The sequence below is a fragment of the Amycolatopsis sp. NPDC051106 genome, from assembly GCF_040682775.1.
In the GTDB taxonomy this organism is placed as follows: Bacteria; Actinomycetota; Actinomycetes; order Mycobacteriales; family Pseudonocardiaceae; genus Amycolatopsis.
Window position 1 is genome coordinate 1 of sequence record NZ_JBFBBQ010000030.1, and the last position, 41,846, is coordinate 41,846.

The 41,846-nt window shown below is 71.2% G+C and carries 35 protein-coding genes; 12 read left to right on the top strand and 23 right to left on the bottom strand.

Features of this window, described 5'->3' with window-relative positions:
• Nucleotides 1–409 precede the first annotated feature (409 nt).
• The 3 genes from AB0M83_RS22630 to AB0M83_RS22640 form a co-directional block, all read right to left on the bottom strand.
• Nucleotides 410–1,978 (bottom strand): amidase, encoded by a 1,569-nt coding sequence (locus AB0M83_RS22630; RefSeq protein WP_364519996.1) that lies wholly within the window; start codon nt 1,976–1,978, stop codon nt 410–412.
• On the bottom strand, nt 1,978–3,321 hold the full coding sequence (gene glnA / locus AB0M83_RS22635; protein ID WP_364519998.1) for a type I glutamate--ammonia ligase: 1,344 nt from the start codon (nt 3,319–3,321) through the stop codon (nt 1,978–1,980). The genes AB0M83_RS22630 and glnA overlap by 1 nt, the downstream gene beginning before the upstream one ends.
• Nucleotides 3,322–3,382: 61 nt before the next feature.
• Nucleotides 3,383–4,663 carry an MFS transporter gene (locus tag AB0M83_RS22640; protein ID WP_364520000.1) on the bottom strand — a complete coding sequence of 427 codons (1,281 nt, stop codon included), beginning with the start codon at nt 4,661–4,663 and terminating at the stop codon, nt 3,383–3,385.
• A gap of 98 nt (nt 4,664–4,761) precedes the next feature.
• On the opposite strand from AB0M83_RS22640, the gene AB0M83_RS22645 reads away from it, so the two are divergent.
• On the top strand, nt 4,762–5,424 hold the full coding sequence (locus tag AB0M83_RS22645) for an LppX_LprAFG lipoprotein (protein WP_364520002.1): 663 nt from the start codon (nt 4,762–4,764) through the stop codon (nt 5,422–5,424).
• On the opposite strand, the gene AB0M83_RS22650 is transcribed toward AB0M83_RS22645, so the two are convergent.
• Complete coding sequence (locus AB0M83_RS22650; RefSeq protein WP_364520004.1) at nt 5,421–6,887, bottom strand: alpha/beta hydrolase; 1,467 nt, start codon at nt 6,885–6,887, stop codon at nt 5,421–5,423. The two genes, AB0M83_RS22645 and AB0M83_RS22650, sit on opposite strands and share 4 nt — an antisense overlap.
• The gene (locus AB0M83_RS22655) at nt 6,872–8,434 is read right to left on the bottom strand and encodes an alpha/beta hydrolase (protein ID WP_364520006.1); all 1,563 of its coding nucleotides are present in this window, start codon (nt 8,432–8,434) and stop codon (nt 6,872–6,874) included. The genes AB0M83_RS22650 and AB0M83_RS22655 overlap by 16 nt, the downstream gene beginning before the upstream one ends.
• A 156-nt stretch (nt 8,435–8,590) precedes the next feature.
• Between AB0M83_RS22655 and secA2 the strand changes: the two genes are divergently transcribed.
• Nucleotides 8,591–10,930 carry an accessory Sec system translocase SecA2 gene (secA2, locus tag AB0M83_RS22660; protein ID WP_364520008.1) on the top strand — a complete coding sequence of 780 codons (2,340 nt, stop codon included), beginning with the start codon at nt 8,591–8,593 and terminating at the stop codon, nt 10,928–10,930.
• A gap of 53 nt (nt 10,931–10,983) precedes the next feature.
• Here secA2 and AB0M83_RS22665 read toward each other — a convergent pair whose 3' ends face one another.
• Entirely contained in the window at nt 10,984–11,529 is a 546-nt protein-coding gene (locus tag AB0M83_RS22665) for a hypothetical protein (protein ID WP_364520010.1), read from the bottom strand.
• A gap of 117 nt (nt 11,530–11,646) precedes the next feature.
• Here AB0M83_RS22665 and AB0M83_RS22670 point away from each other — a divergent pair, with 117 nt between their 5' ends.
• Entirely contained in the window at nt 11,647–13,368 is a 1,722-nt protein-coding gene (locus tag AB0M83_RS22670) for an NAD+ synthase (RefSeq protein ID WP_364520012.1), read from the top strand.
• Here AB0M83_RS22670 and AB0M83_RS22675 read toward each other — a convergent pair.
• Nucleotides 13,365–13,979 (bottom strand): VOC family protein, encoded by a 615-nt coding sequence (locus tag AB0M83_RS22675; protein WP_364520014.1) that lies wholly within the window; start codon nt 13,977–13,979, stop codon nt 13,365–13,367. The genes AB0M83_RS22670 and AB0M83_RS22675 overlap by 4 nt on opposite strands.
• Before the next feature lie 7 nt (nt 13,980–13,986).
• Nucleotides 13,987–15,327 carry a S8 family serine peptidase gene (locus tag AB0M83_RS22680; RefSeq protein ID WP_364520016.1) on the bottom strand — a complete coding sequence of 447 codons (1,341 nt, stop codon included), beginning with the start codon at nt 15,325–15,327 and terminating at the stop codon, nt 13,987–13,989.
• 91 nt (nt 15,328–15,418) lie between these two features.
• Here AB0M83_RS22680 and AB0M83_RS22685 point away from each other — a divergent pair, with 91 nt between their 5' ends.
• Nucleotides 15,419–15,952 carry a methylated-DNA--[protein]-cysteine S-methyltransferase gene (locus AB0M83_RS22685; protein WP_364520018.1) on the top strand — a complete coding sequence of 178 codons (534 nt, stop codon included), beginning with the start codon at nt 15,419–15,421 and terminating at the stop codon, nt 15,950–15,952.
• Between the two features lie 169 nt (nt 15,953–16,121).
• On the opposite strand, the gene AB0M83_RS22690 is transcribed toward AB0M83_RS22685, so the two are convergent.
• From AB0M83_RS22690 to lysX, 3 genes are all read right to left on the bottom strand, one after another.
• A complete protein-coding gene (locus AB0M83_RS22690; protein ID WP_364520020.1) occupies nt 16,122–16,709 on the bottom strand; it encodes a DinB family protein in 588 nt (195 codons plus the stop codon).
• Between the two features lie 82 nt (nt 16,710–16,791).
• Nucleotides 16,792–17,364, bottom strand: coding sequence for a hypothetical protein (locus tag AB0M83_RS22695; RefSeq protein WP_364520022.1), 573 nt, complete (start codon nt 17,362–17,364; stop codon nt 16,792–16,794).
• A gap of 64 nt (nt 17,365–17,428) precedes the next feature.
• Nucleotides 17,429–20,752, bottom strand: coding sequence for a bifunctional lysylphosphatidylglycerol synthetase/lysine--tRNA ligase LysX (gene lysX / locus AB0M83_RS22700; RefSeq protein ID WP_364520146.1), 3,324 nt, complete (start codon nt 20,750–20,752; stop codon nt 17,429–17,431).
• A gap of 238 nt (nt 20,753–20,990) precedes the next feature.
• On the opposite strand from lysX, the gene panB reads away from it, so the two are divergent.
• The gene (gene panB, locus AB0M83_RS22705; RefSeq protein ID WP_364520024.1) at nt 20,991–21,854 is read left to right on the top strand and encodes a 3-methyl-2-oxobutanoate hydroxymethyltransferase; all 864 of its coding nucleotides are present in this window, start codon (nt 20,991–20,993) and stop codon (nt 21,852–21,854) included.
• A 104-nt stretch (nt 21,855–21,958) separates the two neighbouring features.
• Here the strand turns inward: panB and AB0M83_RS22710 are convergent, their stop codons facing one another.
• Nucleotides 21,959–22,825 (bottom strand): cytochrome c oxidase assembly protein, encoded by an 867-nt coding sequence (locus AB0M83_RS22710; protein ID WP_364520026.1) that lies wholly within the window; start codon nt 22,823–22,825, stop codon nt 21,959–21,961.
• Nucleotide 22,826: 1 nt separating this feature from the next.
• Nucleotides 22,827–23,753, bottom strand: a complete 927-nt coding sequence (locus AB0M83_RS22715) for an undecaprenyl-diphosphate phosphatase (protein WP_364520028.1) — start codon at nt 23,751–23,753, stop codon at nt 22,827–22,829.
• Between the two features lie 431 nt (nt 23,754–24,184).
• Between AB0M83_RS22715 and pip the strand changes: the two genes are divergently transcribed.
• Nucleotides 24,185–25,129: a prolyl aminopeptidase gene (gene pip / locus AB0M83_RS22720; RefSeq protein ID WP_364520030.1), complete on the top strand. Its 945-nt coding sequence runs from the start codon at nt 24,185–24,187 to the stop codon at nt 25,127–25,129.
• Here the strand turns inward: pip and AB0M83_RS22725 are convergent.
• Nucleotides 25,115–25,669, bottom strand: a complete 555-nt coding sequence (locus AB0M83_RS22725; protein WP_364520032.1) for a helix-turn-helix domain-containing protein — start codon at nt 25,667–25,669, stop codon at nt 25,115–25,117. The two genes, pip and AB0M83_RS22725, sit on opposite strands and share 15 nt — an antisense overlap.
• Before the next feature lie 59 nt (nt 25,670–25,728).
• Between AB0M83_RS22725 and AB0M83_RS22730 the strand changes: the two genes are divergently transcribed.
• Nucleotides 25,729–26,508 carry an SDR family NAD(P)-dependent oxidoreductase gene (locus tag AB0M83_RS22730; RefSeq protein WP_364520034.1) on the top strand — a complete coding sequence of 260 codons (780 nt, stop codon included), beginning with the start codon at nt 25,729–25,731 and terminating at the stop codon, nt 26,506–26,508.
• Here the strand turns inward: AB0M83_RS22730 and AB0M83_RS22735 are convergent.
• The 5 genes from AB0M83_RS22735 to AB0M83_RS22755 are packed head-to-tail and all read right to left on the bottom strand — an operon-like array spanning nt 26,505 to nt 31,867.
• Nucleotides 26,505–27,302, bottom strand: a complete 798-nt coding sequence (locus AB0M83_RS22735) for an ABC transporter permease (protein ID WP_364520036.1) — start codon at nt 27,300–27,302, stop codon at nt 26,505–26,507. The two genes, AB0M83_RS22730 and AB0M83_RS22735, sit on opposite strands and share 4 nt — an antisense overlap.
• Nucleotides 27,303–27,311: 9 nt before the next feature.
• Nucleotides 27,312–28,151 carry an ABC transporter permease gene (locus AB0M83_RS22740; RefSeq protein ID WP_364520038.1) on the bottom strand — a complete coding sequence of 280 codons (840 nt, stop codon included), beginning with the start codon at nt 28,149–28,151 and terminating at the stop codon, nt 27,312–27,314.
• Between the two features lies 1 nt (nt 28,152).
• The gene (locus tag AB0M83_RS22745; protein WP_364520040.1) at nt 28,153–29,355 is read right to left on the bottom strand and encodes an ABC transporter substrate-binding protein; all 1,203 of its coding nucleotides are present in this window, start codon (nt 29,353–29,355) and stop codon (nt 28,153–28,155) included.
• A gap of 17 nt (nt 29,356–29,372) precedes the next feature.
• Nucleotides 29,373–30,437, bottom strand: coding sequence for an ABC transporter ATP-binding protein (locus AB0M83_RS22750; protein WP_364520042.1), 1,065 nt, complete (start codon nt 30,435–30,437; stop codon nt 29,373–29,375).
• Nucleotides 30,438–30,445: 8 nt separating this feature from the next.
• Nucleotides 30,446–31,867: a gamma-aminobutyraldehyde dehydrogenase gene (locus AB0M83_RS22755; protein ID WP_364520044.1), complete on the bottom strand. Its 1,422-nt coding sequence runs from the start codon at nt 31,865–31,867 to the stop codon at nt 30,446–30,448.
• Nucleotides 31,868–31,976: 109 nt separating this feature from the next.
• Between AB0M83_RS22755 and AB0M83_RS22760 the strand changes: the two genes are divergently transcribed.
• Entirely contained in the window at nt 31,977–32,705 is a 729-nt protein-coding gene (locus tag AB0M83_RS22760; protein WP_364520046.1) for a GntR family transcriptional regulator, read from the top strand.
• 34 nt (nt 32,706–32,739) lie between these two features.
• Complete coding sequence (locus tag AB0M83_RS22765) at nt 32,740–33,447, top strand: cache domain-containing protein (RefSeq protein WP_364520048.1); 708 nt, start codon at nt 32,740–32,742, stop codon at nt 33,445–33,447.
• A 94-nt stretch (nt 33,448–33,541) separates the two neighbouring features.
• On the opposite strand, the gene AB0M83_RS22770 is transcribed toward AB0M83_RS22765, so the two are convergent.
• Nucleotides 33,542–34,981, bottom strand: coding sequence for a PucR family transcriptional regulator (locus AB0M83_RS22770; protein ID WP_364520050.1), 1,440 nt, complete (start codon nt 34,979–34,981; stop codon nt 33,542–33,544).
• Nucleotides 34,982–35,086: 105 nt separating this feature from the next.
• Between AB0M83_RS22770 and gabT the strand changes: the two genes are divergently transcribed.
• Both gabT and AB0M83_RS22780 read left to right on the top strand, forming a co-directional pair.
• On the top strand, nt 35,087–36,442 hold the full coding sequence (gabT, locus tag AB0M83_RS22775; protein ID WP_364520052.1) for a 4-aminobutyrate--2-oxoglutarate transaminase: 1,356 nt from the start codon (nt 35,087–35,089) through the stop codon (nt 36,440–36,442).
• On the top strand, nt 36,439–37,866 hold the full coding sequence (locus tag AB0M83_RS22780; protein ID WP_364520054.1) for an aldehyde dehydrogenase family protein: 1,428 nt from the start codon (nt 36,439–36,441) through the stop codon (nt 37,864–37,866). The genes gabT and AB0M83_RS22780 overlap by 4 nt, the downstream gene beginning before the upstream one ends.
• On the opposite strand, the gene AB0M83_RS22785 is transcribed toward AB0M83_RS22780, so the two are convergent.
• Both AB0M83_RS22785 and AB0M83_RS22790 read right to left on the bottom strand, forming a co-directional pair.
• On the bottom strand, nt 37,838–38,611 hold the full coding sequence (locus tag AB0M83_RS22785) for a helical backbone metal receptor (RefSeq protein WP_364520056.1): 774 nt from the start codon (nt 38,609–38,611) through the stop codon (nt 37,838–37,840). The two genes, AB0M83_RS22780 and AB0M83_RS22785, sit on opposite strands and share 29 nt — an antisense overlap.
• The gene (locus AB0M83_RS22790) at nt 38,608–40,014 is read right to left on the bottom strand and encodes an RNB domain-containing ribonuclease (RefSeq protein WP_364520058.1); all 1,407 of its coding nucleotides are present in this window, start codon (nt 40,012–40,014) and stop codon (nt 38,608–38,610) included. The genes AB0M83_RS22785 and AB0M83_RS22790 overlap by 4 nt, the downstream gene beginning before the upstream one ends.
• 130 nt (nt 40,015–40,144) lie before the next feature.
• Between AB0M83_RS22790 and AB0M83_RS22795 the strand changes: the two genes are divergently transcribed.
• The gene (locus AB0M83_RS22795) at nt 40,145–41,089 is read left to right on the top strand and encodes an ATP-binding protein (protein WP_364520060.1); all 945 of its coding nucleotides are present in this window, start codon (nt 40,145–40,147) and stop codon (nt 41,087–41,089) included.
• Here AB0M83_RS22795 and AB0M83_RS22800 read toward each other — a convergent pair.
• Nucleotides 41,086–41,283: a hypothetical protein gene (locus AB0M83_RS22800; RefSeq protein WP_364520062.1), complete on the bottom strand. Its 198-nt coding sequence runs from the start codon at nt 41,281–41,283 to the stop codon at nt 41,086–41,088. The two genes, AB0M83_RS22795 and AB0M83_RS22800, sit on opposite strands and share 4 nt — an antisense overlap.
• Nucleotides 41,284–41,846: the final 563 nt, after the last annotated feature.

Sequence of the window (41,846 nt, forward strand, 5' to 3'; positions counted from 1 at the left end):
ATTAATGCTCTCAAAGGAACCTCAATACGAGGTTCACTACATAAGCTCTACTGGCTTAGTTCACTAGCACACTGTTGAGTTCTCAAGCAACACACTCTGGACTCACCGCTTTATCGGCGGCTATATCCTCGGCAGTTGTTCCAAGCGATATTCAAAGCTTTTGGTCGAGCATGCCTCAGCCTACGGTGTTAGTCGTAGGGATTCGGCGGCCGCTCGTGGGCCGACGCTGAACATTACCCGGTCCGATCCGCGGTGTCAACCCGCTCGGCCCGGCCGGATCTTCGGGGCTTGCGGCCCCGGGGCGACCCGGTGTTCCTGGCGACGAAGAGAAGATTACATGCCCCGAAACCGGTCCCGAACAGGGGGGTCACTTAACGCCATTGCCGCAGGTCAGAGCGTGTTCAAACCCCTACGACGGCATCGTCGGCAAGTAGCGCGGCGGGACCCGGGCCGGAGCCACTCTCGAGAAGTCCGCCGCGAGGGCGAGCATCCGGGCGTCCGACCACCGGGCACCCATGAACGAGATACCCACCGGGAGCGCTCCGGCAAACCCGGCCGGCACGGTCACGTCCGGGTAGCCGGCGACCGCGGCCGGGGTCGACGACGGGATCACGTCGTTGTCCCCCACCGCGCAGTCGGTCTTCCACGCGGGCGGGTTGGTCGGCGACGCGATCGCGTCGAGGTCGTACTTGTCCAGCGTCTCGTCGAGGGAGCGGCGGGCCAGGTCCGAGAGCTCGGCGCGGCCGGCGAGGTAGCCGGGGTCGGTCGGCGGCGGCGCAGCGAGTGCCTGCTCGAACAGTTCCTGGCCGGCGAAGCACGTCTGTTCCAGCGGGTCCGCGCGGTTGTAGGCGATCAGCTCGGCCAGGTTCCGCGGGCCGCGCGGGCGGGTCGCCAGGTAGGCGTCGATGTCGCGGTGGAACTCCGTGAGCAGCGCCGGGAACTCCAGTTCACCGAGCCGCGCCTGGTACGGCGGAGTCACCTCGACGACCGTCGCACCGGCCTTGACCAGGGAGTTCCGCGCGGACGTCATGATCGCGTCGGTGGCCGGGCCGAGCACCGGCAGCCGCCACAGCCCGATCCGCGCGCCACGCAGCACGCCCGGCCGAAGCAGCTTCGCGTAATCCGTGGGCTGGGAGTCCGGGTACTGCGAAGTGGCCGGGTCCGCGGGGTCCCGCCCTTGGAGGACCGACAGGGTCAGGGCGACGTCGACGACGGTGCGGGCGATCGGCCCGGCGGTGTCCTGCTCGGCGGAGATCGGCACCACCCCGGTGCGGCTGACCAGGCCGAGACTCGGTTTGTGCCCGACCGTCGCCGTCATCCCCGCGGGGCAGACGATCGAGCCGTCGGTCTCACTGCCGATCGCCACCTGGGCGAGCGACGCGGCGACGCCGGCCGCGGACCCGGCGGACGACCCGCACGGGTTGCGGTCCAGCACGTACGGGTTGTTCGTCTGCCCACCCACGCCCGACCAGCCCGACGTCGGCTTCGCGGCGCGGAAGTTCGCCCATTCGGAGAGGTTCGCCTTGCCGAGGATCACCGCGCCGGCGGCGCGAAGCCGCGTGATCAGCGTCGCGTCCTTCGCGGGATAGCTGCGCAGGGCGCGCGACCCCGCCGTCGTCCACTGGTCCCGCGTGTCGACGTTGTCCTTGACCAGCACCGGGATGCCGTCGAGCGGGCCACGCAGGTGGTGGGCGCGGCGGCGGGCGTCACTCTCCCGAGCCTGACCCAGCGCCGCGGGGTTCAGCGCGAGGACGGCGTTGACCTTGCCGTCGAGCCGGTCGATCCGGTCGAGGTACAGCCGGGTCAGCCCCACCGCGCTGAGCCGGCCGGACGCCATCCGGGCCTGCAGCGCCGGGATGTCGGCAGCGTCGAGGTCGAACTTCGAAGACGACACCGAAGACGCCGAAGCCGCGGGTGCCGCGGGGACGAGCACGAGTGCGGCGGCCAGGATCGCGAGGAACACCGGCCGCCGCCCCATCAGAGCACCGGGAGGAGCGTCCGGAGTTCGTACGGGGTGACCGCGCTGCGGTAGTTGTCCCACTCCACGCGCTTGTTCCGGAGGAAGAAGTCGTAGACGTGCTCGCCGAGCGCCTCGGGCAGGAGCTCCGACTTCTCCATCTCGGACAGGGCCTCTCCCAGGTTCTGCGGCAGCTGCGCGTACCCGGCGGCGCGCCGTTCGGAGTCGCTCAGCTGCCAGATGTTGTCCTCGGCGGGTGGCGGCAGCTCGTAGCCCTTCTCGATCCCCTTCAGCCCGGCGGCCAGGATGACCGAGTACGCCAGGTACGGGTTGCACGCCGAGTCCAGGGTACGGACCTCCACCCGTCGGGATGACGCCTTTCCGGGTGAATACATCGGGACGCGGACGAGCGCGGAGCGGTTCGCGCGGCCCCACGAGACCGTCGTCGGCGCCTCACTGCCGCTGATCAGGCGTTTGTACGAGTTCACCCACTGGTTGGTGACCGCGGAGATCTCCTTGGCGTGGTGCAGCAGGCCGGCGACGAACGCCTTGCCGGTCCCCGACAGCTCGTGCGGGTCCTCGGCGTCGTAGAAGGCATTGCGGTCGCCTTCGAACAGGCTGACGTGGGTGTGCATGCCAGAGCCGGGCTGGTCGGTGAACGGCTTCGGCATGAACGTCGCGCGGACGCCCTGGGTCAGCGCGACCTCCTTGACGACGTAGCGGAATGTCATCACGTTGTCGGCCATCGTCAGCGCATCGGCGTAACGGAGGTCGATCTCCTGCTGGCCCGGTGCCCCTTCGTGGTGGCTGAACTCGACCGAGATGCCCATCGCCTCGAGGGTCTCGATGGCGTGCCGGCGGAAGTGCGTCGCCGTGGCGTGGCTGGCCTGGTCGAAGTAGCCGCCGTTGTCCGCGGGCTCCGGCTCGCTGCCGTCGTCCGGCAGGGTCGCGAGCAGGAAGAACTCGATCTCCGGGTGCACGTAGCAGGTGAAGCCCGCTTCGGCGGCCTTCGACAGCTGACGCCGCAGGACGTGCCGCGGGTCGGCCCACGACGGCGAGCCGTCCGGCATCGCGATGTCGCAGAACATGCGGGCGGAGTACGGGCCGCCGTCCGGGGTCTCCCACGGCAGAACCTGGAAGGTGGCCGGGTCGGGCTTGGCGACCATGTCCGATTCGTAGACGCGCGCGAAGCCCTCGATGGCCGAACCGTCGAAGCCGATCCCCTCGGTGAAGGCGCCCTCGAGTTCGGCCGGCGCGACCGCGACGGACTTGAGGAACCCCAGCACATCGGTGAACCAGAGACGGACGAAACGGATGTCGCGCTCCTCGAGCGTGCGGAGCACGAATTCCTGCTGGCGATCCATGGCCGCACCCTAACGACAGCGTGTTAACGGGATGTTTCACGACGCGCCGAGGGCGACTAAGTCACGCCGCCAACACCGGAACGGGCCGCTTCGCGCGCTTGATCGCGAGGGACGCGACGGACGCGAGCACCGCCAAGACCGCGGCCGCATACCAGGCCAGGTTGTAGTTCCCGAGCTGGTCGCGGACCAGGCCGGCGGCCGACGCGGCGAACGCGGCGCCGAGCTGGTGGCAGGCGAAGACCCAGCCGAACACGATCGGGCCGGCGTCGCCGAACGCGCGCACGCAGAGGGCGACCGTCGGGGGGACCGTGGCCACCCAGTCGAGGCCGTAGAACAGGATGAACGCCCACATGCTCGGCTGCACGGAGTCGGTGAACAGCTGCGGCAGCAGGGCCAGTGAAAGGCCGCGAAGCGCGTAATAGACGCCGAGCAGGATGCGGGGGTCGACGCGGTCGGTGAGCCAGCCGGAGAAGATCGTGCCGACGACGTCGAAGACGCCTACCAGGGCAAGCAGGCCCGCCGCGGTCGTCTGCGGCATGCCGTGGTCGTGCGCGGCCGGGACGAAGTGGGTGCCGACCAGGCCGTTCGTCGTCGCGCCGCAGATCGCGAAGCCGACCGCGAGCAGCCAGAACGTCCGGGTCCGGGCGGCCTGGCCCAGTACCGAGAGCGCCCGGCGGGCCGAGCCGGTCTTGGACGCCGGGCGCGCGACCTCCGCGTCGGCCGGCGCGCCGTAGGCCGTGGTGCCGACGTCGGCGGGGTGGTCGCGGATGACCAGCAGGACCACCGGGACGACGGCCAGCGCGGCGATCGCGATCACCAGCGACGCCGTCCGCCAGCCCGAGCCGACCGCCAGGTTCGCGATGAGCGGCAGGAAGATCAGCTGGCCGGTGGCGCCGGCCGCGGTCAGGACGCCGGTGACGACGCCGCGGCTGCGGACGAACCACCGGGCCGCGACGGTCGCGGCGAAGCTCATCGCCATCGAGCCGGTGCCCGCGCCGATCAGGACGCCCCAGCAGAGGATCAGCTGCCAGCTCGCGCTCATGAAGACCGTGCCGGCCGCGCCGAGGGCGATGACGAACAACGCCGTCGCCGAGACGCGGCGGATGCCGAACCGCTCCATCAACGCGGCCGCGAAGGGCGCGAAGAGGCCATAGAGCACGAGGTTGACCGAGACGGCCGAACTGATCGTGGCCGTGGACCAGCCGAACTCCGCGTGCAGCGGGTCGATGAGGACGCCCGGGGCGGAGCGGAAACCGGCGGAGGCGAGCAGTGCGACGAAGGCGGCACCGGCGATCAGCCAGGCGCGGTGCAGCTTCGGGGCGGGGTGGGTCTCGACAGTCACCAGTGCAGTTTCACCGCGGGCGCGCGAGGCCGAAAGTGGCTTGAAGGACATCATCCGCAAGGATCCGGCCACGACGTCGTGCTCAGTAGGCTCGGGACATGCGCCGCTTCGCCCTCCTGCTCGTGCTCCTGCTGACGGCCGGCTGCACCGGATCGCCGGACACGCGCGGGCCGTTCCCGGCGGGGTCCGAGCTGGTCCGCGACGCGGCGACGTCGTTCGCCTCGGTGCGGAGCGTGCACTTCGCGGCCGGCGTCAACGGCGTGCTGCCGGGCTTCCCGCTCCGGCTCATCGAAGGCGACGCGACCCTCGACGGCGGCGGCTCCGCGACCGGCACGGCGGACGTCCAGTCCGGGGACGGCCACACGAAATTCCGCTTCACCGTGCGAAACGGCGAAGCCACCACCGACCCCGACGTCGCGAGCGGCCGGATTCCCGGGATGTACGCCGTGAGCACCTTCCTCGGCCCGTCCGGTGGGCTCGTACGGATGCTGCGAGGCGTCACCGACGCGAAGACCGAGGGCAAGGAGAACGTCGACGGCGCCGCGGCCCTGCGGGTCGACGGCCGCGTGCCCGCGGCCGTCGCGCACAGCGTGCTGCCGCAGGTCACCGCGGACATCACCGTCAAGGTGTGGGTTTCCGCGGACGGGCCCCGGCGGTTCGCCCGGCTCTGGGCGCAGATCCCGCCGGCCGGCGACCACCTCAGCCCGGTGATGGTCGAACTGTCGCTGACCAGGCAGAACGAGCCGGTGGACCTCGGCTAGCAGCGAGCGTCGGCGGCGATGCCGCCGATCAGGTACGCGATGCCCGCGCGGTCGACGCACGCGTTGCCGCCGAGGAAGACCGTGTGCTGGACCCCTTCGTAGGTCAGCAACGCGCTCTTGAGGTACTTCGCGAGGTCGACGCCCTGCTGGTACGGCGTCGCGGGGTCGTGCGTCGTCGAGATGACCAGGGTCTTCGGCAGCCCTTCGACGCGCGGCACGTGCTCGGCCGACGTCGGCTGGACCGGCCAGGTCGAGCAGATGTCCAGTTCGCTCGTGTCGGGCGTGCCGCCGGTCAGGAACGGCGCGCCGGCCAGCATCTTCCCGTGCGCGCGGTCGATCGCGGCCCGGTCGGTGACGCGGGTGTGGTCGACGCAGCGGACGGCGAAGTACGCGTCGATCGCGCCCGCGTAGTGCCCGTCGTGATCGCGGCGGTAGTAGTCGTCGGCGAAGGCCAGCAGCGTCCGGCCGTTGCCCTCGGCCACCTGCGCGAGCGCGGCTTTCAGCGCGGGCCAGTCGCCGCGTGAGTAGAGCCCCGCGAACGTGCCCGTGATCGCGTCCTCGAACGAGAGCCTGCGGTTCCCCGCGAGGAGGGGCTTCGTGCTCAGGGGACGCACCAGCCGCTGGAACGCTTCGGTGCGGCCGGCGAACGGGCACGCGCACCACCTGCCGAACTCGTTCAGCGCGTCCTGGAAGCCCGCGGCCTGCGTGACCAGCGAGTCCACCAGGCCCTGGGCCGGGTCGACGGCACCGTCGAGCAGCAGCGCGCGGACGTTGCGGGGGTACGCCTCGGCGTAGGCCGCGCCGATCTGCGTCCCGTACGAATAGCCGAGGTAGGTCAGTTTCTCGTCGCCGAGCGCGGCGCGAAGGACGTCGAGATCGCGTACGACGTCTCGTGTGCCGACGTTCGCGAGGAGCGTCTTGCCGTACTTCGTCGCTTCGGCGCACTTCGCGCCGTACGCGGTCGTCTCGGCGAGCTGCTTCTTCACCCCATCGGGCGACATGTCGCTTTCGATGTCGGACGCACGGTCGGCGTCCTGCTCGGCGTCGGTGCGGCAGGTGATCCGGGGTTCGCTGGTGCCGACGCCGCGCGGGTCGAAGCCGACCAGGTCGAAGCGGTCGAGCAGGGGCGCGGCGGCCGGCGACCTGGCCAGCGCCGCGGCCGTCGACGTGCCCGAGCCGCCCGGCCCGCCCGGGTTGACGACCAGCGAGCCGATCCGCTGTTTCGTGGCCTTGTGGCGCAGCAGGCCGACCGAGATCGCCGGTCCGTCCGGCGCCGCGTAGTCCAGCGGCACGGTCAGGTGGGCGCAGTCCAGGGAATCGCCGCACGGACTCCACGCGAGCTTCTGCTGAGTGAACTTTCCCGGGTCAGGCGGCCGGGAAGCGGACGGCGGCACGGGCGCCGGAGCACTCGTGCACGCCGCCAGCAGCACCGCCAGGGCGGTGAGACCTACTGCCCGGTGCACCGGGTCCCCTCCGGCGGCACCGTGCCGTCGAGGAGGTAGTCCGTGCCCGCCTGGTCCACGCACTTCACGCCCTGCAGGAACACCGTGTGCTGCGTGCCCTCGAAGGTGAGCAGCGCGCCCTTCAGGCCCCTCGCGAGGTTGACGCCGGCCTGGTACGGCGTCGCCGGGTCGTTGGTCGTCGAGATGACCAGCGTCTTCGCGAGGCCTTCGACGCTCGGCACGTGCGGCTCCGACGTGTTCGGCACCGGCCAGAACGCGCAGGCGTCACGAGCGGCCGAAGCCGGGCGGCCGTCGTCGAGGAACGGCGCCACCTTCACGTACTCCTCCTGCGCCTTGAGGATGACGGCCGGGTCGGTGACGCGCGGGTCGTCGACGCACCGGATCGCGGTGAAGGCGTCCTGCGTGGTGCCGTACTTGCCGTCGGTGTCGCGCTCGTTGTAGATGTCCGCGAGCTTCTCCAGCGTCACGCCGCGCTGCTGCCTCAGCTCATTCAGGCCGGTGTTGAGCGTGTCCCAGAGGCTCTCCTGGTAGAGCGCCTGGATGACGCCGGTGGTCGCGTCCTCGTAGGAGAGCTTGCGGCCGTCGCCGACCTGCACCGGGAAGTCGATCAGCGGGCGGACGAGGTCCTGGAACGCCTTCACCGCGGTGTTCGCGTCCTGGCCGAGCGCGCAGTCCTGCTGGGCGGTGCACCACTTCGCGAACTGCGTGAACGCCGTCCCGAAGCCCTGGCCCTGGGCGACCAGCGACTCGACCGCGTCCTGCTCCGGGTCGACCGCGCCGTCGAGGATCATCGCGCGGACGTTCTTCGGGAACGCCTCGGCGTAGGCCGAGCCGATCCGGGTGCCGTAGGAGTAGCCCAGATAGGTGAGCTTTTCGTCGCCGAGGACCGAGCGGAGGACGTCCAGGTCCTTCACGACGTCCCGGGTGCCGACGTTGGCCAGCATCCCGGTGCCGTCGTCGGTGCGCTGGGCGCACTTGGCGGCGAAGTCCTTCTCTTGGGCTTCCTGCTTCAGCACGCCCGCCGGCGAACCGTCGGTCTCACTGTCGTCGGCGCGGTCGGCGTCGCGCTCCTGATCGGTGAGGCAGTGGATGGCCGGCTGGCTCGCGCCGATCCCCCGCGGGTCGAAGCCGACCAGGTCGAACCGCTTGCCGAGGCCGGTGCTCGTCGTCGGCTTGACCAGGCCGGCGGCCGCGACCATGCCCGAGGCGCCCGGCCCGCCGGGGTTGACCACGAGCGACCCGATCCGGGAGCCCTCGTCGGTCGCCTTGTGCCGGAGCAGGCCCAGCGTGATGGTGTCGCCGGCCGGTTTGGCGTAGTCCAGCGGCACGGTCAGCCGGGCGCACTGGACGTCTTTCGCCTGGAACGCCGACCGCGCGTCTTCCGACGTCGCGTAAGGTGCGCAGTCGCCCCAGCTCAGGCTCTGGCCGTAGAACCGCTCCAGACCGGCGGGGACGGGCCCGGACGGCGGGTGCGACTCGGTCGTCGGCGCGGGCGCCTCCGGCTTGCCGGTGGACGTGCAGGCGGCCAGCGAGGCCGCGATCAGCACGGATGTCGCAATTGCGGTGATCCGGAGACGACCGGACCTGGCGCTGGGATGAGGGAACACGGTTGGATCGTCCCATCCGGCCGCGGAACTCGAACGCACCACCATCGCGTTGGGTGGTGGAAGGCCGGTCGAGCGAGAGAGAACGGGAGACCAGGGGTGGCAGCACTGATCAGCCGGGTGGGCAAGAAGCTCCGCCGGATCATCCAGCGGCCGGGCAGCGTCGAGCTGACCCGCTACGAAGCACTGCTGCCCGCGGTCGAGAAGCTCGAACCCGAGCTCGAGAAGCTCTCCGACGAGGAGCTGACCGAGCGGGCGGGCAAGCTCCGCGAGAAGCTGAAGGACACCGCCTTCGGCGACGACCAGCTGGTCGAGGTGTGCGCGCTGGGCCGCGAGGCCGCCCGGCGGGCGCTCGGCGAGCGCGCGTTCGACGTCCAGGTCCTCGGCACGATGGGCCTGCTCAGCAAGCACGTCGTGCAGATGGAGACCGGCGAGGGCAAGACGCTCGCCGGGGCGCTGGCCGCGGCCGGCTACGCGATCCGCGGGAAGCGCGTGCACGTCGTCACGGTCAACGACTACCTGGCCCGGCGCGACGCGGAGTGGATGGGCCCGGTGTACGCCCTGCTCGGCGTGTCGGTCGGGTGGGTCGAGCCCTCGCACTCCCGCGAGGAACGCCGCGAGGCCTACGCCAAGGACGTCACGTACGGCGCCGTCGCCGAGATCGGCTTCGACGTGCTGCGCGACCGGCTGGTGACTTCGGTCGACGACCTGGTCCAGCCCGACCCCGAGGTCGCGATCGTCGACGAGGCGGACTCGGTGCTGGTCGACGAGGCCCGCGTCCCGCTGGTGATGGCCGGTTCGATCGACCACACCGACGCCGACGAAGAGGTCGCGAAGGTCGTCCGGCGGCTGCGGCTCAACCTGCACTACGAGACCGACAGCGAGGGCCGCAACGCCTGGCTGACCGACGCCGGCGCGTCCGTCGTCGCGAAGTCGCTCGGCCTGGAGGTCGACGACCTCTACGGCGAGACGGCGTCGGACCGGCTGCCCGCGGTGAACGTCGCCCTGCACGCGCACGCGCTGCTCACCCGCGACGTCGACTACCTCGTCCGCGACGGCAAGGTGCAGCTCATCAACGCCGCCCGCGGCCGCGTCGCCGAGCTGCAGCGCTGGCCGGACGGCCTGCAGGCGGCCGTCGAGGCGAAGGAGCAGGTCACCGCGACCGACCGCGGCGAGATCCTGGACTCGATCACCGTCCAGGCGCTGCTGGCACGCTACCCCGAGGTCGCCGGCATGACCGGCACCGCGGTCGCCGTCGCCGAGCAGCTGCGCGAGTTCTACGAGCTCGAGGTCGCGGTCATCCCGCCGAACACGCCGAACATCCGCGAGGACCTCGAAGACCGGATCTTCGCGTCGCCGTCGCAGAAGCTGCGGGCGATCGAAGAAGAGATCCGCACGGTGCACGAGACCGGGCGGCCGATCCTCGTCGGCACCCAGGACGTCGCCGAGTCCGAAGAGCTGGCCGAGAAGCTGGCGAAGGTCGACCTCGAGTGCGTCGTGCTCAACGCGCGCAACGACGCCGAAGAGGCCGCGATCATCGCCGAGGCCGGCAAGAAGGGCGCGGTCACCGTGTCCACGCAGATGGCGGGCCGCGGTACCGACATCCGGCTGGGCGGCACCGACGGCGCGAACCGCGACGAGGTCGTCGAACTGGGCGGGCTGCACGTCATCGGCACCGCGCGGTACCCGTCGAGCCGGCTCGACGGCCAGCTGCGCGGCCGCTCCGGCCGGCAGGGCGACCCGGGCAGCGCGATCTTCTTCGCGAGCCTGAACGACGAGCTCGTGCTGTCGAACGCGCCGGACGTGCCCGAGGGCATCGTCGATGACGAAGAGACCGGCGAGATCACCGACAGCGCGGCGCTGCGGCAGCTCAACCACGCCCAGCGCGTCGCCGAGGGCGTCGACCTGGAGATCCACCGCAACACGTGGCGCTACACCCGGCTGATCGAGCGGCAGCGCCGTGACCTGCTGGTGCACCGCGACAAGGTGCTTCGCACCGCGTACGCGGCGGAGCAGCTGGAGAAGGCGCACCCGGAGAAGTTCGGCGAGCTGAAGGAAAAGCTCGACGACCAGGACAAGCTCGAGCAGATGTGCCGCGAGGTGCTGCTGTTCCACGTCGACCAGTTGTGGTCCGACCACCTGGCGTTCCTGACCGACGTCCGCGAGAGCATCCACCTCCGGGCGCTGGCGCGGGAAACGCCGCTGGACGAGTTCCACCGCGCGGCGATCCCGGAGTTCCACAAGATCATCAACGAGGCCAACACGCGGGCGGCGAAGACGCTCGAAGAGGCCGAGCTGACCGACGAGGGCATCGACCTGGGCGAGGCCGGCGTCCGGCGGGCGAACACGACGTGGACCTACCTGGTGCACGACAACCCGTTCGATTCCGACTTCGAGCAGACCATCAAGAAGGTCCGGAGCATGATCAAGCGCAAGTAGTCTTCTTCGCCGAAGCCGGGGGTCTCCGTTCGCGGAGGCCCCCGGTTCGCGTTTCAGGACGGCACGGTGATCCCGGAGATGCAGTAGGCCTGCTGGATGCGCTGCACCCGCAGCTCCCCCTGCACCGGCTCGCGCCCGATCGTGCCCGTCAGCGGGACGCGGATCTCGTCCGCTCCGGCCCGGCTCGGCGCGCCCGCGCTGAGCTGCGCGTTGCGGCTGCCGAGCGTCCTCACCGCACTGGCGACGACGCCCTCCGCGGACGCGCACGCCGCTTGGCGGGCCCCCGTCGCGTCGTCGCCCAGGACGGCGAGGATGAACTTGCCCGCGACGACGCTGCCCGAGTCGAGGTCGAGCGGAGGTCCGTCGGTGCCGCGCGAAGCCGGCCGGTCGTCGGGGACGAGGAAGCCCGGCGCGAAGAAGCCCGTGATCACGAAGACCACCACGAGCAGGAAGCCGACGCCGCCCGCGATCAGGCCGATGAGCAGGCCGTTGCCCTTCTTCGGCGACATCCCGCCGTACTGCTGCGGAGAGCCCGGCGGCGGGTAGCCCGGGTACTGCTGGTGCGGGTACTGGCCCGGCTGCTGCGGCGGGTACGTCACGGGTCTCCTTGTCCGGTTGGTCCGGTCGGCGGCAACCTGCTCGCGGCCGGAAACCGGCCGTGGCGTTTCGCCCACATTCGCTCGGCTGAGCGGGTGGCCGTGCGTCAGAATGGCCGTATGCCGCAACTGCGCATCGCGCTCGCCCAGGTCAACCCCACCGTCGGTGACCTCGACGGCAACGCCGACCTGCACGTCGCCTGGACCCGCCGGGCCGCCGAAGCCGGCGCCCACGTCGTCGTCTTCCCCGAGATGTCCCTGACCGGTTATCCCGTCGAGGACCTTTCGCTGCGCAAGACCTTCGCCGCCGCTTCCCGGCAGGGCGTCGAGTCGCTGGCGCGCCGCCTCGACGAGGCCGGCTGCGGCGAAGTGCTGACCTACATCGGCTACCTCGACCTCGACGAAGTCGGCCCGCGCGACGCGGCGGCGGCGCTCTACCGCGGCGAGGTCGTCGCGCGGCAGTTCAAGCACCACCTCCCGAACTACGGCGTGTTCGACGAGCACCGCTGGTTCAAGCCGGGCACCGAACTCGACGTCGTCCGGTTCCACGGGCTCGACATCGGCATGGTCATCTGCGAGGACATCTGGCAGGACGGTGGCCCGATCTCGGCGCTGGGCCGCGCCGGCGTCGACCTCGTGGTGGCGCCGAACGCGTCGCCGTACGAGCGGTCGAAGGACGAGCAGCGGCTGCCGCTCATCGCGCGCCGCGCCGCCGAAGCAGGCGCCCCGCTGGTCTACACCAACCAGGTCGGCGGCCAGGACGACCTCGTCTTCGACGGAGACTCGCTCGTCGTCCGCGCCGACGGCACGGTGCTGGCGCGCGCGCCCCAGTTCGTCGAGCACCTGCTCGTGCTGGACATGGACCTCACCGCGGGCGGCCACGCCGGCGACGGCGAACTCGACGGCCTGCACGTCCGGCGCCGGGTGCTGAGCTCGGACCCGCTGCCCGCCTACGAGCCGACCGCCGAGCCGGTGATCAGCGAGCCGCTGTCGGACGAGGCCGAGGTGTGGTCGGCGCTGGTCGTCGGGCTGCGGGACTACGTGCACAAGAACGGGTTCACGTCGGTGACGTTCGGGTTCTCCGGCGGCATCGACTCGGCGGTCTGCGCGTCGCTGGCCGCCGATGCTTTGGGCGGCGACAACGTCTACGGCGTCTCGATGCCGTCGCAGTACTCGTCGGGCCACTCGAAGGACGACGCGGCCGACCTCGCGCGGCGCATCGGGGCGCACTACCGCGTCGAGCCGGTCGAGGACATGGTCCGGGTGTACGTCGAGCAGCTTTCCCTGACGGGCCTGGCCGAGGAGAACATCCAGGCGCGGACGCGGGGCATGCTCCTGATGGCACTGTCCAACCTGGACGGTCATCTGGTGCTGGCCACCGGCAACAAGACCGAGCTGGCGGTCGGGTACTCCACGATCTACGGCGACGCGGTCGGCGCGTTCGCCCCGATCAAGGACGTCTTCAAGACGCACGTGTGGCAGCTGGCGCGGTGGCGCAACGCCGAAGCCGTCAAGCGCGGTGAAACGCCGCCGATTCCGGAGAACTCGATCTCGAAGCCGCCGTCGGCCGAGCTGCGGCCGGGCCAGATGGACTCCGACTCGCTGCCGGACTACGCGCTGCTCGACGACATCCTCGACGACTACGTCGAGGGCGACCGCGGCTACGCGGACCTCGTTTCGGCGGGGTTCGAGCCGGAGACGATCGACCGCGTGGTGCGGATGGTCGACAAGGCCGAGTACAAGCGGCGCCAGTACCCGCCGGGCACGAAGATCACGTTCAAGGCGTTCGGCCGGGACCGGCGGCTGCCGATGACCAACCTGTGGCGCGAGGGCAAGGCCTAGCTGAGCGCGACCTGACGGCCTTCCGGGGTCCGGAGGGCGGCGGTCAGGCCCGCCTTGTCCGCGCGGCGGACCAGCAGTTCGAGGCCGAGCGCGTCCGTCACCGCGAGGACCGAGTCCGGGTCCGGGTGCGTGCCCGTCACCATCAGCAGCGGCAGGGACGGCAGGCCGCGCGTCGTCGGGTGCGGGGTGCTGCCCCAGTCGATGAGGAACGGGTGGAGCGTGCCCGGGGTGCTCGGCGGGGTCAGGCGCCAGCGCAGCAGTTCGCCGTCGCCGGTTTCGCGGGACATCTCCCGCGCGTCGCCCGGGTCGAAGCCGTGGGCGCGGGCGTTCTCGATCGTCGTGTCGAGGTCCGTGGTGCGGACCGCCCACGCGACGAGCGCGGGCTCGGTGAGGTCGTCGATGCCGAACGGCCGGGGCGTTTCGGGCTCCGGTTGCGCCGGGTCCGGGCCGATCACCTCCAGGTACATCCCGGCGCCGAGGTCGGCGAGGTGGTTGGCGGTGCCGACGCCGACGTGGCTGCCGCCGGGCGCGGGCGTGACCCCGGTGAGTTCGGTGACGCGGGCGACGGCCTCGGCGAGGTCCGGCCCGGCGTAGACGAGGTGATCGAGCACCGCGCCATCATCCCGCGCCGACGGCGCTCGCCGCATCGACCATTCCGTGGCCGTAGTAGGTCGTGCCTTGCTTTGTCGACTTGCAGACGGTGTCGGGACACGGAAGCGGCTTCGACGTCTCGTAGAGGGCGCGCTTGATCCGTTCGGCGCCCCAGCGCGGGTGCTCGCTCGCGATCAAGGCGGCGACGCCGCTCGCGTGGGGTGCGGCCATCGACGTCCCGCTCGCCGAGCGGTATTCGCCGTTCGGCCAGGTCGACCAGACGCGCGCGCCGGGGGCCGCGACGCTGATCCGCGTCGCCGAGTAGTTGGAGAAGCTCGCTTTCAGCGCGTTTTCGTCGAGCGCACCGGTGCCGACGACGCCGGGCAGCTCGTGCGGCAGGCGGGTGCACGTCGGGTCGATCGGGCGTTCCACCGGGATGCCGTCGGCCGGGCTCTCGCGGTCGACCGAGCGCGTGTCGAGGTTGATCCCGGCGTTGCCGGCGGAGGCGACCACGAGGACGTCGCGACGCTGGGCGTAGGCGACCGCGCGGCCGACGGCGAGCTTGGCCGCGGCCTGGTCGGGCTGGTCGTCGCAGTTGTAGCGCCACGGGATCGAGCGGTAGCTGTTGTTGGTGATCGCGAAGCCGTGTTCGGCGGCCCAGACGAACCCGCAGACCATGCTTTCGGCCGTCTCGGTGTCGTCGAGCTCGGCGAGCTTCACGGCGGCGATCCGGACTCCGGGTGCGACGCCGACGACGCCGGATCCGTTGCGGGCCGCGGCGATCGTGCCCGCGACGTGCGTGCCGTGGCCGTCGAGCGTCGGCCGCCAGGCGCCGGGGCTGCGGTCGGCCCAGCCGGAAAGGCAGGACACGGAGTCCTTCGCGTCGAAGGCCGGTTTCAGGTCCGGGTGGGTGTCGTCGACGCCGACGTCGAGCACGCCGACGACGGTGCGCCTGCTGCCTTCGGTGACCTTGTGCGCTTCGGGCAGGTGCAGCGCCGGGACGTCCCACGCGGTGCCCTCGGACGGGACCTGGCCGGAGTTCGGCGAGTTCGGCCCGGTGTAGCGGACGTCCTTGCGGGGCGCGAAGAACTCCTTCGGGATCTTCGCGGTGCGCGTCGCGCCGACGGCGTCGATGCCAGGTGTCCTTCGGACCTTCGCGGCGAAGTCGTCCTTCGCCGTGTACGCGACCACGACGCCGATCTGCGGGTAGCTCGCGACGACCGTGCCGCCCGCTTGGTGGACGGTCCATTCGGCCCACCCCGTGTTGTGGGCGACGACGACGTGCGGCATGACGAGCGGGTCCGCTGTCGCTGTCGCGGGGGTCATGACGCCGAGCAAGACCGCTGCCACCAGGATCGCGCGTCGCACCGACAGCCTCCTCGAACTCGGCAAACCACCCAAAGCGAACCTAGCGATCAATCGTCTCCGCGGTACCCCTCTTCGGTCGTAGGCTGATCGCATGACAACGGGGTTCACGGTGTTCGACACGGCGCTGGGGCCGTGCGGGCTGGCGTGGCGGGACGACGTCGTGACCGGGACGTCGCTGCCCGACGGCGCCGCGGCTGGCCTGCGCGCCCGGCTGGCTCAGCGGTTCCCGGACGCCGTCGAGGGCCCGCCGCCGGCACCGGTGCGAGTGGCGGTCGACGGGATCGTCGCACTGCTGACCGGCGCACGTGAGGACCTGGCTTCGGTCCGGCTGGACTTCACGGGCGTCCCGGAGTTCAACCGCCGCGCGTACGAGATCGCGCGGACGATCCCGCCGGGCAAGACCCTGACGTACGGCGACATCGCGCACCGGCTGGGCATGCCGGGGTCGGCGCAGGCGGTCGGGCAGGCGATGGGGAACAACCCGTTCCCGATCGTGGTGCCGTGTCACCGGGTCATGGCGGCGGGTGGGAAGGACGGCGGGTTTTCGGCGCGGGGCGGGGTCGCGACGAAGCGCCGGATGCTCGTGATCGAAGGCGCGCTGGCGGACGAGCCGACCCTGTTCTGACCCGAACCGTGCGCGGAAGGGTCGACACACGTGATCCGGGAGTCGACACGGCCCGGCGGACGTCGCCGCCGGGCCGGGGCCGGGTCGCGAACGGACGACACGCGTACCTGGAGGGTCGGTTCGCGTACCTGGAGGGTCGGCTCGCGTACCCAGGCGGTCGGCTTGGGGGTCAGGCGGGGTGGGGTGGGGTCCAGGGCTTGATCCACGGGGTCTCCGGCCAGCCCTCCGCCGCCGCCATCAGGGGGATCGCCGTGCCGCCGTCGACGTGCTCGCGGATGATGTCCGCGTGGCCCGCGTGGCGGGCCGTCTCCTCGATCAGGTGCAGCAGGACCCAGCGGACCGACCACGCCTCGACGTCCTGCGGGTACCAGGGCACGCCCTTCGGCACCGGGACCGCCTGGCCGAGGTCCTCGATCCCCGCGATCACCTCCGCCGTGCGGGCCGCGACCTCGTCGTAGCGGGCCAAGACGCCGGCCAGCGTCTCCGACGGCCCCAGGCTGTACGCGTCCTGGTACTCGGCCATCGCCTGGTCGAACGGCTTCTGCGGCAACCGCAGCAGGATGTCGATCCAGCCGTCCTCCGTCGACGCCACGTGCTTGACCAGGCCGCCCACCGACAGCGAGCTCTTCGTCGGCGTGAGCCGGGCCTGCTCGTCCGTCAGCCCGTGGGCCGCCACCTTCAGCACGTGCCGCTGCTGCTCCAGGTACCGCAGCAGCCCGTCACGCTCGTCGGCCACCGGGGGCACGTTTCCCGCCATCGAGATCAGCTCCTTCGCGTTCGTTGCCGGGATCGTCCCACCTCCCCCCGACAATTCGGGCGCAAGACGCTGCTGGAGCTGCTCAGCCGCCTCGAGGCGCATGCCGGGGCGCGGGCTTGATGAAGGCGTACGCCCCGCCGAGACCGTAGAGGACCGCGCGCACCCCCTGCTCGACCCGGCTGACCACGCCTTCGGCGGTGTCCAGCTGCCGCGCGAGCACGAGGGCGGCCCAGGTGACCAGCACGACCACGAGCCCGGCGACGGCGAGCGCGCGCCAGCCCGGCGGCCACCACAGGATCAGGCTGACCACGCCGACCGTGAGCACGACGGTCGCCAGCGACGAGAGCACGACGCTCTGCTCCGGGTAGGCGGCCTGCAGCAGCGCGACCAGGCCGAACACGCTGACCGAGATCGAGCTGAGCCGCGCCGTCCACTGGACCGGGCCGAGCCGGTGCAGCGGCGGCCCGGCGAGCAGGAAGGCGACCCCCGAGACGGCCAGCAGCACGCGGAACACCGGCGGACCGCTCAGCAGCGCCTCGACCGGGTCGTGCACCGGCGAGACGCCCGTCGGCAGGAAGAATTCCAGCAGCCATGCCGAATACGCCAGCACGGCCAGTCCCATGAGGAGGGCCGAGGCGATCCGAGCCGTGCGCACGTGGCACACATTAAGCGACCCGGGCCCCCTGGGCCGCATCACCGTGATCAGATCGATCGAAGCGTTATGCCTGCGGTCGGACGAAGGGAAAGAGGACCGTCTGGCGGATGGAGGCTCCGGTGAGCATCATCAGCAGCCGGTCGACGCCCAGGCCGAGCCCGCCGGTGGGCGGCATGCCGTGCTCGAGGGCCAGCAGAAAATCGTCGTCCAGCTCCATCGCTTCGACGTCGCCGCTCGCCGCCCGCAGCGACTGCGCCTCCAGCCGCCGCCGCTGCTCGATCGGGTCGGTCAGCTCGGTGTAGGCGGTGCCGACCTCGGAGCCGAACGCGATGAGGTCCCAGCGCTCGGCCAGCCGCGGGTCCTCGCGGTGCTGGCGGGTGAGCGGCGAGACGTCGGTCGGGTAGTCCGTGTAGAAGGTCGGCAGCACGGTCGCGCCCTCGACGAGGTGCTCGAACGCCTTGAGCACGAGGTCGCCGTGGCTCGGGTCCTCCCCCACCGGCACGCCCGCGGCGAGGCACAGCCGGCGCAGGTCCGCCACCGAAGTCCCCGAATCGACCCGCTCCCCGAGGGCCGCCGAAACGGCGTCGTGCACGGTGATCACCGGCCAGTCGCCGGAGATGTCGTGCTCGACGACCTTGCCGTCCGCATCGGGCCTGCGCACGACCTGGGCGCCGTACGCCGCTTCGGCCGCGTGCTGGACGAGCTCACGCGTCAGCGTCCGCATCGTGTCGTAGTCCGCGTACGCCTGGTACGCCTCGAGCATCGTGAACTCGGGGTTGTGCGTCGCGTCGACGCCTTCGTTGCGGAAGTTCCGGTTCAGCTCGAAGACGCGCTCGACGCCGGCGACGCACAGCCGCTTCAGGTACAGCTCGGGGGCGATCCGCAGGTACATCCGCATGTCGTAGGCGTTGATGTGCGTGACGAACGGCCGGGCGTTGGCGCCGCCGTGGACCGTCTGCAGCATCGGGGTCTCGACCTCGAGGTAGTCGGCGTGGTGCAGCCGCTCGCGCACCGCGCGGACCACTGTGGACCGCAGGCGCAGCATCGCCGTCGAGTCGGGGTTGACCGCGAGGTCGAGGTAGCGCTGCCGCACCCGCGTCTCGGGGTCGGTGAGCCCCTTCCGCTTGTCCGGCAACGGGTGCAGGCACTTCGCGGTGACCGTCCACTCGTCGACGAGGACCGAGAGCTCGCCCCGCTTCGACGTCACGACCTGGCCGCTCACGCCGACGTGGTCGCCGAGGTCGACGCCGGTCCGCCAGCCCGTGAGGTCGAGCTCGCCGGCCTCCAGCATCAGCTGGATCTCGCCGCTGAAGTCCTTGACGCGCGCGAAGCACAGCCCGCCGAGCGTGCGCATCGCCAGCACGCGCCCGGCGATCCGGACGCGGTGGCCGGTCGCGCTGTCCGGCCGCAGGTCGCCGAACTTCGCCACGACGTCGCCGATGTGGTCGTCCCGGCGGAACCCGACCGGGTACGGGTCGATGCCGGCCTCGCGCAGCTTGGCGAGCTTGGCCATGCGGACGCGTACCTGCTCCGGCCGCCGCGCCTGCTTCGCCGCCGGGACCGCCGCGGACTCCTCGATCTCCCGGACGCGCGCGACGAAGTCGTCGCCGACCGTCTCGAGCCGCAGCGCCCGCGACCGTCCGGTCGGGACGAACCCTTCGAGCGCGCCCGCGACGATGCCGACGCGCGGGAGGCGGCGCGCGGAGGAGTAGCAGAGGAACCGCGGCTCCCAGTCCGGCCCGTACTTGGCGTTGGACCGGTACAGCGACTCCAGCTGGAAGAACCGCGACGCGAGGCTGAGGACACCGCGCCACGCCCGCAGCACCGGGCCGGCGCCGATCCGCTCGCCCTCGGAGAAGACCGCGCGGAACATCGCGAAGTTGAGCGAGATGCGCTGCGCGCCCAGGTGCTGCCCGGCCGCGACGACCTCGGCGATCATGAACTCGTTGAGGCCGTTCTCCGCGTCGCGATCGCGGCGCATGAGGTCCAGGGAGAGGCCCCGCCGGCCCCACGGGACGAACGACAGCAGGCCGCGCAGCTCGCCGTGGGCGTCGTAGGCCTCGACCATGACGCTGCGGCCGTCGCTCGGGTCGCCGAGCCGGCCCAGCGCCATCGAGAAGCCGCGTTCGGTCTCGGCGCCGCGCCAGGCCTGGGCGCGGGCGAGCAGCTCGGCCATCTCGTCGTCGGGGATTTCGCTGTGGCGGCGGACCTGCGAGGTGTACCCGACGCGCTGGATGCGCTTGACGGCCTGGCGCACCGAGCGCCGTTCCGGCCCGGCGAGGCTGAACTCGCGGATGTCGAGCACCGCTTCGTCGCCGATCTCCAGGGCGCGCAGGCCGGCGTCGGTGTACGCCTTCGCGCCGCGCTCGCTCGCCCCGAGCACGCCGGGTGTCCAGCCGTACGTGCGTGTCTCGTCGAGCCACGCGCGGACGGCGTCCGGCCACGCCTCGGGATCGCCGATCGGGTCGGCGCTGGCGACGCTGGTGCCGCCGAGCACGCGGTAGGTCACCGCCGCACGGCCGTTCGGCGAGAAGACGACGCTCTTGTCGCGCCGGGTGGCGAAGTAGCCGAGGGAGTCGTCTTCGCCGTGCTGGGCGAGCAGCCGGCGCACGCGAAGCTCTTCTTCGTCCGTCCGCAGGCGACGGCTGCGGACGCCGCGGAAGAGCATGTACAACGCGGCGGTGGCGACGGCCGTCGCGCTCAGATCGATGAGCACGTCCAGCCAGGCCGGCCCTTCGCCGACGCCGATGCGGCGCAGCTGCAGGTTCTCACCGGTGGCGTGGTTGACGACCCAGGCGAAGCGCTCCCACGAGTCGCCGAGGTGGCCGGGAAACGCTTCCGCCAGTCCCCAGCCGACCAGGATGACGGCCACCAGCCCGCCGAAGAGCATGGCCAGGCCGTCGCGCCAGGCGCTCGGCGCGAGCCGGGCCGGGAACGCCCTGCGCAGCGCGAGCAGGAAGAAGATCAGCGCGACCGACAGCACGTCGGCCACGGTGAGGGCCCACAGCTGGACCGGGATGTGCCGGACCTGCTTCGACCCCAGCGAGAGCAGTTCGGGCGACCACAGCAGCGTCGCCTGCAGGGCGAGGGTGAGCACCAGCCCGACGACCTGGAACAGCACCAGCGTGTACAGCGCGGCCTTCTTGCGGCGGCGCAGCGCGGCCCCCAGCACCACCAGCAGCAGCACCATCACCAGGCTCGCGCTGGTCGGCACGCTCAGGCTCGAGAAGGCCATGTCGATGCCGTTGAGCAGGTGCCCGTGCGGGCCGTTGGTGAACAGGAGCAGCACCGAGAAGACCGCGGCCAGCTGGACCACGGTCGCGACGATGCCGCCCGCTTTCGCCTTCCAGGCGGGGAGGCGCGGGCGTGTGCTCGCGAGGGTTCCCATCGTTGCTTTCGTCGCCTTTCGCGGCCGGTCGGTCGTCATGCCGTCTTCTTGACGTGAGTGAACACAGGTTGGTTGTCCCCCGGCATCAACCTGAAGGCTGACGCCCCCTGCTACCCGGGGGTGTGAAGCTGGTCGCACGGGGTTGGGGCCGGTCCGGGGGCGTGTCACGCTTTGAGACGCCTCTGCTCCACGACCCGGGGACCTCACCGAGGCCTCGAGGGAAGGACGGTCGACGACGATGTCTGCCAGCGCCGAAGAACCCGCCCCCTACGGCACCGGACCCGCCGCCAAACCGGCGCCGGGCCGGAAGGTCCGCGTCCACCACCTGCGCGAGCTCAAGGAACGCGGCGAGCCGTGGCCCATGCTCACCGCGTACGACATGTACACCGCCGCGCTGTTCGACGAGGCCGGGATCCCCGTGCTGCTCGTCGGCGACTCCGCGGCCAACAACGTCTTCGGCTACGATACCTCGCTGCCGGTGACGGTCGACGAGCTGCTGCCGCTGGTCCGGGCGGTCACGCGGTCGGTCAAGCGGGCCCTCGTGGTCGCCGACCTGCCGTTCGGCTCCTACCAGCTCTCGCCGCAGCAGGCGCTGGAGACGTCGGTGCGATTCATGAAGGAGGGCCGCGCGCACGCCGTGAAGCTCGAAGGCGGCCGGCGGTTCGCCGCGCACGTCGAGGCGCTGACGTCGGCCGGCGTGCCGGTGATGGGCCACATCGGCTTCACCCCGCAGAGTGAACACAACCTCGGCGGCTACCGGGTGCAGGGGCGCGGCGAAGCGGCGGACGTGCTGCTCGCCGACGCGCTGGCGCTGCAGGAGGCCGGGGCGTTCGCGGTGGTCATGGAGATGGTGCCCGCCGAAGCCGCGAAGCGCGTCACGGCGGAGCTGAAGATCCCGACGGTCGGCATCGGCGCCGGTCCGGACTGCGACGCCCAGGTGCTCGTCTGGCAGGACATGGCCGGGCTGCGGCGCGGGAAGGCACCGCGGTTCGTCAAGCGGTACGCCGACGTCGCGACGGTGCTGCAGGACGCGGCGACGGCGTTCGCGGAGGACGTCCGCCGCGGCGAGTTCCCGGCGCCGGAACACACTTTCCACGACTGACCTCGAGCGCCCCAATGTGGCCTTCGGTGCGTTGAACGCACCGAAGGGCCCCTTGGGTGCGTTCAACGCAACCAAGGCCACATTGGGGCGCTGGGGAACCCTCCTCACCGGCGCTTGAACCGTTCTTCCAGCGCCGGGTCCTTTTCCCACCACAACCCCGATGTCGAGGCGGCGCCCGAAGCGGCTTCTTCGTCCAGCTGGACGTCGATCTGCTTCGCGCGCCGCTCGTCGTCGCGGGCCCAGCGGACGAACAGCGCCACCACGAACGGCAGCCCCGCGACGTCGCCGCCGATCCACAGGACGCCCGCGCCGATGATCTGGTCCGTGCGCGGATCCGGCCCCCGCCCCGGGTGCGCGGCCGCGTAGTGCGCCGGCGCCAGCAGCGGGCCGAGCCACAGCACCAGGCCGAGCGCGCCGTCGAAGATCACCTCCGTGAACGCGATCCACACCGAGACCAGGTGCGGGTCGCGCCGCGGGGTCGGGTCGAGCCCCAGCCGGGTCCAGAAGTAGACGAACCCCGCGAGCACGAGCGCGAGCCGGACCAGGCCGTTGGCGAGCGGGGACCGCAGGGTGAGGTCGTAGAGCGGGGTCAGGTAGAGCACCAGCACCGGCACGACCAGCGTGAGCGTGACGACCGGCGGGAACGTCAGCGCCCGCGCCGCCTTGCCGCGGCCGTGCCTGCGCAGCCACCGGGCGGCGATGGTGTCGAGCAGCAGCCGGATGGGTGAGCCCAGCGCCAGCAGCAGGGGCGTGATCATGAGCAACGTCGTGGTCTGGACCGCCCGGACCCAGAAGAACGTCGTGTCGTAGACGGCCAGCGGCGAGCAGGTGACGAGCACGATCGTGACCAGGCCGGCGAGGAACGCCGCCGTGCGGCCCGGCGGCCAGTCGCGGCCGTGGGCGGCGCGCACGTAGAGCGCGCCGAGGACGAGCACGGCGAGGACCGCCGGGGCGTCGAACGTCAGCGGCACGTCAGACCGCGAAGAAGATCAGGCTGCCGATTCCGGCAACGACGCAGTAAATGGCGAACGGGGTCAACGTGCGCGTTTCGAAGTAACCGGTGAGGAACCGGACAGAAATGTACGAAGCGACCCCGGCGACGACGCTGCCGACGAGGGCCGGCCCGAGCGACGCGTGGTTCTCCGGGGCGAACAGCGTCGGCAGCTTCAGCACGCCCGCAGCGAGGATCACCGGCGTGGCGAGGAGGAACGCGAAGCGCGCGGCGTCCTCGTGGCCGAGCCCGCGGCGCAGTCCGGCGACCATCGTGATCCCCGAGCGGCTGATGCCCGGCAGCAGCGCGAGGATCTGCGCGGCGCCGATCAAGACCGCCTCGCCGACCCGCAGCTTCGCCAGCCGGACGTCGGTCCGCTCGTCGACCGAAACCGCCCGCATGACCAGGGTTTCCTCGGTCGAGAAGTCCACAGTGTCCTCGTCCGCCGAAGGCTTCTTCCGGGAGAACTTCTCGGCGGCGTAAAGGACTCCGCCGTTGAGCGCCAGGAAGATCGCCGACGGCACCGGCTTGCCGAGGTAGTCGCGCAACAGGCTTTCGAAGAGCAGACCGGCAAGGCCGACCGGGATCGTGGCGAGCACGAGCAGCCACGCCAGCCGCTGGTCGGGGGTGCGGACCTCGCGGTGGCGCAGCGACGTCCACAGCCCGCCGATGATCCGCACCCAGTCCTTCCGGAAGAACAGCACGAGCGCCAGCGCGGTGGCGACGTGCATCGCGACGAGCACCGCGAGGTACGGCGAATCCTTCCCGATGCTCAGGTCCCGCTGCCACGACCCGCCGAGCCAGGCGGGCAGCAGGATGCTGTGGCCGAGACTGGACACCGGAAACAATTCCGACACCCCCTGCAAGGCGCCGACGACAATCGCCTCGAAATAGGTCACCGCGGACATTCCGAGCCTTTCCGTGCCACTTTTCGAAACCCTGACACCGGAACGTACCGGCCCATTCGTTAAGCACCGGCAAGGGGCAGCGCCGCGCTCAGCGTCCTCTCAGCGGACGTTCACGTATATGAACTTCAATCATGTTCTTGACTGACGTTCGGACCTTGGCTTAGCGTTTAGCCCGTCGCCGCCACGACGAAGCTTCGCAACCTCGACGAGGAGGACGGAAATGCGTGTGCGGACCACCGGCCGTCGTGACCACCCCGACGGCGCCGTTCCTCCTCGCCCGGACCTCAGCCGCAGGACGTCCGAGCCCCACTGACTGGGAGCCCGCTCAGCCCGGCGGCGGGGGCGGGCTCCCACCTTTCTTGGTCGTCGTCCCGGCCTCTGGCGGCGGGGTGTCGGGACGGCGACCAGGACCCTCCGGCACAGTGAACGGCATGGACGAGCTCTACCCGCCGATTCCCGCGCGGGCCGAAGGATTCCTCGACGTCGGGGACGGACACCGGATCCGGTGCCAGGAGGCGGGCAACCCGGCCGGGAAGCCGGTCGTGGTGCTGCACGGCGGGCCCGGCAGCGGGATCGCACCCATGGCCCGGCGGCACTTCGACCCCGCGGCCTACCGGATCGTCCTGTTCGACCAGCGCGGGTCGGGACAGTCGACGCCGGGCGCCGAGGACCTCACCGCCAACACCCTGTGGCACCTGGTCTCCGACATGGAGGCCCTGCGCGAGCGGCTCGGCATCGAGCGCTGGCAGCTCTTCGGCGGCTCGTGGGGCGCGACCCTCGCCCTCGCCTACGCGCAGACGCATCCTGCACGCGTCAGCGAAATCATCCTGCGCGGCGTGTTCACCGTGCGGCAGAGCGAACTGGACTGGATCTACCGGGGCGGCGCCGCGAACCTGTTCCCGCGCGAATGGGAGGCCTTCCTCGCCCCGCTCCCCGCTTCGCAGCGGGACGATCCCCTCTCCGCGTACAGCGACCTCCTGAACGACCCGGACGAGGAGGTCCGGCACCGCGCGGCGATCGCGTGGAGCACCTGGGAAGGCGCGACGGTTTCCGTGCAGCCCCAGGAGTCCCTGGTCCGCCAGTACGCGGAACCGGCGTTCGCGCTGACCTTCGCGCGGCTCGCGGTCCACTACTTCCGCCACGGCGCGTGGCTCGAGGACGGCCGGCTGATCCGCGACGCGGGCAAGCTCGCCGGCATCCCGGGTGTGATCGTGCAGGGCCGCTACGACGCGGTGTGCCCGCCGGTCACGGCGTACGAGCTGCACCGGGCGTGGCCGGGTTCGGAACTGAAGCTGCTGGAAGGCGCCGGGCACGCCGTGACGGACCCGGGCGTGCTGGCCGCCCTGCGCGCGGCGACGGACTCATTCCGCCAGTAGCACCGCGAAGACCTTCTCGAGCTTGGTCCTGAGCACCGCTTCGCCGGCGCGGGCGAGCTCTGTGCTGCCGATGAGCGTGCGCATCACCCAGAAGCCGGCGATCACCGCGAGCACCAGCGCGGGGCCCTCGGCGTTCTTCCCGGCCGGGAGGACGTCGGTGAGGTGCTTCTCGACGTGCCGCTCGATGCCCGCGCGCAGGATCTCCGCGGCGCGCGGGTTGGGCGCCGACCGCAGCATCAGCAGGAACGGGTCGAGCCGCCCGGCGTCCGGCGCGGTCCGGCGCACCAGCACGGCCGCGATGTCCGCGGCGAGCGTCGCCGGGTCGTCGGTGAGCACGGTCCGCTCCTTCATCGCGGCTTCGACGACCTCGGCGAAGAGTCCTTCCTTCGAGCCGAAGTAGCGGTTGACGAGCATCGCGGTGACCCCGGCGGACTCGGCGATCTCGCGCACGCCGACGGCGTCGTACCCCGCCCGGGTGAAGGCTTCGAGCGCCGAGTTCAGGATCGCTTCCCGGGTCGCGGCGGCGTTGCGAGGTCTCATGTATACGAGTGTAGACTTAAGCTAAGTCTACAGGTGTATACCTCTTGGGAAGGTGCTTCATGGAACTCGAACTCGCTGGTAAACGCGCTCTCGTCACCGGCTCCAGCGCGGGTCTCGGCGAAGCGATCGCGCGGTTGCTGGCCGCCGAGGGCGCTTCGGTGGTCGTCCACGGCCGGGACGCCGGCCGCGCTTCGCGGGTCGCTTCGTCGATCGGCGCGGCGGGCGTCGCGATCGGCGACTTGTCGACCGACGCCGGTGCGGACGCCGTCGCCGCCACGGCCGGCGACGTCGACATCCTGGTCAACAACGCCGGCTCGTACGACCACCTGGGGTGGACCGACGCGACGACGGAGATCTGGGCGTCGACCTACGAAGCAAACGTCGTGTCGGCGGTCCGGATGATCCACCGGTTCGTCCCGGGCATGCGCTCGCGCGGCTGGGGCCGGGTGGTCCAGATCGGCGGCGGGCTGGCGATCCAGCCGATGGCGATGCAGCCGCACTACACGGCGACGCTGGCGGCGCGGCACAACCTGGCGGTGTCCCTGGCGCGGGAGCTGGCGGGGACGGGCGTGACGTCGAACGTGGTGTCCCCGGGCGCGATCCTCGTCGACTCGGTGCGCGAGCTGCTGACCTCGATCGCCCCGGAACACGGCTGGGGCACGTCGTGGGCGGACATCGAACGCCGGGCGGCCCAGGACCTGGTCCCGAACGACGTCGGCAGGCTGGGCCGCCCGGAGGAGATCGCGGCCGCGGTGGGCTACCTGGTGAGCCCGGCGGCGGCCTACGTCAGCGGCGCGACGATCCGCGTGGACGGCGGCACGATCCGGTCGGTGCACTAGAGCCGCCCGCCGGACGCCGTGTCGCCGGACAGGCGCTGGGCCAGGTACACCGGGACCGTCGACACCACGATCAGCACCGCCGCCACCACGTTGACGATCGGGGCCTGGTTGGGCCGGAACAGGTTGTTGTAGATCCAGATCGGCAGCGTCTCCATGCCCGTGCCCAGGGTGAACGTCGTCACGATGATCTCGTCGAACGACAGCGCGAACGCCAGCAGGCTGCCGGCCAGCAACGCCGACCGCAGCATCGGGAACGTCACCAGCCGGAACGTCGTGAACCCGGTCGCGCCGAGGTCCATCGACGCTTCCTCGAGGTTGCCGCCCATCCGGCGCAGCCGCGCGACGACGTTGTTGAACACCACCACGATGCAGAACGTCGCGTGCGCGATGATCGCCGTCAGCAGGCCGAGGTCGATGCCCAGGATGGTGCGGAACGCGTTGTTCAGCGCGATGCCCGTGACGATCCCGGGCAACGCGATCGGCAGGATGATCAGCAGCGACACCGGGTTGCGCCCGAAGAACCGGTAGCGCTGCAACGCGAACGCCGCCATCGTGCCGAGCACCAGCGCGATCGCCGTGGCAGCCAGTCCCGCTTCCACGCTCGTCCACAACGCGTTCAACGCGCCTTCGTTCGACGAAGCGCGGCTCCACCACTCCAGCGTGAACCGGGTCGGCGGGAAGCCGAACGTCGTGTCCGCGTTGAACGAGTTGAGCAGCACCACCAGCAACGGGAAGTAGATCACCGCCAGGCCGAGCCCCAGCGCCGTCCACAGCACCACCCGGGAGGTACGCATGAAAGGCTCCTAGAGGTTGTCCAACGCGCCGGTGCGGCGCACCGCGGCCAGGTAGACGAGCATGATCACGACCGGCACCGTCGCCACCGTCGCCGCGAACGGGAGATTGTTGGCCGCGCCGATGTTGTCGTACACGACGTTGCCGAGCATCTGGGACGTCCCGCCGACGATCTTCACCGCGATGTAGTCACCCAGGGACAGGGAAAACGTGAAGATCGAGCCCGCCACGATCGCCGGGAACGTCAGCGGCAGGATCACCGACCGGAACGTCCGGAACGACTTCGCGCCGAGGTCGCCCGAAGCGTCCACAAGGGAATCCGGCAGCCGGTCCAGGCCCGCGTAGATCGGCAGGATCATGTACGGCAGCCACAGGTACGAGAGGGTGACGATCGTGGCCGTGACGCCGTAGCCCGGCGAAAGCCAGCTCAGGGCGCCGTTGCCGGACAGCATCGACCGCCACGCGTACGCCTTCACCAGGTAGCTCGCCCACAACGGCGTCATCACCGCGATCACCAGGATCCGTTGCGCCCGCGGCGAAGCGAGCTTGGCCATCGCGAACGCCATCGGGAACGCGATGACCGCGTCGATCACCGTCACCAGCGCCGCGATCCCGACCGTGCGGAGGGTGATCGTGCGATAGACCGCGTCGCTGAACAGCGTCTTGAAGTTGTCCAGCGACCACTCGATGGCGATCTGGCCGGTGAACGTGTCCGTGTGCCAGAACGCCGTGACGAACAGAGCGGCCAGCGCGCCCAGGTAGGCCAGGCCGAGCCAGAGCAGCGGGGCCGAGAGCAGGAAGCCCAAGCGCAGCCTGGGCTTCCTGTAGAAGAAGGCCGAGAACGCGGTCATGTCAGCCCTTGATCTCGGTCCAGGCCTTCGTCCACTCGCCGTAGTCCTTGCACTTGACGTCCGTGCGGCCGTCGAGGCACTGCGGGATCGGCGTGGTCCAGTAGGCGATCTTCGACGCGTAGCCCGCGTCGTTGGCGTGGTAGGTGTCGCAGAGCGTCTTGTCCGTCATCTCCGCGCACGCCTTCGTGTTCGCCGGCGCCTCGCCGAAGTACTCGGCGACCTGGGCGTTGACCTTCGGGCTGATGATGTAGTCGAGCCACTTGTACGCGCACGTCTTGTGCGCCGACTTCGCCGCGACCATCCAGGTGTCCGACCACCCGGTCGCGCCTTCGCTCGGCACGGCCGACTCCAGCGGCGCGCCCTCGCCCTTGGTCAGGTTGACCGTGACCTGCCAGGCGGTGCCGACGACGGCGTCGGCGTTCTTCAGCGCCTGCGACTCCTTGAGGTAGTCCGACCAGTACTCGGACACGAGCGGACGCTGCTGCTTGAGCAGGTTCACCGCGGCGGTGAACTGCTTGTCGTCGAGCGAGTACGGGTTCTTGATGCCCAGGTCCGGCTGGTGCGCCATCAGGTACAGCGCGGCGTCGGCGAGGTAGATCGGCGAGTCGTAGGCGATCACCTTGCCCTTGTACGGCGAGTTCGCGTCGAACATCACCGACCACGACGTCGGCGCCGGCGCCACCTTGTCGGTGCGCCAGGTCAGCAGGTTCGCGCCCCAGCCGTGCGGGATGCCGTAGGAGACGCCGCCGACGCTGTTCCACGACTTGTCCTTGAGGAACGGCTGGACGTCGGCGTAGTTCGGCACCAGCGCGGTGTTCACCGGTTCGGCGTCCCCGGAGGCGACCAGCCGCAGCGACGCGTCACCCGAAGCCGAGACGACGTCGTACTGACCGGTCTTCATCAGCGTCACGGCTTCGTCGGAGGTTCCGAACGGCTTGACGTTCACCTTGCAGCCGGTCTGCTGCTCGAACGGCGTGACCCAGTTGACCTTCGGGTCGTTCGAGCCGTTCTCCGCGTAGCCCGGCCAGGCCAGCACGTTCAGCTGTCCTTCCGGCTGGCCGAGCGCCTTGAGCGCCTCCAACTTCGGCGGGGTGAACCCCTGCGCGCCGGGCGGCGCGGCGGAGTTCGTGCCCGATGTGCCACATGCAGCCAACAGCAGGCTGGCGCCGAGGATCCCGGCAAGCCGCGTCTTCCTGTTCTTCATGGCAACCTTTCTGGGAACTACTGGACCTGGAAGCTGTGTTCGTTCCGCCAGCTGAGCCGGACGCGGCCGTCCGCCAAAGCGCCGTCGGTGTTCTGCCGGACGACCGAAAGCTGACCGCCGGCGTCGAGCGCGACGGCGTACCGCACGGTCGCCCCGGCGTAGACGACGTCGGTGACCGTGCCGGTCGCGCTGGTCTCCCCCACCGCCGCGGGCTCGGACAGCTCGCCGTCGATGCGGATCTTCTCCGGCCGGATGCTGAACAGCCCCGGCCGGCCGATCACGGACTCGGCGCCACGCCCGCCCAGCAGGTTGGACGTCCCGACGAACCCGGCGACGAACGCGCTGGCGGGGCGCTCGTAGACCTCTTCCGGCGGCCCGACCTGCTCGATCCTGCCGTCGTTGAACACGGCGATGCGGTCGCTCATGGTGAGCGCTTCGTCCTGGTCGTGGGTGACGAAGACGAACGTGATGCCGACGTCGCGCTGGATCTGCTTGAGTTCCAGCTGCATGGCCTGCCGCAGCTTGAGGTCGAGCGCGCCGAGCGGTTCGTCGAGCAGCAGCACCTTGGGCCGGTTGACCAGCGCGCGGGCGAGCGCGACGCGCTGGCGCTGACCGCCGGACAGCTGCGCGGGCTTGCGCGGGCCGTAGTCCGCCAGCCGGACGGTCTCGAGCGCCTCGAGCGCGCGCTCCCGGCGTTGCTGCTTCGGGACGCGCTTGACGCGCAGGCCGTACTCGACGTTCTGCTGCACGGTCATGTGCGGGAACAGCGCGTAGTCCTGGAACACCGTGTTGACGTCGCGCTCGAAGGGCGCCAGCCGGCTGACGTCCCGGCCGTCGAGCTCGATCGTTCCCTCGGTGGGCAGCTCGAAACCGGCGATCATGCGCAGCACGGTCGTCTTGCCGGAGCCGGACGGGCCGAGCATCGAGAAGAACTCGCCGGGCGGGATGTCGAGGTCGACGCCGTCGACCGCGTGGACGTCACCGAAGTGCTTGCGCAGACCGGAAAGCCGGATGGCCGGCCCGGTGGTCTCGCTCGACGGCGCGGGGTCCTCCCGCGTCTCGGCAGGTGCTTGGTTCGGCATCGCCAGCCTCACAGAGCGCTCATCACGTGCTTGACGCGGGTGTAGTCCTCGAGCCCGTACAGCGAGAGGTCCTTGCCGTAGCCGGACTTCTTGAACCCGCCGTGCGGCATTTCGGCGACCAGCGGGATGTGCGTGTTGATCCAGACACAGCCGAAGTCGAGCTTCGCCGCCAGGCGCATCGCGCGCTGGTGGTCGCGGGTCCAGACCGACGACGCGAGGGCGTACTGGACGCCGTTCGCGGACTTCAGGGCCTCGGCTTCGTCGGAGAACCGCTGGACGGTGATGACCGGGCCGAAGATCTCGTTCTGGCTCATCTCGTCGTCCTGCTTCAGCCCGGAGACGACGGTGGCCTCGTAGAAGTAACCTTCGTCGCCGGCGCGATGGCCTCCACAGTGGACGGTCGCGTGCTCCGGCAGCCGATCGATGAAGCCGGCCACCTTCTCCAGCTGGGCCGCGTTGTTGAGCGGGCCGTACGCGACGTCTTCGTCGTCCGGCTTGCCGGTCTTGGTGCTCCTGGCCTGCCGGGAGAGCGCCGCGACGAAGGTGTCGTGCACCTCGTCGGCGACCAGCACCCGGGTGGCGGCCGTGCAGTCCTGACCCGCGTTGAAGTAGCCCGCGACGGCGATGGCCTCGGCGGCCGCTTCGAGGTCGGCGTCGCCGAAGACGATGACCGGCGCCTTGCCGCCCAGCTCCAGGTGCACGCGCTTGACGTCGTTCGCCGCGCTGCGCGCGACCTCGACGCCGGCGCGGACCGAGCCGGTGATCGACACCATCGCCGGGATGTCGTGCTCGACCAGCGCGCGGCCGGTGTCGCGGTCGCCGCAGACGACGTTGAACACGCCCGGCGGCAGGAACTCGCCGGCGATCTCGGCCAGCAGCAGCGTCGACGCGGGGGTCGTGTCGGACGGCTTGAGCACGACCGTGTTGCCGGCGGCGAGCGCGGGCGCGATCTTCCAGATGGCCATCAGCAGCGGGTAGTTCCACGGCGTGACCTGCGCGCAGACGCCGATCGGCTCGCGGCGGACGAAGGACGTGTGGCCTTCCAGGTACTCGCCCGCGGCCCGGCCTTCGAGCACCCGCGCGGCCCCGGCGAAGAAGCGGACCTGGTCCAGGATCATCGGGATCTCTTCGGCCATGGTCAGCGTGAGCGGCTTGCCGGTGTTCGCCGACTCGACGGCCACGACCTCCTCGGCGCGGGCTTCGAGCGCGTCGGCGAGCTTGAGCAGCGCGAGCTGGCGCTGGGCCGGGGTCGTCGCGCGCCAGGTCTCGAACGCGGTCGCGGCGACCTGCAGCGCATTGTCGACGTCCTCGGGGCCGGCGATCGGCGCGGTGCAGTAGGGGCGCCCGGTGACCGGGTCGACGATCTCCGCCGTCCGGCCCGACTTGGACTCGACGTACGCGCCGCCGACGTAGTGCTTCAGCTCATGCACGGTGACTCCTCGGTGCTGGCGGAGCTAAAACATATAAGTCCATATGTAATAGGACAAGAGGATCAGGCAAGATTGGTGCGAACGGGTACTCGACGGGCGAAGGGTCACGATGCGTCAGGGCATGTCGCACAGCGCGCGGTCCGCCATGTTCGCGCCGCTCGGCCAGGTCGGCCGGGCGGAAGCGGTGGCGGCGCGGCTGGCCGACGCCATCACGCTCGGCCTGCTCGCCGACGCGGAGCAGCTGCCCAGCGAAGCCGATCTCGCCGCGCAGTTCGGCGTCTCGACCGTGACGGTCCGGGAAGCGCTCGTGGCGTTGCGGCAGCAAGGACTGGTCGAGACGCGGCGCGGGCGCAGTGGCGGCAGCTTCGTCCGCGCGCCGGCCAACCCGCCCCCGGACGAGTGGCGCTCGCGGCTGCGCGAAGTGTCGCTGTCGGACCTGCGCGACGTCGGCGACCACTACCTGGCGATCGCCGGGGCCGCCGCGAAGCTGGCCGCCGAACGCAGCTCACCCGAGGACGTCGCCCGGCTGCGGCTGGCGACCGACGACCTCCGCACGGCGCACGGCATCGACTTCACGCGGGCGGAGCGGCAGTTCCACCTGGAGGTCGCGGCGGCGGCACAGTCGCCGCGGCTGACGCACGAGGAGCTCCACCTGCAGAGCGAGCGCGGCGGCCTGCTGTGGCTGCCGCTCGGGGCGCACCCGCACGAGGAGCACGCGGCGATCACCGCGGCGATCGCCTCCGCGGACGGCGAGCTGGCCCGCAAGCTCACCGAGGAACACATCCTCGGCGCGCTCGACCGGCTCGCGGACGTGCACCTCGACCTGCTGGCCCCGTAAACTCCGCAGCACTCCGCGCATCGAGGTGAGCACCGTGAACGACACCCGCACGCTGACCGGCGACGAGGTCGTCGAGCAGGTCTCGGCGTTGGTGGAAGGGGTCTTCGAACGGCTGAAGCCCCTGCTGGCGGCGGCCGAGTCGGTGCTGGCGGACACGCCATCCGCGGCGGCGCTGCACCGGATCCGGCCGCAGGTCACGGAGGCACTCGGCGGCCTGGTCGTCGGCGCGGGCTTCGTCAGCGCGCCGCACGTGCTGTCCGACTCGGAGTTCGGCTTCGAGTGGTGGACGGGCTCTTCGTCGGACCCGTCCCAGCTGTTCATCAGCCTCGACCCGGGCGCGGAGAACTTCCTGGACTACACGCGCCAGTCGTGGTTCACGGTCCCGCGCGACACCGGGCGGCGGCACATCAACGGCCCGTACGTGGATTACCTGTGCACCGACGAGTACACGCTGACGTTCACGATCCCGGTGCTCCTCGCCGGTTCCTTCGCGGGAGTCGTGGGCGCGGACGTGTACGTGCGCGAGTTCGAGCGCGCGGTGCGTCCCCGGCTGCGGTCGCTGGGACGCGGGGCGGCGTTGCTGAACGCGCAGGGGCGGGTGATCGTGTCCAACAGCGTCCGCCAGCCGACGGGGTCGCTGGTGCGGGAGGCCGACGTCCCGGCGTGGTGGTCGGCGGGCGCGGAGCCGAGCCCGGTCCTGCGCCGCTGCGGGGACTCACCGATCGTCCTGGTGACCGGGTAGCCGAGCGCCCCAATGTGGCCTTGGTTGCGTCCAACGCACCGAAGGCCGCCTTGGGTGCGTCTGACGCACCGAAGGCCACATTGGGGCGCTTGGGTCAGGTCTGGAGAGCGACCCAGAGTTCCGCGCGTACCCCGGGCGAGTCGAGATCACGGCCCAGCAGCTCTTCGGCCTTCTTGATGCGGTTCCGCAGCGTGTGCCGGTGGACGCCGAGGCGCGCGGCCGCGACGTCCCAATGACCGTGGTGCTCCAGCCAGCAGCGCAGCGACGTCTCCAGATCGCCGCGGCCCGTCTCGTCGTGTTCCCGCACCGGCGCCAGCATCCCGCGCGCAAACGCTTGCGCCACCGTGGGTTCGATCAGAGACAGCAGACCGCGGCCCGTGTGTTCCGCCGCCGACACCAGGGCTTTGTCCTCCGCCAGTGCGGCCTGCGCGGCCAGCTCCGCCTGCTCCAGACCCGCGGCGAAGTCCGTTGTGGACACCGGGCCCGCCAGTCCGCCGTGCAGGCCGCCGATCCGCGCCGCGGCCTCCGCCGCCGGATCGGCCGGGCCGATCACGACCACCGACGAGCCGCGCCGCGCCGCGAACACCGCTTCGCCCTCCAGCGCGTCGAGCAGCTTGCGCCGCGCGGCGGGCGCCCCGGCGAACACCACCACCGACCACGGCGCGCGCGGTGGCTCGCCGCCGGTCTCGGCCAGCACCCGCAGCGCCAGCTCGGCCTGGCCGCCCACCAGCAGCTCCAGCAACCCGGACCGCAGCGCCTGCCGCGCCGCCGCCTGGGCGCGATCCTGTTCCAGCGCCAGGGAAAGCACCGAAACCGCGGTGTTCACGATGTGCCGCCCCGCCGAGTCGAGCGACGCACCGACCGCCAGCACCCGGCGCGCGCTCGTGTCCAGGGTCTGCAGCACGACTTCCTGGCCGTCGAGCGGCGCCACTCGCGTACCCGTGCGAAGGCGCTCCAGCTCTTCGCGCAGCGAAGGGCCGTACGCACGCGCACTCGCCGGAGCCGCTTCGGTGACGGTGGTGCGGTCGAAAAGCAGCACCCAGCCGTCGACGAGCTTCGCCAGCTTCCGCACCACTCCCGCCGGCCCGCCCTTGCCGACCGCCGTGCGGGTCAGTTCCTGCTGGGCGCGGCCGATCCGGACCGTCGTGGCGTACTCGTCGGCCGCCACCGCCCGGGAGACCGCGCGGGTGATCGCGATGAACGGCGTCTCGCGCGGCACCTCCAGCACTGGGAGCCCCACCTCCGCGGCGGTCGACACGAGCGCGTGCGGGACGAAGCCGTGGCTCAGCCCGACGCCGAAGCCGAGCCCCGCCACCCCGGCGTCGACCAGCCGGCGCACGTAGGCCGGCGACGTTTCTTCGTCCAGGGCCAGCCCGGTCGTCAGCAGCAGCTCGCCGCCTTCGAGGAACGCCTGCGGGTCGGTCAGCTCCGTCGGGTGCACCCAGCCGATCGGGCGATCCAGCAGATCGTCGCCGGTCAGCACGCGCAGCCCGAGCGGGCGGTCGGCGGCGAGTCCGGCGAGGGTGAGTGCCATAACGGCCAATTCTACGCGCTGAACTGACCAGAAAGGCCACCTGACGGCCGTCCCGCGACGGCTCATCCTGAGGACGTCCCCCACCCGCGTCCGCAGGAGCACGCCGTGACCGCAAGCCCCACCGCCGAGCCGCAGGCCCCGGCACCCCGGCAGCGCAGGCTGCGCACCGAGATCCCCGGTCCCGTCTCGCGCGAGCTGCAGGAACGCCGCGCGAACGCCGTCGCCGCCGGGGTCAGCTCGGTCCTGCCCGTCTACGTCACCTCCGCCGGCGGTGGCCTGCTCACCGACGCCGACGGCAACGTCCTGATCGACTTCGGCTCCGGCATCGCGGTGACCAACGTCGGGCACTCCGCGCCGGCCGTGGTGGATCGCGTCCGCAAGCAGGCCTGCTGGTTCACCCACACCTGTTTCATGGTCACGCCGTACGAGGGGTACGTCGAGGTCTGCGAGGCGCTGGCCGAGCTGACGCCGGGCGACCACGCGAAGAAGTCCGTGCTGTTCAACTCCGGCGCCGAGGCCGTCGAGAACGCCGTGAAGATCGCGCGCGTCGCGACCGGGCGCCAGGCCGTCGTCGTGTTCGACCACGCCTACCACGGCCGCACCAACCTCACCATGGGGATGACCGCGAAGTCGGTGCCCTACAAGCACGGCTTCGGGCCGTTCGCGCCCGAGGTCTACCGCGTACCCGGCTCGTACCCGTACCGCGACGGCCTGTCCGGGCCGGAAGCGGCGGCGCTGGCCATCGACCGGATCGAGAAGCAGATCGGCGGCGACCAGGTGGCCGCAGTTGTTTTGGAACCGATCCAGGGCGAAGGCGGGTTCATCGAACCCGCACGCGGCTTCCTGCCCGCGATCGCGGCGTGGTGCCGCGAAAACGGCGTCGTGTTCGTCGCCGACGAGGTCCAGACGGGCTTCTGCCGCACCGGTTCCTGGTTCGCGTCCACCGACGAAGACGTGGTGCCGGACCTGATCGCGACGGCCAAGGGCATCGCGGGCGGCCTGCCGCTCTCGGCGGTCACCGGCCGCGCTTCGCTGCTCGACGCCGTCGGCCCGGGTGGTCTCGGCGGCACCTACGGCGGCAACCCGATCGCCTGCGCGGCCGCGCTCGGCTCGATCGAAACGATGAAGACCGAGAACCTCGCTTCGTCGGCGAAGCGCATCGAAGGCGTTGTCCTGCCACGGTTGCGTGCGCTGGCTGACGAGACCGGCGTGATCGGCGACGTCCGCGGCCGCGGCGCGATGCTGGCCGCGGAGTTCGTGAAGCCCGGGACCACCGAACCGGACGCCGACCTGACCAAGCGCGTCGCGGCGGCCTGTCACCGGGCCGGCGTGGTGGTGCTGACCTGCGGCACCTACGGCAACGTCGTCCGGCTACTGCCGCCGCTGTCCCTGTCCAACGACCTGCTCGACGAGGGCCTCGCGGTCCTCGAGCACGCTGTCCGCACGGAGGTTCGCGCATGACCTTCCCCTTCTGGGTCGCCGGAAAGCCGGTGACCGGCGGTTCGACGGCCCTCGTCCGCCACTCCTTCGACGGTTCCGAGGCGGGCTCCCACTTCGTGCCTTCGGCCGAGGACGTCGAGGCCGCTGTCCAGGCCGCGCACGACGTCGCCGACGAGTTCGCGACGCTGCCCGCGCACGTCCGCGCCGGGGCGTTGGACCACGTGTCCCGGGCCTTGGGCGAACGGTCCGAAGAGATCGCGCAGCTGATCACGGCCGAGTCCGGCAAGCCGCTCAAGTGGGCGCGCGGCGAGGTGGGGCGCGCGGTGTCGACGTTCCGCTGGGCCGCCGAGGAGGCGCGGCGCTTCTCGGGTGAGCTGCAGCGGCTCGACACCGACCCGGGCGGCACCGGGCGGCTGGCGCTGGTCCGGCGGGTCCCCCGCGGGCCCGTCCTGGGCATCACGCCGTTCAACTTCCCGCTGAACCTGGTGGCGCACAAGGTGGCCCCGGCGATCGCGGTCGGCGCGCCGATCGTGCTCAAGCCCGCGCCGGCGACGCCGCTGACCGCGTTGCTGCTCGGTGAAATCCTCGCCGAGACGGACCTCCCGGCCGGCTCGTGGTCGATCCTGCCGGTGGACAACGAGACGTCGTCACGGCTGGTCGAGGACCCGCGGCTGCCGGTGGTGTCGTTCACTGGCTCGGTGCCGGTCGGCTGGGCCATCCGCGACCGCGTACCGCGCAAGCACGTGGCCTTGGAGCTGGGCGGCAACGGCGCGGTGCTCGTCTGTCCCGATTGGACGGACCTCGACTTCGCGGCGCAGCGGATCGCGACGTTCGCGATGTACCAGGCAGGGCAGTCGTGCATTTCGGTGCAACGGGTGTACGTGCACGCTGACGTCTACGACGCTCTTGCCGACAAGGTCCTCGCGCAGGTCCAGGCGCTGCGCACGGGCGACCCGCGCGCCGAGGGTGTCGACGTCGGGCCGCTGATCAACGCGGACGCGGCTTCGCGTGTCGAGTCGTGGGTCGCCGACGCGGTCTCGGCCGGCGCCACGCTGCTGACCGGCGGCGGTCGGTCGGGCGCGACGGTGGAGCCGACGGTGCTGGCGGACGTCCCGGAGGACGCGTCGGTGCTGGCCGAGGAGGTGTTCGGCCCGGTGGTCTCGCTGGTCCGGGTGGCTTCGGTGGCCGAGGGCGTCGAGCGGATCAACGCGTCCCGCTTCGGTTTGCAGGCGGGGGTGTTCACGCGCGACCTGCCGACGGCGTTCGAGGTGTCGGCGGCTTTGAAGGTGGGCGGGGTGCTCGTCGGCGACGTGCCGAGCTTCCGCGCGGACCAGATGCCCTACGGCGGGGTGAAGGACTCCGGCGTCGGCCGCGAAGGCCCGGGGTCGGCGATGGCGGACTTCACCGAGGAGCGGGTCACGGTCCTGACGGGATTGACGCTGTAAGGGCCGCGTGGGCCTCGACGAGTGACGGCCCGTACCACGTGAGGTGGCGGCCCGAGACCAGGACGTACCGCGCGTCCGGGAAGTGGTCCGGGCCGTCCTCCTCCGTGAACAGGTACGGCTCGTCCGGCAGCACCAGCAGGTCCGCGTCCGCCGCGAGGTGCGCCCGCAGCTCCTCGACGTCCGGCCTCGGATACCGCTCCTCGGAAGCCGCGTAGACGTTCGCCACGCCGACGCGGCGCAGGACGTCGCCGCCGAAGGTCTCGCGGCCCAGGACGATCCACGGCTTGCGCCACACCGGGACCACCGCGTGGAACCGCACCGGCCGGACGTCGCGCCAAAGGTCCTCGGCCTCGACCAGCCAGTCCGGCTCCTCGAGCTCGTACGCCTGGGTGAGGATCCGGCGCAGTGACCCCAAAGCGGCGGGCACGGACGCCGCCGCGGCCATCACCCACACCGGGATCCCGTTGGCGCGCAGGCGTTCCACGTCCTCGGGGCGATTCTCTTCCGAGTTGGCCAGCACCAGGTCCGGCGCCAGCTCCAGCACGTCGTCGATCTTCGGGTACTTCGACCCGCCGACCCGCGGGACGTCCAAAGTGGACGGATGCGTGCAGTAGTCGGTGGCGCCGGCGAGCCGGCCGGGCGCGCTGACCTCGACCGCCTCGGTCAGCGACGGCACCAACGAGACCACGCGGGAAGCCGGGCCGCTCAACGGCACCGGCTCCCCGAGATCGTCGACGAGGTTCATGCGCGTTCGAACGACACCTTCCGCTTCTCGACGTCGACCGCGGTCAGCCGGACCCCGATCCGCTCCCCCGCGGTCAGCTTCTCCCCCGCGCACTTCGCCATCACCGTCGGGTCCTCGACCAGGATCTCGGCCTTGTTCTCGTCCGCGCGCAGCACCACCGCGCTGAACTCACCGCCGATGTGCTCGGCCAGCACCCACGCTTCGACCTGGTCGATGCACGCCCGCTCGACCTTCGCGGCGAGGGTGTCCGACGCCGTCATGCGCTCCGGGACGTCCGCCAGCGCCGCCCGCACCCATTCCGGCACCTCGCGCCCGGCCGAAACGGCGAGGCAGATCTCCGTCGCGAACCGGTCGACCAGCCGCCGGATCGGCGCCGTCACGTGCGCGTACGCGCCGCCGATACCCGCGTGCGTCGTCAACGCCGGCAGCTCGCCGTCGAACGCCGTGTAGCCCGCGCCGCGCAGCAGGCGCGTCGTGTCGGCGTACAGCGCCATCGACGCCGGCTGCCCGGGGTCCAGCCGGGCCAGGAACTCCGACACGGTCGTCTCCCGCGCCCAGGTGATGCCCAGCGCTTCGGCCGAGCGACGCAGCCAGTCGACGGCCTCGGGCTCCGGGTCGGGCAGCGTGCGCAGGACGCCGACCCGCGCGTCGATCATGATCCGGGCCGCGGCCATGCCGGTGAGCAGCGAAATCTCGGCGTTCCAGGCGTCGACGGCAGTACGCGGCCGGCGGGCGAGCACCCAGCCGCCGTCCGGATCGCCACTGATCTCCTGTTCGGGCAGTTGCAGTTCGACGGCGCCGCGACGGACGGCCAGCTCGCGCCGGCGCCGTCCGAGCTCCGGCAGCGCGGCCACCGACGGGTGCGGGTTCCCGGCGTCGAGCGCGGCCTGCACCGTCTCGTAGTCGAACTGCTCGGTGGACCGGACCAGCGCGCGGCGCACCCGCGTCGCGGTCGGCTCACCCGCTTCGTCGGTCTCGATGGTCCAGAGCACCGCGGGCCGGATCTCGCCGGGGAGCAGGCTCGCCGCGCCTTCGGACAGGACCGGCGGGTGCAGCGGGACGTTGCCGTCCGGCAGGTAGAGCGTCTGCCCGCGGGAGCGCGACTCGCGGTCGAGCGCGCCGCCGGGCGGGACGAACGCGGCCAGGTCGGCGATCGCGTAGTGCACGCGGAAGCCGTGCGCGGTCCGCTCGACGACCATCGCCTGGTCGAGGTCCTTGGAGCCGGGCGGGTCGATGGTGACGAACGGCAGGTCCGTCGCGTCCTCGCGCGGCCCGGCGCTCGCGAGCGGGTCGAGCACCGCGGCTTCCGCCTCGGCCAGCACCTCGGGCCCGAACGACTCCGGCAGCGAAAACTCGGCACGCAGGGGGCCGAAGTCCCCGCCCGCCGAGTGTGTCCTGATCACGAGGGGAGGCACCCCCCAACCCTAACCCTCGAAGGGCCTTGTGATCGCCCGATCGGGCGTGGGCCGGTCGGGTGTACGTTGACTTCCGCAATAATGAAAACCGTCTTCATTTCCAGAAAGGGTCCCGACCGTGAAGATCGCGTTCGTCGGCAAGGGCGGCAGCGGCAAGACCACGCTGTCGTCGCTGTTCGTGGCGTACCTCGCCGACGCCGGCCTGCCGGTGCTGGCCATCGACGCCGACATCAACCAGCACCTCGCCGTGGCGCTCGGCGCGTCCGAGGAAGAAGCGCTGGCCTGGCCGACGCTCGGCGACAACATGACCCTGATCAAGGACTACCTGCGCGGCGACAACCCGCGGATCCCGGACGCCGCGTCGATGATCAAGACGACGCCGCCGGGACGCGGGTCGCGGCTGGTCCGGCCGTTCGAGGACAACCCGGTGTTCGACGCGTGCTTCCGGCAGCTGGGCGGCGTGCGGCTCGGCGTCACCGGGCAGTTCGACGAGGACGACCTGGGCGTCAAGTGCTACCACTCGAAGGTGGGCGCCGCCGAGCTGCTGCTGAACCACCTGGTCGACGTCGAGGGCGAGTACGTCGTCATGGACATGACCGCGGGCGCGGACGCGTTCGCGTCGGGGCTGTTCACGCGGTTCGACGTGACGTTCCTGGTGTGCGAGCCGACGATCCGCAGCGTGGGCGTGTACCGGCAATACGCGGACTACGCGCGCGACTTCGGCGTCCGGCTCGTGGTGGTGGGCAACAAGGTCACCGACGCCGAGGACGTCGAGTTCCTGCAGGAGCAGGTCGGCGACGCGCTGCTGGGCTGGATGTCGGCTTCCCGCCACGTGCGCGCGGCGGAGCGCGGCACGGCCCGGCCGATCACCGAGCTCGAGCCGCGCAACCTCGCGACGCTGTCGTCGATGCGCTCGGCGGTGGACGCGGAGCAGCGCGACTGGGCGCGCTACCAGCGTCAAGCGGTCGAGTTCCACCTGCGCAACGCGGCGGCGTGGGCGGGCGACAGCCTGGTCTCCCAGGTGGACCCGGAGTTCGTGCTGGGCCCGGGGCTGTCGGTCTAGTCGTCGTTCCAGGCGGCGTCGGCGGCATCGGCCTGCTGGGTGCGTTCCTTGGCGATGTCGAGCGCCCGGCGGGCGGTGGCCTCATCCGGGTACGGGCCGAGCAGGTCGATGCCGCGGCCGCGTTCGAGGTGCTCGACCTGTTTCGTGCGGGTGTTGTAGTACCACCCCTGGTCCGGGTTCGGGTCGTTGGACATGGTCCTAGGTTCGCACCACCGGGCCGGGTTGTCAGCGCTTGTACCGATAGGGGATCTCGGTCGGCGTCCCGGTGGGGCCGAAGTCCTGGCTTTCTTCGGCGTTTTCCGGCGGCGGCTGATCGGTGAACTCGTCGAACCAGCCGCGGGGCGTGCCCCGGGGCGGAGTGGGGGGTTCCTGGCGCGAGGGTTGCGGGAGGGCGGTGTCCCGGCCGGGGAAGACGGGCGGGGCGGTGTTTCCCGGGGTGGGCGGGGTCGGCGGGACCGGGGGCATGGTGCCGGGGCCCGGGAAGACCGGGCGGGCTGGGGCCGCATGCCGGGTCGGTAAGGGCTGGGGGGTGGACTCCGGGCCGGGGAAGACCGGCTTGGAGCGTGCCGGCGGGGTGGGGGCCCAGGGAGAGTTGACGGGCGGGCCGGTGGGTCGCTGCTGTGCCGCGGGCGGTTGCTGCTGGGCCGGCTGAGGCTGAGCTGCGGCGGGCTGGTGCTGGGTCGGCTGCTGGTGAGCTGCCGGGGGCTGGTGGTGGATCGGTGACAGCGGCTGCGGCTGCTGCGGGGCAGGCTGCTGC

Excerpts from the sequence above, each read along its gene's own strand:
- panB (WP_364520024.1), top strand. The coding sequence starts at position 20,991 with ATGTCTGCCAGCGCCGAAGAACCCGCCCCCTACGGCACCGGACCCGCC.
- AB0M83_RS22730 (WP_364520034.1), top strand. The coding sequence starts at position 25,729 with ATGGAACTCGAACTCGCTGGTAAACGCGCTCTCGTCACCGGCTCCAGC.
- AB0M83_RS22745 (WP_364520040.1), bottom strand. The coding sequence starts at position 29,355 with ATGAAGAACAGGAAGACGCGGCTTGCCGGGATCCTCGGCGCCAGCCTG.
- AB0M83_RS22670 (WP_364520012.1), top strand. The coding sequence starts at position 11,647 with ATGCCGCAACTGCGCATCGCGCTCGCCCAGGTCAACCCCACCGTCGGT.
- AB0M83_RS22750 (WP_364520042.1), bottom strand. The coding sequence starts at position 30,437 with ATGCCGAACCAAGCACCTGCCGAGACGCGGGAGGACCCCGCGCCGTCG.
- AB0M83_RS22690 (WP_364520020.1), bottom strand. The coding sequence starts at position 16,709 with ATGGCGGGAAACGTGCCCCCGGTGGCCGACGAGCGTGACGGGCTGCTG.
- AB0M83_RS22685 (WP_364520018.1), top strand. The coding sequence starts at position 15,419 with ATGACAACGGGGTTCACGGTGTTCGACACGGCGCTGGGGCCGTGCGGG.
- AB0M83_RS22735 (WP_364520036.1), bottom strand. The coding sequence starts at position 27,302 with ATGCGTACCTCCCGGGTGGTGCTGTGGACGGCGCTGGGGCTCGGCCTG.
- AB0M83_RS22770 (WP_364520050.1), bottom strand. The coding sequence starts at position 34,981 with ATGGCACTCACCCTCGCCGGACTCGCCGCCGACCGCCCGCTCGGGCTG.
- AB0M83_RS22645 (WP_364520002.1), top strand. The coding sequence starts at position 4,762 with ATGCGCCGCTTCGCCCTCCTGCTCGTGCTCCTGCTGACGGCCGGCTGC.
- lysX (WP_364520146.1), bottom strand. The coding sequence starts at position 20,752 with ATGGGAACCCTCGCGAGCACACGCCCGCGCCTCCCCGCCTGGAAGGCG.
- pip (WP_364520030.1), top strand. The coding sequence starts at position 24,185 with ATGGACGAGCTCTACCCGCCGATTCCCGCGCGGGCCGAAGGATTCCTC.
- AB0M83_RS22715 (WP_364520028.1), bottom strand. The coding sequence starts at position 23,753 with ATGTCCGCGGTGACCTATTTCGAGGCGATTGTCGTCGGCGCCTTGCAG.
- AB0M83_RS22780 (WP_364520054.1), top strand. The coding sequence starts at position 36,439 with ATGACCTTCCCCTTCTGGGTCGCCGGAAAGCCGGTGACCGGCGGTTCG.
- AB0M83_RS22785 (WP_364520056.1), bottom strand. The coding sequence starts at position 38,611 with ATGAACCTCGTCGACGATCTCGGGGAGCCGGTGCCGTTGAGCGGCCCG.
- glnA (WP_364519998.1), bottom strand. The coding sequence starts at position 3,321 with ATGGATCGCCAGCAGGAATTCGTGCTCCGCACGCTCGAGGAGCGCGAC.
- AB0M83_RS22740 (WP_364520038.1), bottom strand. The coding sequence starts at position 28,151 with ATGACCGCGTTCTCGGCCTTCTTCTACAGGAAGCCCAGGCTGCGCTTG.
- AB0M83_RS22760 (WP_364520046.1), top strand. The coding sequence starts at position 31,977 with ATGCGTCAGGGCATGTCGCACAGCGCGCGGTCCGCCATGTTCGCGCCG.
- AB0M83_RS22725 (WP_364520032.1), bottom strand. The coding sequence starts at position 25,669 with ATGAGACCTCGCAACGCCGCCGCGACCCGGGAAGCGATCCTGAACTCG.
- AB0M83_RS22800 (WP_364520062.1), bottom strand. The coding sequence starts at position 41,283 with ATGTCCAACGACCCGAACCCGGACCAGGGGTGGTACTACAACACCCGC.
- AB0M83_RS22630 (WP_364519996.1), bottom strand. The coding sequence starts at position 1,978 with ATGGGGCGGCGGCCGGTGTTCCTCGCGATCCTGGCCGCCGCACTCGTG.